This window comes from Billgrantia sp. Q4P2, assembly GCF_052806135.1.
In genome coordinates this window covers 391055-447643 of record NZ_JBRBAI010000003.1, presented here as the reverse complement: position 1 = coordinate 447643, position 56589 = coordinate 391055, and the positions used below count along the sequence as shown (strand labels likewise).

The 56589-nt window shown below is 65.3% G+C and carries 54 protein-coding genes (2 of these 54 only partly in view); 34 read left to right on the top strand and 20 right to left on the bottom strand.

Annotated elements, in window-relative coordinates; genetic code table 11:
* The 5 genes from ACUY1T_RS07525 to ACUY1T_RS07505 form a co-directional block, all read left to right on the top strand.
* Window positions 1–56, top strand: the 3' end of a protein-coding gene (locus ACUY1T_RS07525) for an acyl-CoA thioesterase (protein WP_446021616.1). The gene continues 379 nt to the left of window position 1, outside the view; only the last 56 of its 435 coding nucleotides appear in the window; the start codon falls outside the window, past its left edge; the stop codon is at window positions 54–56.
* 172 nt (window positions 57–228) lie between these two features.
* Window positions 229–1341 carry an alanine dehydrogenase gene (gene ald / locus ACUY1T_RS07520; protein WP_446021485.1) on the top strand — a complete coding sequence of 371 codons (1113 nt, stop codon included), beginning with the start codon at window positions 229–231 and terminating at the stop codon, window positions 1339–1341.
* A gap of 110 nt (window positions 1342–1451) precedes the next feature.
* A complete protein-coding gene (locus ACUY1T_RS07515; protein ID WP_446021483.1) occupies window positions 1452–2477 on the top strand; it encodes a tryptophan--tRNA ligase in 1026 nt (341 codons plus the stop codon).
* Window positions 2478–2595: 118 nt separating this feature from the next.
* On the top strand, window positions 2596–3801 hold the full coding sequence (locus ACUY1T_RS07510; protein WP_446021481.1) for a YeeE/YedE family protein: 1206 nt from the start codon (window positions 2596–2598) through the stop codon (window positions 3799–3801).
* Between the two features lie 125 nt (window positions 3802–3926).
* Entirely contained in the window at window positions 3927–5603 is a 1677-nt protein-coding gene (locus ACUY1T_RS07505; RefSeq protein WP_446021479.1) for an NAD-dependent malic enzyme, read from the top strand.
* 130 nt (window positions 5604–5733) lie between these two features.
* Here ACUY1T_RS07505 and acnA read toward each other — a convergent pair whose 3' ends face one another.
* Window positions 5734–8484: an aconitate hydratase AcnA gene (acnA, locus tag ACUY1T_RS07500; RefSeq protein WP_446021477.1), complete on the bottom strand. Its 2751-nt coding sequence runs from the start codon at window positions 8482–8484 to the stop codon at window positions 5734–5736.
* A 174-nt stretch (window positions 8485–8658) separates the two neighbouring features.
* On the opposite strand from acnA, the gene ACUY1T_RS07495 reads away from it, so the two are divergent.
* On the top strand, window positions 8659–8868 hold the full coding sequence (locus ACUY1T_RS07495; protein WP_446021475.1) for a CPXCG motif-containing cysteine-rich protein: 210 nt from the start codon (window positions 8659–8661) through the stop codon (window positions 8866–8868).
* A 119-nt stretch (window positions 8869–8987) separates the two neighbouring features.
* Window positions 8988–9938: a thioredoxin-disulfide reductase gene (gene trxB / locus ACUY1T_RS07490; RefSeq protein WP_446021474.1), complete on the top strand. Its 951-nt coding sequence runs from the start codon at window positions 8988–8990 to the stop codon at window positions 9936–9938.
* Between the two features lie 124 nt (window positions 9939–10062).
* Here trxB and ACUY1T_RS07485 read toward each other — a convergent pair whose 3' ends face one another.
* Entirely contained in the window at window positions 10063–10332 is a 270-nt protein-coding gene (locus ACUY1T_RS07485) for a SlyX family protein (protein ID WP_446021472.1), read from the bottom strand.
* Between the two features lie 94 nt (window positions 10333–10426).
* On the opposite strand from ACUY1T_RS07485, the gene ACUY1T_RS07480 reads away from it, so the two are divergent.
* On the top strand, window positions 10427–10891 hold the full coding sequence (locus tag ACUY1T_RS07480) for a cold-shock protein (protein ID WP_446021471.1): 465 nt from the start codon (window positions 10427–10429) through the stop codon (window positions 10889–10891).
* 59 nt (window positions 10892–10950) lie between these two features.
* Here ACUY1T_RS07480 and ACUY1T_RS07475 read toward each other — a convergent pair whose 3' ends face one another.
* From ACUY1T_RS07475 to map, 7 genes are all read right to left on the bottom strand, one after another.
* Window positions 10951–11358 (bottom strand): hypothetical protein, encoded by a 408-nt coding sequence (locus ACUY1T_RS07475; RefSeq protein WP_446021469.1) that lies wholly within the window; start codon window positions 11356–11358, stop codon window positions 10951–10953.
* Between the two features lie 20 nt (window positions 11359–11378).
* The gene (gene dapE / locus ACUY1T_RS07470; protein ID WP_446021467.1) at window positions 11379–12548 is read right to left on the bottom strand and encodes a succinyl-diaminopimelate desuccinylase; all 1170 of its coding nucleotides are present in this window, start codon (window positions 12546–12548) and stop codon (window positions 11379–11381) included.
* A gap of 49 nt (window positions 12549–12597) precedes the next feature.
* On the bottom strand, window positions 12598–13623 hold the full coding sequence (gene dapD, locus ACUY1T_RS07465) for a 2,3,4,5-tetrahydropyridine-2,6-dicarboxylate N-succinyltransferase (protein ID WP_446021465.1): 1026 nt from the start codon (window positions 13621–13623) through the stop codon (window positions 12598–12600).
* 32 nt (window positions 13624–13655) lie between these two features.
* Window positions 13656–14000, bottom strand: a complete 345-nt coding sequence (locus ACUY1T_RS07460; protein WP_446021463.1) for a Spx/MgsR family RNA polymerase-binding regulatory protein — start codon at window positions 13998–14000, stop codon at window positions 13656–13658.
* A complete protein-coding gene (dapC, locus tag ACUY1T_RS07455; protein WP_446021461.1) occupies window positions 14000–15199 on the bottom strand; it encodes a succinyldiaminopimelate transaminase in 1200 nt (399 codons plus the stop codon). The genes ACUY1T_RS07460 and dapC overlap by 1 nt, the downstream gene beginning before the upstream one ends.
* 102 nt (window positions 15200–15301) lie before the next feature.
* Window positions 15302–17983 carry a [protein-PII] uridylyltransferase gene (locus ACUY1T_RS07450; protein WP_446021460.1) on the bottom strand — a complete coding sequence of 894 codons (2682 nt, stop codon included), beginning with the start codon at window positions 17981–17983 and terminating at the stop codon, window positions 15302–15304.
* An 11-nt stretch (window positions 17984–17994) separates the two neighbouring features.
* Complete coding sequence (gene map, locus ACUY1T_RS07445) at window positions 17995–18786, bottom strand: type I methionyl aminopeptidase (protein WP_446021458.1); 792 nt, start codon at window positions 18784–18786, stop codon at window positions 17995–17997.
* A 314-nt stretch (window positions 18787–19100) separates the two neighbouring features.
* Here map and rpsB point away from each other — a divergent pair, with 314 nt between their 5' ends.
* The 18 genes from rpsB to tilS all read left to right on the top strand — a co-directional run bounded on the left by rpsB (window position 19101) and on the right by tilS (window position 40264).
* Entirely contained in the window at window positions 19101–19850 is a 750-nt protein-coding gene (rpsB, locus tag ACUY1T_RS07440; protein WP_446021456.1) for a 30S ribosomal protein S2, read from the top strand.
* A 168-nt stretch (window positions 19851–20018) separates the two neighbouring features.
* Window positions 20019–20888 (top strand): translation elongation factor Ts, encoded by an 870-nt coding sequence (tsf, locus tag ACUY1T_RS07435; RefSeq protein WP_446021454.1) that lies wholly within the window; start codon window positions 20019–20021, stop codon window positions 20886–20888.
* A 115-nt stretch (window positions 20889–21003) separates the two neighbouring features.
* Complete coding sequence (gene pyrH, locus ACUY1T_RS07430) at window positions 21004–21780, top strand: UMP kinase (RefSeq protein WP_446021452.1); 777 nt, start codon at window positions 21004–21006, stop codon at window positions 21778–21780.
* A gap of 4 nt (window positions 21781–21784) precedes the next feature.
* On the top strand, window positions 21785–22342 hold the full coding sequence (gene frr, locus ACUY1T_RS07425; protein ID WP_446021450.1) for a ribosome recycling factor: 558 nt from the start codon (window positions 21785–21787) through the stop codon (window positions 22340–22342).
* Window positions 22343–22404: 62 nt separating this feature from the next.
* A complete protein-coding gene (uppS, locus tag ACUY1T_RS07420; protein WP_446021448.1) occupies window positions 22405–23181 on the top strand; it encodes a polyprenyl diphosphate synthase in 777 nt (258 codons plus the stop codon).
* Window positions 23174–23974 carry a phosphatidate cytidylyltransferase gene (locus ACUY1T_RS07415; RefSeq protein ID WP_446021447.1) on the top strand — a complete coding sequence of 267 codons (801 nt, stop codon included), beginning with the start codon at window positions 23174–23176 and terminating at the stop codon, window positions 23972–23974. Before uppS ends, ACUY1T_RS07415 begins: the two co-directional genes overlap by 8 nt.
* Window positions 23975–23990: 16 nt before the next feature.
* Window positions 23991–25184, top strand: a complete 1194-nt coding sequence (gene ispC, locus ACUY1T_RS07410) for a 1-deoxy-D-xylulose-5-phosphate reductoisomerase (RefSeq protein ID WP_446021445.1) — start codon at window positions 23991–23993, stop codon at window positions 25182–25184.
* A 43-nt stretch (window positions 25185–25227) separates the two neighbouring features.
* On the top strand, window positions 25228–26586 hold the full coding sequence (gene rseP, locus ACUY1T_RS07405) for a sigma E protease regulator RseP (protein ID WP_446021443.1): 1359 nt from the start codon (window positions 25228–25230) through the stop codon (window positions 26584–26586).
* 120 nt (window positions 26587–26706) lie between these two features.
* The gene (gene bamA / locus ACUY1T_RS07400; protein ID WP_446021441.1) at window positions 26707–29049 is read left to right on the top strand and encodes an outer membrane protein assembly factor BamA; all 2343 of its coding nucleotides are present in this window, start codon (window positions 26707–26709) and stop codon (window positions 29047–29049) included.
* A gap of 25 nt (window positions 29050–29074) precedes the next feature.
* Window positions 29075–29581 (top strand): OmpH family outer membrane protein, encoded by a 507-nt coding sequence (locus ACUY1T_RS07395; protein ID WP_446021440.1) that lies wholly within the window; start codon window positions 29075–29077, stop codon window positions 29579–29581.
* A 48-nt stretch (window positions 29582–29629) separates the two neighbouring features.
* Window positions 29630–30670, top strand: a complete 1041-nt coding sequence (gene lpxD, locus ACUY1T_RS07390) for a UDP-3-O-(3-hydroxymyristoyl)glucosamine N-acyltransferase (RefSeq protein ID WP_446021438.1) — start codon at window positions 29630–29632, stop codon at window positions 30668–30670.
* Between the two features lie 119 nt (window positions 30671–30789).
* Window positions 30790–31233, top strand: a complete 444-nt coding sequence (gene fabZ, locus ACUY1T_RS07385) for a 3-hydroxyacyl-ACP dehydratase FabZ (protein WP_446021437.1) — start codon at window positions 30790–30792, stop codon at window positions 31231–31233.
* On the top strand, window positions 31230–31997 hold the full coding sequence (gene lpxA, locus ACUY1T_RS07380) for an acyl-ACP--UDP-N-acetylglucosamine O-acyltransferase (protein ID WP_446021435.1): 768 nt from the start codon (window positions 31230–31232) through the stop codon (window positions 31995–31997). The genes fabZ and lpxA overlap by 4 nt, the downstream gene beginning before the upstream one ends.
* A gap of 23 nt (window positions 31998–32020) precedes the next feature.
* Complete coding sequence (lpxB, locus tag ACUY1T_RS07375; protein WP_446021434.1) at window positions 32021–33244, top strand: lipid-A-disaccharide synthase; 1224 nt, start codon at window positions 32021–32023, stop codon at window positions 33242–33244.
* Window positions 33241–33852 (top strand): ribonuclease HII, encoded by a 612-nt coding sequence (gene rnhB / locus ACUY1T_RS07370; RefSeq protein ID WP_446021432.1) that lies wholly within the window; start codon window positions 33241–33243, stop codon window positions 33850–33852. The genes lpxB and rnhB overlap by 4 nt, the downstream gene beginning before the upstream one ends.
* A 132-nt stretch (window positions 33853–33984) precedes the next feature.
* A complete protein-coding gene (dnaE, locus tag ACUY1T_RS07365; protein ID WP_446021430.1) occupies window positions 33985–37488 on the top strand; it encodes a DNA polymerase III subunit alpha in 3504 nt (1167 codons plus the stop codon).
* Window positions 37489–37879: 391 nt separating this feature from the next.
* Complete coding sequence (gene accA, locus ACUY1T_RS07360; RefSeq protein WP_446021428.1) at window positions 37880–38833, top strand: acetyl-CoA carboxylase carboxyl transferase subunit alpha; 954 nt, start codon at window positions 37880–37882, stop codon at window positions 38831–38833.
* Window positions 38834–38974: 141 nt separating this feature from the next.
* The gene (gene tilS / locus ACUY1T_RS07355) at window positions 38975–40264 is read left to right on the top strand and encodes a tRNA lysidine(34) synthetase TilS (protein ID WP_446021426.1); all 1290 of its coding nucleotides are present in this window, start codon (window positions 38975–38977) and stop codon (window positions 40262–40264) included.
* Window position 40265: 1 nt separating this feature from the next.
* Here the strand turns inward: tilS and ACUY1T_RS07350 are convergent, their stop codons facing one another.
* Window positions 40266–41240 (bottom strand): Ppx/GppA phosphatase family protein, encoded by a 975-nt coding sequence (locus tag ACUY1T_RS07350; RefSeq protein ID WP_446021424.1) that lies wholly within the window; start codon window positions 41238–41240, stop codon window positions 40266–40268.
* A gap of 461 nt (window positions 41241–41701) precedes the next feature.
* On the opposite strand from ACUY1T_RS07350, the gene rho reads away from it, so the two are divergent.
* The 7 genes from rho (at window position 41702) to ACUY1T_RS07315 (ending at window position 48495) form a co-directional block, all read left to right on the top strand.
* Window positions 41702–42961 carry a transcription termination factor Rho gene (gene rho, locus ACUY1T_RS07345; protein WP_167112395.1) on the top strand — a complete coding sequence of 420 codons (1260 nt, stop codon included), beginning with the start codon at window positions 41702–41704 and terminating at the stop codon, window positions 42959–42961.
* Between the two features lie 227 nt (window positions 42962–43188).
* Window positions 43189–44688 (top strand): 4-hydroxy-3-polyprenylbenzoate decarboxylase, encoded by a 1500-nt coding sequence (ubiD, locus tag ACUY1T_RS07340; protein ID WP_446021422.1) that lies wholly within the window; start codon window positions 43189–43191, stop codon window positions 44686–44688.
* The gene (locus ACUY1T_RS07335) at window positions 44685–45464 is read left to right on the top strand and encodes an NAD(P)H-flavin reductase (RefSeq protein ID WP_446021421.1); all 780 of its coding nucleotides are present in this window, start codon (window positions 44685–44687) and stop codon (window positions 45462–45464) included. Before ubiD ends, ACUY1T_RS07335 begins: the two co-directional genes overlap by 4 nt.
* Window positions 45461–46174, top strand: coding sequence for a dihydromonapterin reductase (gene folM, locus ACUY1T_RS07330; protein WP_446021419.1), 714 nt, complete (start codon window positions 45461–45463; stop codon window positions 46172–46174). Before ACUY1T_RS07335 ends, folM begins: the two co-directional genes overlap by 4 nt.
* Window positions 46175–46215: 41 nt before the next feature.
* On the top strand, window positions 46216–46341 hold the full coding sequence (locus tag ACUY1T_RS07325; RefSeq protein ID WP_263582378.1) for a hypothetical protein: 126 nt from the start codon (window positions 46216–46218) through the stop codon (window positions 46339–46341).
* A 482-nt stretch (window positions 46342–46823) separates the two neighbouring features.
* Window positions 46824–47906, top strand: coding sequence for a 3-deoxy-7-phosphoheptulonate synthase (locus tag ACUY1T_RS07320; RefSeq protein ID WP_446021417.1), 1083 nt, complete (start codon window positions 46824–46826; stop codon window positions 47904–47906).
* Window positions 47907–47982: 76 nt separating this feature from the next.
* The gene (locus ACUY1T_RS07315) at window positions 47983–48495 is read left to right on the top strand and encodes a DUF3087 family protein (protein WP_446021415.1); all 513 of its coding nucleotides are present in this window, start codon (window positions 47983–47985) and stop codon (window positions 48493–48495) included.
* Between the two features lie 2 nt (window positions 48496–48497).
* Here ACUY1T_RS07315 and hemB read toward each other — a convergent pair whose 3' ends face one another.
* On the bottom strand, window positions 48498–49496 hold the full coding sequence (gene hemB, locus ACUY1T_RS07310; protein ID WP_446021615.1) for a porphobilinogen synthase: 999 nt from the start codon (window positions 49494–49496) through the stop codon (window positions 48498–48500).
* 241 nt (window positions 49497–49737) lie between these two features.
* Here hemB and elbB point away from each other — a divergent pair, with 241 nt between their 5' ends.
* Window positions 49738–50400 (top strand): isoprenoid biosynthesis glyoxalase ElbB, encoded by a 663-nt coding sequence (gene elbB, locus ACUY1T_RS07305; protein ID WP_446021413.1) that lies wholly within the window; start codon window positions 49738–49740, stop codon window positions 50398–50400.
* A gap of 91 nt (window positions 50401–50491) precedes the next feature.
* Here the strand turns inward: elbB and tatC are convergent, their stop codons facing one another.
* The 9 genes from tatC to hslU all read right to left on the bottom strand — a co-directional run.
* Complete coding sequence (gene tatC / locus ACUY1T_RS07300; protein WP_446021411.1) at window positions 50492–51277, bottom strand: twin-arginine translocase subunit TatC; 786 nt, start codon at window positions 51275–51277, stop codon at window positions 50492–50494.
* Entirely contained in the window at window positions 51274–51711 is a 438-nt protein-coding gene (tatB, locus tag ACUY1T_RS07295; RefSeq protein WP_446021410.1) for a Sec-independent protein translocase protein TatB, read from the bottom strand. Before tatB ends, tatC begins: the two co-directional genes overlap by 4 nt.
* Window positions 51712–51717: 6 nt before the next feature.
* Window positions 51718–51987, bottom strand: coding sequence for a Sec-independent protein translocase subunit TatA (gene tatA / locus ACUY1T_RS07290; RefSeq protein WP_446021408.1), 270 nt, complete (start codon window positions 51985–51987; stop codon window positions 51718–51720).
* A gap of 46 nt (window positions 51988–52033) precedes the next feature.
* Window positions 52034–52369: a phosphoribosyl-ATP diphosphatase gene (locus ACUY1T_RS07285; protein ID WP_446021406.1), complete on the bottom strand. Its 336-nt coding sequence runs from the start codon at window positions 52367–52369 to the stop codon at window positions 52034–52036.
* Between the two features lie 30 nt (window positions 52370–52399).
* Window positions 52400–54022, bottom strand: coding sequence for a ubiquinone biosynthesis regulatory protein kinase UbiB (gene ubiB, locus ACUY1T_RS07280; protein WP_446021613.1), 1623 nt, complete (start codon window positions 54020–54022; stop codon window positions 52400–52402).
* Entirely contained in the window at window positions 54022–54660 is a 639-nt protein-coding gene (locus ACUY1T_RS07275; protein ID WP_446021404.1) for a ubiquinone biosynthesis accessory factor UbiJ, read from the bottom strand. The genes ubiB and ACUY1T_RS07275 overlap by 1 nt, the downstream gene beginning before the upstream one ends.
* Before the next feature lie 7 nt (window positions 54661–54667).
* Window positions 54668–55435 (bottom strand): bifunctional demethylmenaquinone methyltransferase/2-methoxy-6-polyprenyl-1,4-benzoquinol methylase UbiE, encoded by a 768-nt coding sequence (gene ubiE / locus ACUY1T_RS07270; RefSeq protein WP_446021402.1) that lies wholly within the window; start codon window positions 55433–55435, stop codon window positions 54668–54670.
* Window positions 55436–55536: 101 nt separating this feature from the next.
* Entirely contained in the window at window positions 55537–55920 is a 384-nt protein-coding gene (locus ACUY1T_RS07265) for a gamma-butyrobetaine hydroxylase-like domain-containing protein (protein ID WP_446021401.1), read from the bottom strand.
* A gap of 74 nt (window positions 55921–55994) precedes the next feature.
* Window positions 55995–56589, bottom strand: partial view of an ATP-dependent protease ATPase subunit HslU gene (hslU, locus tag ACUY1T_RS07260; protein WP_446021399.1) — the 3' portion only. It continues 728 nt past the right edge of the window; the window shows 595 of its 1323 coding nt (coding positions 729–1323); its start codon lies off the right edge, out of view; it ends in the stop codon at window positions 55995–55997.

Below are 56589 nucleotides of genomic sequence, written 5' to 3'. Positions count from 1 at the left end.
GGCGTCTGCCGGAGGAGTACGTAGCCATTTACGGCGGCGCTCTTGTGGTTGAGTGAGGCTGCGATTTTTTTGCCACGATAGGGTCTGAAATGTTGATTTTCTTCTTGTAGTCTGAATTTCACGGTTTTTTACCGTTCTTTTTTAGCGGTGCTTCATGTTTGGACTGTCTGTGCTGTAATTCTCCTGTCTTACCCTAACAACAAGCGTTGAACGCTCAGGAGGTGTCCCATGAAGATCGCCGTGCCGAAGGAAATCAAGAACCATGAATATCGCGTCGCCCTGACGCCCACGGGAGCTCGTGAGCTGGTGTCGCGCGGCCATTCGGTCACCGTCCAGGCCGGTGGCGGCGAAGGGGCGGGTTTCTCCGATGCCGACTACGAGGCAGCGGGCGCCCGGCTCGAGGCGAACGTGGATACCCTCTGGGCTGACGCGGAACTGATCCTCAAGGTCAAGGAGCCGCAGCCGGAAGAAGTGGCTCGCCTCTCACGTGGCCAGACCCTGTTCACCTACCTGCACCTGGCCGCCGAGGAGAAGTTGACTCGCGGCCTGATGGAGAGCGGGGCCACCTGCATTGCCTACGAGACCATTACCGACCGCCAGGGCGGCCTGCCGCTACTGGCGCCCATGAGCACCGTGGCCGGCCGCATGGCGATTCAGGCCGGTGCGCATAGCCTGGAGAAGGCCCAGGGTGGCTCCGGCGTGCTGCTGCCTGGCGTGCCCGGCGTGGCCCCCGGCAAGGTCGCCGTGATCGGTGGCGGCGTGGTGGGCGAGAACGCCGCGCGCATGGCGCTGGGCCTGGGTGCCGAGGTCACCGTGCTCGACAAGTCGATCCCGCGTCTGGAGGTACTCGACGACCGCTACCAGGGGCGTATGAAGACCGTCTTCTCCACCGCCGACGCCATCGACGAGGCGGTGCGCGAAAGCGACCTGATCGTTGGCGCCGTGCTGATCCCCGGCGCCGCCGCGCCCAAGCTGATCACCCGTGCGATGCTTGCCGACATGAAGCCCGGCAGCGTGCTGGTGGACGTGGCCATCGACCAGGGCGGCTGCTTCGAGACCAGCAAGCCTACCACCCACGCCGAGCCGACCTACGTGGTCGACGGTATCGTCCACTACTGCGTGGCCAACATGCCGGGCGCGGTGGCGCGCACCTCGACCCAGGCGCTGACCAACGCCACCCTGCCGTTCGTCATCGCCCTGGCCGACAAGGGCTGGAAGCGGGCGCTGGCCGACGATGCCCACTTCCTGCCTGGGCTCAACGTCCATGACGGCCAGGTCACCTACCGTGCCGTGGCCGAGGCTTTCGGCCTGGAATCTGTCGATCCGGCGCGTTTGGTGTAACAAATGTCTGCGCGAGCGAATCGCTTCGGTGAGCGGGGCCGGGGCGGTCGCCTTGACCGCCCCCTCGCGTTACCATAGCGGGCATTTCCGATCAGCAGAGTCCGCTTTCCATGAGTGCAGCTTCACAGAAGACACGCGTTCTCACCGGCATCACCACCACCGGTACCCCGCACCTGGGCAACTACGTCGGCGCCATCAAGCCCGCCATCGCCGCGAGCCAGGACCCCAGCGTGCAGTCCTATTATTTTCTCGCCGACCTGCATGCGCTGATCAAGTGCCAGGACCCCCGGCGGGTGCAGGAGTCGCGCCTGGAAATCGCCGCCACCTGGCTGGCGCTGGGGCTCGATACCGACAACGCCATCTTCTACCGTCAGTCGGACATCCCCGAGATCCCCGAGCTGACCTGGATGCTCTCCTGCGTCTGCGCCAAGGGGCTGATGAACCGTGCCCACGCCTACAAGGCGGCGGTGGCCGAGAACGAGGCCGCCGGCAACCAGGATCCCGACAAGGGCATCACCATGGGGCTGTTCGGCTATCCGGTGCTGATGGCTGCCGACATCCTGATGTTCAACGCCAACAAGGTGCCGGTGGGCCGCGACCAGATCCAGCACATCGAGATGGCCCGCGACATGGGCGGGCGCTTCAACCACCTCTACAAGGGCGAGTTCTTCACCCTGCCGGAAGCGGTGGTGGACGATGAGGTGGCGGTGCTGGGTGGCCTCGACGGACGCAAGATGTCCAAGAGCTACAACAACACCATCCCGCTGTTCGTCTCCGAGAAGAAGCTGCTCAAGCTGGTGCGCAAGATCAAGACCAATTCGCTGGAGCCCGGCGAGCCCAAGGACCCCGAGGGCTGCACACTGTTCCAGATATATTCGGCCTTCGCCAGCCGCGAAGAGCGTGAAGCAATGCGCGGCGAGTACGCCAATGGCATCGGCTGGGGCGAGGTCAAGAACCGCCTGTTCGAACTCCTCGACGCGCAGCTGCGCGAGCCTCGCGAGCGCTATATGGCGCTGATGGAGGACCCGGGGCACATCGAGAGCGTGCTGAAGAAGGGGGCCGAGCGGGCACGCGCCGAGGCCGCACCGTTCATGGATAGGTTAAGGCATGCCGTGGGGCTGGGCCGCTTCATCTGACTTCAGACATGACGCAACAGGGCGCCTTCGGGCGCCCTGTTGCGTCATGGCACCCGCCTGGCGCACTTGAGCCGAACTTGCCACCCTACAGGAGCGGATCGAGAGGAGGATGCACATAATGGCCACTGCAATGGATGCGAAGCGACCTCGCCGGGTCTCGCTGATACTGGGTGTGCTGCTGCTGGCAGGCACCCTGCTGGTCGGCATGGCATACGGCACGCGTATGGGGCTATTGATGATCGTCGGCGTGCTGCTCGGAATCTCGCTCTATCACGCCGCCTTCGGCTTCACCGCCGCCTGGAGAGTGTTCATCAGCGAACGCCGTGGGCGCGGGCTGCGTGCCCAGATGGTGATGCTGGCCATCGCCGTGGTGCTGTTCTTTCCCGCGCTGGGGGCGGGCAGCCTGTGGGGCCAGAGTGTCTCGGGCTTCGTGGCGCCGATAGGCCTCTCGGTGGTGGTGGGCGCCTTTCTCTTCGGCATCGGCATGCAGCTCGGCGGCGGCTGTGCCTCGGGCACGCTGTTCACCGCCGGCGGTGGCAACGCCCGCATGGTCATCACGCTGCTCTTCTTCATCGTCGGCTCATTGATCGGCACTGCCCATTTCTCCTGGTGGATGGGGCTGCCGGCCTTCGCGCCCGTGTCGCTGGTGCAGACATTCGGTGCCGGTGGCGGCATCGTCGTGAGCCTGGCCCTGTTCGCCGCCATTGCCGCCTTCACCGTGCTCATGGAAAAGCATCGCCATGGCCAGTTGGAGGAGACGCCGCGGGCCAACCTGAGCGAGCGGCGCTGGCTGACCGGCCCCTGGCCGCTGCTGCTGGGCGCGGTGGCGCTGGCGCTGCTCAACTTCGCCACCCTGGCACTGGCCGGGCGCCCTTGGGGCATCACTTCGGCCTTTGCCTTGTGGGGCGCCAAGGCCTACGAGTTCCTCGGTGGCGATGTGACCCAGTGGGGCTACTGGCAGAGCTCGGGCAACGCCGCAGCGCTTCGCGCCAGCGTATGGAGCGACATCACCACGGTAATGAACGTAGGCATCATCCTTGGCGCCATGGTGGCTGCCACCCTGGCCGGACGCTTTGCCCCGACCCTACGGATTCCGCTGGGCTCGGTGATGGCGGCGGTAGTCGGAGGTTTGATGTTGGGCTACGGGGCCAGGCTAGCGTTCGGCTGCAACATTGGTGCCTACTTCAGCGGCATTGCGTCAGGCAGCCTGCATGGCTGGGTGTGGTTGGTGGCGGGCTTCGCCGGCAACATGTTAGGGGTGCGGCTGCGCCCGTGGTTCTTCGACCGCCCACCCAGCGACAGGACCCGCGCCAAGGTCAGCTGATGCGCCACAATGGCAGAGGCGTGATAGAGTTGGCGCCAAGAGCGCCATCAGAGCGCTCAGGAAGGGCAGTACACCTGACTGCGCTTCCCTACGGCCCGGTTCCAGTCACCGTATCGAGACAAAAGATGCCCGAACGCAAACGTCCACTTTATATTCCCTACGCTGGTCCTTCGCTGCTCGAGATGCCGCTGCTCAACAAGGGCAGTGCGTTTACCCGCGAGGAACGCCTCGAGTTCAACCTGGTCGGCCTGCTGCCGCAGAACGTGGAATCCATCGAGGAACAGGCTGAACGAGCCTATCGCCAGTACCAGCAGTGCCATAGCGACCTGGAGCGGCACATCCACCTGCGGGCGATCCAGGACGACAACGAGACCCTCTACTACCACATGGTGATGGAGCATCTCGAGGAAATGCTGCCGATCATCTATACCCCCACGGTGGGCCAGGCCTGTGAGGAATTCTCCAATATTTACCGCAGTCACCGCGGCCTGTTCGTCAGCTACCCCGACCGTGAGCGCATCGACGACATCCTGCGCAGTGCCACCAAGGACAGGGTCAAGGTAATCGTGGTGACCGACGGCGAGCGTATCCTCGGCCTCGGCGATCAGGGTATCGGTGGCATGGGCATTCCCATCGGCAAGCTGGCGCTCTACACCGCCTGCGGCGGCATCAGCCCCGCCTATACCTTGCCGATCACCCTCGACGTCGGCACCAACAACCAGGCCCTGCTCGACGACCCGATGTACATGGGGTGGCGGCATCCGCGTATCTCCCAGGAGGAGTACGACGCTTTCGTCGACCAGTTCATCGCTGCGGTGAAGCGTCGCTGGCCCAATGTGCTGCTGCAGTTCGAGGATTTCGCCCAGGCCAACGCCGTGCCCTTGCTGGAGCGCTACCGCGACCAGTTGTGCTGCTTCAATGACGACGTGCAGGGCACTGCGGCAGTCGCTGTGGGCACCCTAATGGCGGCCTGTCAGGCCCGTGGCGAGACCATCGCCGACCAGCGCGTGGTGTTCGTCGGTGCCGGCTCCGCCGGCTGCGGCATCGCCGAACAGGTGGTGGTGGCGATGCAGGCGGAGGGGCTCTCCGAGAAGGAGGCGCGGCGGCGCGTCTTCATGGTCGATCGTGATGGCCTGGTCACCAGCGATCAGGCGTGGCTGCGCGACTTCCAGCGGCGCCTGGCGCACGAGCCCGAGCTCGTCGAAGGGTGGCAGAATCAATCCCTGCTTGAAGTGGCGCGCCATATCAAGCCCACGGTGCTGATCGGCGTGTCGGGCCAGCCGGGTCTGTTCTCCGAGGACGTGATCCGCGCCATGCACGCCGGCTGCGAACGACCGGTGATCATGCCGCTCTCCAACCCCACCTCCCGCGCCGAGGCCACGCCCTCGGACGTGCTCGAGTGGACCGATGGCCAGGCGCTGGTGGCCACCGGCAGCCCCTTCCAGCCAGTGATCCTCGACGGCAAGACCTATCCCATCGCCCAGTGCAACAACGCCTATATCTTTCCCGGCATTGGCCTCGGCGTGGTAGCCAGTGGGGCCAAGAGAATCACCGACACCATGCTGATGACCGCTTCCCGTGCGCTGGCTCGTGAGGCGCCGCTGGTGAAGGAAGGGGAGGGTGCGCTGCTGCCGCCGCTGTCGCAGATCCGCGAACTCTCCAGGGCCATCGCCTTCGAAGTGGCCGCCCAGGCCCAGCAGGAGGGCGTGGCGCTGCGCACCGACGGTATCAAGCTGCGCCAGGCCATCGAGCGCAGCAGCTGGACGCCGGAGTATAGAAGCTATCGGCGCCGTGCGTTCTAGGTGCAAGCTACGGGCTACGGGTCTCGAGCTGCGAGCAAGATGCAGCCCGCAACCCATAGCCCGACACAAGGAGGCCCCGTCGGCTGCCCGACGGGACCTTCCTTGTGTAGCACAAGAGGCAGGAATGGGCTTAGGCAGCGCCGATCATCCGCCGTAGCACGTAGTGGAGGATGCCGCCGTGGCGGTAGTACTCCAGCTCGTTGGCGGTGTCGATGCGGCACAGGGCCTCGATCCGCTTCTCGCCCTTGTCGCTCTTCACCGTGACCGTGACCCTGCCGCCCGGGGTGAGGTCGGCCAGGCCCGCGATGGAAATGGTTTCGTCGCCGGTCAGGCCAAGCGTCTTGCGGCTTTCGCCTTCGGGGAACTGCAGCGGCACCACGCCCATGCCGATCAGGTTGGAGCGGTGGATGCGCTCGTAGGACTCGGCGATGACGGCGCGCACACCGAGCAGGCGCGTGCCCTTGGCCGCCCAGTCCCGCGACGAGCCGGTGCCGTACTCCTTGCCGGCTACCACGACGAGCGGCGTGCCCTTCTCCTGGTACCGCATGGCAGCGTCGTAGATCGCCATCTGTTCGCCCGAAGGCACGTGGCGGGTCTCGCCGCCGACCACGCCGTCGAGCATCTCGTTTCTGATGCGCACGTTGGCGAAGGTGCCGCGCATCATTACCTCGTGGTTGCCGCGGCGCGAGCCGTAGGAGTTGAAGTCCACCGGCTTGATGCCGCGCTCCTGCAGGTAACGCCCGGCGGGGCTGTCGGGCTTGATCGAACCGGCCGGCGAGATGTGGTCGGTGGTCACCGAGTCGCCGAGCAGGGCAAGGATATGGGCATCCTCGACGTCCTCGATCGGCTCCGGGTCGCGGCCCATGCCCTCGAAGAAGGGCGGATGCTGAATGTAGGTCGATGAGGGAGACCATTCGTAGACTTGGCTCTGCGGCACCTGCAGCGCCTTCCAGGTCTCGTCGCCTTCGAAGACCTCGGCGTACTCCTTGCGGAACATGTCGGTCTTGACCTTCTCCACGGCATTGGCGATATCGGCCTGGGAGGGCCAGATGTCCTGTAGATAGACCGGATTGCCGTCCCGGTCCTCGCCCAGCGGTTCACTGGTGAGATCCACGCGCACGTTGCCGGCCAGGGCGTAGGCCACCACCAGCGGCGGCGAGGCCAGCCAGTTGGTCTTCACCAGCGGGTGAATGCGGCCCTCGAAGTTGCGGTTGCCCGAAAGTACCGAGGCCACGGTGAGATCGCTGTCCTCGATTGCCTTCTCGATGGGTGTCGGCAGCGGGCCGGAGTTGCCGATACAGGTGGTGCAGCCGTAGCCCACCAGGTTGAAGCCCAGGGCGTTGAGGTCGTCGCTGACGCCGCCGGCGTCGAGATACTCGGTCACGACCTTGGAGCCCGGCGCCAGCGAGGTCTTGACCCAGGGCTTGGTCTTGAGGCCGCGGGCCAGGGCGTTGCGTGCCAGCAGTCCCGCGGCCATCATCACGCTGGGGTTGGAGGTGTTGGTACACGAGGTGATGGCGGCGATCACTACGGCGCCGGGGTTGAGCATGAACAGCTCGCCCTCCATCTCCACGTTCTGGCTGTCATGGTGCTCATAGCTCTCGTGGACGCCGACGGCGGTCTGGCCGCCTTCGGAGTTCAGCCGGCCACGCTCCTCGCTGGGCGCGGCTTTGCCGTTCTTCTCGCCCTCCATCAGCTTTTCGAAGGTGGCCTTCATGTCCTTGAGGGCAACGCGATCCTGGGGCCGCTTGGGGCCGGCCAGGCTGGCTTCGACGTCGCCGAGGTCGAGGTGCAGGGTGTCGCTGAAGATCGGCTCGTCGCCGGGCTCCCGCCACAGTCCCTGGGCCTTGCTGTACGCTTCCACCAGGGCGACCTGGGTATCTTCGCGGCCGGTCAGGCGCAGGTAGGCGAGGGTCTCGTCGTCGACCGGGAAGAAGCCGCAGGTGGCACCGTATTCCGGCGCCATGTTGGCGATGGTGGCGCGATCGGCCAGCGGCAGGTCGGCCAGGCCGTCGCCGTAGAACTCGACGAACTTGCCCACCACGCCGCGGTTACGCAGCATCTGGGTTACCGTCAGTACCAGGTCGGTGGCGGTGATGCCTTCCTTGAGCTTGCCGGTGAGCTTGAAGCCCACCACCTCGGGAATCAGCATGGAGACCGGCTGGCCGAGCATGGCGGCTTCGGCCTCGATGCCGCCTACGCCCCAGCCGAGTACACCGAGACCGTTGATCATGGTGGTGTGGGAGTCGGTGCCCACCAGGGTGTCGGGGTAGGCGAAGGTCTTGCCATCCTGCTCCTTGCTCCACACCGTACGGCCCAGATACTCCAGGTTCACCTGGTGGCAGATGCCGGTGCCCGGCGGTACCACGCGGAAGTTGTCGAAGGCGTCCTGGCCCCAGCGCAGGAATTCATAGCGCTCGCGGTTGCGCTGCATCTCGATGGCGACGTTGTCCTTGAAGGCGGTGGGGTTGCCGAACTTGTCGACCATCACCGAGTGATCGATGACGAGATCCACCGGCGAGAGGGGATTGATGCGCGACGGGTCCTCGCCGAGCTTTTCTACCGCGGCACGCATCGAGGCCAGATCCACCACGCCGGGAACGCCGGTGAAGTCTTGCATCAGCACTCGAGCCGGGCGATAGCCGATCTCGCGGCTGGAGCGCCCGCCCTGCTGCCAGTCGACCAGCGCCTGGAGGTCCTCGCGCGCCACGCTGGGATCGTCGGCGAAGCGCAGTTGATTCTCCAGCAGGATCTTCAGCGTCTTCGGCAGCCGGTCGATGTTGCCAAGGGCATCGGCTGCCTGCGGCAGACTGTAGTAGTGGTAGGTGGTGCCACCGGCGACCAGGGTCTGCAGGGTATCCGGCATCTCGTCACGGCTCATGAAGGCCTCCTGTCACGGTAGTGAACGGTCCTTTTCTTCGATCTCATGCTTAACACATGGTCATGATAGGTCCCCCTTTCAAGCACTGCCCAAGGTTTCTATGCTGAACGAAAGCCTGTTGCGTGGCGCTGTCGTCTCGTTGGGGGAGGAGGGGCGAGCGCCGGGAGTTCTTGTATGCATGAAGAGCAGCTCGACAGCCATTCGGTCCACTGCCCCTACTGCAGCATGCCTTTCGACCTGCTGGTGGATGTCTCCCAGGGCAGCCACGAGACCTGGGAGGATTGTCCCTACTGCTGCGCACCGATCCAGTTGAGGATCGAGGTGTCGCCGGCCACCGGCGAGCTGGTGACGCTGATGCTGGGACGTGACGATGAAGTGCTGTGAAGAAAGGTGTTAGAGGCTGGTACAATGTTGGCATCCATTGCCCCGGTCGGCTGCGACGAGCATGACCGGGGCGAGTCATGGCAAGCCTCATCCCATTATCGAGTTGCGAGGATCCCTTCATGAGCGAAGCGCGTCACGAGCGCCTGATCATTCTGGGCTCAGGCCCGGCCGGCTACACAGCCGCCGTCTATGCGGCACGGGCCAACCTCAAGCCGGTGCTGATCACCGGTATCCAGGCAGGTGGTCAGCTGACCACTACCACCGATGTGGACAACTGGCCCGGCGACGATGCCGGCGTGCAGGGACCGGAACTCATGGAGCGCATGAAGCGCCATGCCGAGCGCTTCGATACCGAAGTCCTGTTCGACCATATCCATGAAGTGGATCTGCGCAACCGTCCCTTCACCCTCAAGGGCGACAGCGGCAGCTATACCTGCGATGCGCTGATCATTGCCACCGGTGCCAGTGCGCGCTACCTGGGGCTGCCGTCCGAGCAGCAGTTCATGGGCCAGGGGGTGTCGGCCTGTGCCACCTGTGACGGCTTCTTCTACCGCAACAAGGAGGTCGTGGTGGTGGGCGGGGGCAACACCGCCGTGGAAGAGGCGCTCTATCTCTCCAACATCGCCTCCAAGGTGACCCTGGTGCATCGTCGCGACACCCTGCGCGCCGAGAAGATCCTGCAGGACAAGCTGCGCGAGAAGGCCGAGAGCGGCAACGTGGTGCTCGAGTGGAACCACGTGCTCGACGAAGTGCTGGGCGATGCCAGCGGCGTGACCGGCGTGCGTATCCGTTCCACCGTCGATGACAGCGTGAAGGAGCTCGAGGTGCCCGGCGTGTTCATCGCCATCGGCCATAGCCCCAACACCGGTATCTTCGAAGGCCAGTTGGAGATGCACGACGGCTATATCAAGGTGAAGTCCGGCCTCGAGGGCAATGCCACCGCCACCAGCGTGCCGGGGGTGTTCGCCGCCGGCGACGTGATGGATCACGTCTACCGTCAGGCCGTGACCTCCGCCGGCACCGGCTGCATGGCGGCATTGGATGCGGAGCGCTACCTCGACGAACTTTAAGCTTCGGGCTTCGGGCTTCGGGCTTCGGGCTTCGGGCTAGGCTGTAGCTCGTAGCTCGTAGCTCGTAGCTCGTAGCTCGTAGCTCGTAGCTCGTAGCTCGTAGCTCGTAGCTCATCGCTCGCCGCTAGTAATGCGGCGGTACCTCGTCCTGCGGGTTGGGTGCCGCCATCTCCGAATCCTGCAGCGCCCGCTGCTGGTCGCGCAGCTTCTCCTGCATCAAGGCATTGATCCGCTCGAGTTGGGCCAGCCGTCGTTCCTGGCTAGCGACGGCTTCGTCCAGCGTATCCAGCCAGTGCTCCTGGTAGGCGATTCGGCTCTCCAGCGCCTCCAGTCGGGTGGCGAGCGCCTGGGAAAGGCTCATGCTAGAATCGTCGCGCTGCGTGTCGCTGTTCATCGTGACACCTTCATCAGGCGATGGGACTCCGGTCGTGTCGTCATTGGACATCCTGTTTCATCAATTCCACATAACAAGTGAGCAATACGGATCCATGAATCGCAAGGTTATCATTCGCTGTACGCTGATCAGCCTCTTGTTGGCGCTACCGTCCCCCCTGCTGATCGCCCTGTTCGTTACGCTGATCGAAGTCGATCTGGCGCGCCAGCTATTCGCCATGATAGAGGTCGTTGGCGCAACTTCCATCTATCTCGCCGGGGTGGCTGCGGTCTTCGTGCTGCTGCTCATCGCCACCCTTACGCTGCACGCCTTCAGTCCCAGGCTGGCGGTGCTGGCCGACGTCGAGAACGACGACCGCGAGATCGGTGAGGTCAAGTGGTTCAACGTCAACAAGGGCTACGGCTTCATCAAGCGCGAGAGCGGCGAAGACGTGTTCGTGCATTTCCGCGCCATTCGCGGCCGCGGGCATCGCACCCTGGCCGAAGGGCAGAAGGTGCGCTATCACGTGATCGAAAACGAAAGAGGGTTGCAGGCCGACGACGTCACTGTAATCACTTGAACGAAGCGCCTGCGCTTCCAACGACATCGCCCCGCCGAAGCGGGGCGATGTCGTTTGGGTCACTGGCCCGAGTCGGGCCAGTCGATGGCGCCTTCGCTGCCGTCGGGCAGTACCTGCCAGAAGCGGTCGGGTTCGTCGCCGGGCTGCCAGCCGCCGAGCGAGCAGCGCACTTCGCAGCCGAGCCGGGAGGCGGCGTCACGGGCGCAGTCGCAATCCCTCAGCCATGGGGTGTGCTGGCTGTCGAACCACAGGCTGGCGAAGCCGTCGGCGGCTTGTTCCACCAGCAGCACCGGGATTTCGTGGCCCTCGTGATGGCCGCGGGTCTGCCATTTGCTGCGCCCGGCACCATGCAGCGGGGCGGCATCCAGCGTCTCGCCGAGCCAAGCGTTGATCGCATCCAGCGGGGCCTGGCGCAGGTAGATCTCGATGTCCGGATAGCGCATGCTGCTGTCGTGCTGGTGGGGCATGATGAACTCTCTCGGCGCGGTCAGGGCTGGGCGGTGCCGTTGATGAAAAGCCTGGCCAGGATCGCTTCATAGATCCGGCTCAGATCGTCGAGGTCGGCGGCGCGGACGCGCTCGTTGGTCTGGTGAATGGTGGCATTGCGCGGCCCCAGCTCCACCACCTGGCTACCCAAGGTGGCGATGAAGCGCCCATCAGAGGTGCCTCCGCTGGTGGAAAGCTTGGGACGGTGGCCAAGTGTGGCTTCGACACCGTGCAGGGCGGCATCCACCAGCTCACCCTCGGCAGTGAGGAACGGCTCGCCGTTGAGCGTCCAGTCGAGCTGGTACTCGAGCCCGTGGGCGTCGAGAATCGCCTGGGTGCGCTCTCGCAGCTTCTCATGGGTCACCTCGGTGGAGAAGCGGAAGTTGAACACCACTTCCACGTCGCCGGGGATCACGTTGGTAGCGCCGGTACCGGCGCGGATGTTGGAGATCTGGAAGCTGGTGGCCGGAAAGAAATCGTTGCCGCCATCCCAGTGCTCGCGCACCAGTGCATCGAGCGCCGGCATCGCCTGGTGGATGGGATTGCGTGCCAGGTGCGGGTAGGCCACGTGGCCCTGGATGCCCTTGATGTGGAGTACGCCGCCCAGTGAGCCGCGCCGGCCGTTCTTGATCACGTCGCCGAGCACGTCGGTGGAGGAAGGTTCGCCGACGATGCAGAAGTCGAGCCGCTCGTTGCGCTCGCGCAGGTGCTCGACCACGGCCCGGGTGCCGTCCACCGCAGGGCCTTCCTCATCGGAGGTGATCAGGAAGGCGATACGGCCATGGTGATCGGGATGGGCGCTGACGAAACGTTCCACCGCGGTGATCATCGCCGCCAGGCTGCCCTTCATGTCGGCCGCACCGCGGCCACGCAGCATGCCGTCGTCATCGATACAGGGCTCGAAGGGGGGCGTGTCCCAATGCACGTGGGGTCCGCTCGGCACCACGTCGGTGTGGCCAGCGAAGGCCAGCACCGGGCCGTGATGGCCGTGTGTCGCCCAGAAGTTTTCCACGTCGCCGAAGGGCAGGCGCTCGATGTGAAAGCCGAGCCGCTCCAGGCGCTCGATCATCAATGCCTGGCAGCCCAGGTCGTCGGGGGTGACCGAGGGGCGGCGGATCAGCTCCATGGCCAGGGCCAGGGTGGGGGAGAGCTCGGAAGTCGTTGAGGACATGCAGGTTCCGGAAGGGGCGGACGACGCCGAGTGGCGTCGCCTACGCGCCTCAGTTATTGGCGTGGAGCGCTTCGTTGAGCGCGATGGCGCTCTTGTTGGTCAGGCACTCGATGCGCCCGTTCTGCGAGTTGCGGCGCAGCAGCAGATCGCTCTGGCCGGCCAACTCGCGGGCCGCCACGGTCTTGACCTCCTGGCCTTGGTCGTCGAGCAGGGTGACCTTGGCACCGGCGGTGATATAGAGACCGGCTTCCACGGTGCAGCGGTCGCCCAAGGGAATGCCGATGCCGGCATTGGCGCCGATCAGGCAGCCTTCGCCCACCTTGATGATGATGTTGCCACCGCCGGAGAGCGTGCCCATGGTAGAGCAGCCGCCACCCAGGTCGGAGCCCTTGCCCACCAGCACGCCGGCGGAGATACGCCCCTCGATCATGCCGGGGCCCTCGGTGCCGGCATTGAAGTTGACGAAGCCCTCGTGCATCACGGTGGTGCCTTCGCCGAGATAGGCCCCCAGGCGCACCCGGGCGGTGTCGGCGATGCGCACGCCGCTGGGTACCACGTAGTCGGTCATCTTGGGAAACTTGTCGACGCAGTCCACCGACAGGGCTCGGCCCTCCAGGCGTGCCTTGAGACGACGGGCCGGCAGCTCCTCGATGTCGATCGGGCCTTCGCTGGTCCAGGCGACATTGCGCAGCAGGCCGAACATGCCGGTCAGGTCGACGCCATGCGGCTTGACCAGACGGTGCGACAGCAGGTGCAGCTTGAGGTAGACCTCCGGCGCGCTCTGCGGCGGCAGGTCGCTCTCCAGGAAAGTCGCAACCAGCGGGCGCTGGCTGGCGGCCAGTGCCTCGACCAGCTCCGCCTGGGCAACATGCCCGGCCGTCTTGAGCGCCTCGGCGAGCTTGGCGCAGTGCTCCGGCAGGAAACTGACGGCGCTGTTACCGGCAGGGACGTCGAGCACCTTGCCGGCGGCTTCCACCAGGCTGGCATCCGGCTTGAACAGTGGCGCCGGATAATAGATCTCCAGCCAGTCGCCCTGGGTATTTTGGGTGCCGATTCCGAAGGCAAGGCTCAGCATGGGATGTCCTCGTGTCTTGATGATAAGGGGAGTCAACCTTTTAGGTCGTCGTAGTCACCGTCGCGATAGCCGACGCGAACTTCGTCACCGGTGTCGAGCAGTGGCCGCTTGAGCAGGGTGGGGTTGGCCATGATCAACGCGCGGGCCTTGTTGGCGTCGATCTCCTGTTTGTCCTCCTCGGGGAGGTTGCGCCAGGTGGTGCTGCGCCGGTTGAGCGCTTCCATCACCGGGACCCGCGCGAGGATGTGTTCGAGTAGCGCCGCGGAGAGGCCGTCCTCGCGCAGGTCATGGACCTGATAGGGGAGCCCCCTGTCGTCCAGTGCCTTGCGCGCCTTGCGACAGGTATCGCAGTTCTTGATCACGAAGAGGGTTGCCATCATGCACTCCTTTCGATGAAGCGGCGAATTCGCTGAGCAGCTTCTACGGTGGGCTCGAGTTCGGCCACCAGCGCCAGGCGTATGCGGCCCGCGCCGGGATTTTCGCCATGGTCATCCTCGCGGCCCATGTAGGAGCCGGGTAGCACGCTGACGTGCTCGGCGGCGAACAGCCCCCGGGTGAACGCCTCGTCGTCAACGCCCGGTACTGCCGGCCATAGATAGAAACTGGCCTTGGGCGTGGGAAATTCAAGCACCGGGGCGAGTATCTCGGTCACCGCGGCAAATTTCTCGCGATAGGCATCGCGGTTGGCGCGCACGTGGGCTTCGTCGTTCCAGGCCGTGATCGAGGCATGCTGCAGCGGCAACGACATGGCGCAGCCGTGGTAGGTACGATAGCGCTTGAACGGCGCAATCAGTCCGGCGTCGCCGGCGACGAACCCCGAGCGCAGCCCCGGCAGGTTGGAGCGCTTCGAGAGCGAGTGGAACACCAGGCAGCGGCGGAAGTCGTGGCGGCCGATGGCGGCACAGGCCTCGAGCAGCCCCGGCGGCGGCGCGCGCTCGTCCAGGTAGAGCTCGGAGTAGCACTCGTCGGAGGCGATGATGAAGTCGTGCTCGTCGGCAAGGGCAATCAGCTTCTCGAACTCGGCCTGGGGTGTCACCGCGCCGGTGGGGTTGCCCGGCGAGCAGAGAAAGACGATCTGCACCTCGCGCCAGGTATCGGCCGTCACGGCATCGAAGTCGGGACGAAAGCCGTGCTCGGCCCGGCAGTTCAGGTAGAGCGGCCGGCCCCCGGCAAGCAGGGTGGCACCCTCGTAGATCTGGTAGAAGGGGTTGGGCACCGCCACCCGTGCCGGGCGGGTGCGATCCAGTGCGGCCTGGACGAAGGCAAAGATTGCTTCGCGGGTGCCGTTGACCGGCAGCACCTGGCGCTCGGCGTCGAGCCCTTCGAGCCCGAAGCGGCGGGTGGCCCAGCCGGCGATGGCGGTGCGCAGCTCGGGGATGCCGGCGGTGGCCGGATAGCGGGCGAAGTCGAGTCGATGCGCCTGCAGCGTTTCCAGGGCATCAGCGAAGGGCGCGTGCTGCGGTTCGCCGATGGTCAGCGGAATGTGCGCGAGCCCTTCGGGCGGCATCACGCCGGCCTTCAGCGCGGCGAGCTTCTCGAAGGGGTAGGGCTTCAGGGCGTCGAGATCGGGGTTCATCGGTGTCCAGGCGCCGTGGGCGGCGTCGTTGTCATGGCTGCGGGCAGACCGACGATTATAGGGAAGCCCCCGGCTCGCCTCAAACTCCAGACGTGGCAGGCGTCAGCCTGCCACGTCGAGCACCTCGATCAGTCGCGCGCGCAGGCGCTGCTGGCGCTCGGGGTCGGTCAGCGGTGCGCCCGCCTTGTCGGTAATGAAGAAGACGTCCTCGACGCGCTCGCCCAGGGTGGCGATCTTGGCCGCGGAGAGCGAGATGTCCTGCTCCATGAAGATGCGCCCGACCCGGGCCAATAGGCCGGGGCGGTCGGGAGCGGTCAGCTCCAGCAGGGTGCGTTCGTTGGCCGGGTCCTGTTCGATGAGCACCTCGGTCGGCACCCTGAAGTGGCGAAGCTGGCGCGGGGTGTGGCGGGTGACGATCTGCGGATAGTCGTCGGGGTCGTCGAGCTCCTCCACCAAGTGGGCGCGGATCTCCTCGATGCGGCCCGGGTCACGGATGGCGCGACCCTGGTCGTCGAGCACGATGAAGGTGTTGAGCGTCCAGTCGTTGCTCGAGGTGGCGATGCGGGCGTCGTGGATGGAAAGGCCCAGCTGTTCCATGGCGGCGGCGGTGGCGGCGAACAGGTCGTCCACCGAGCGGGTGTGGATGAACACCTTGGTACCACCGTCGGACATGTCGTCGGTGGGGGCGCTGATCAGGATCAGCGGTAGCGCCGATTCGTGATGGGCGAGGATGCCCATGGTCTGCCAGACGATCTCGCTGGGCGCGTACTGCAGGAAGTACTCCTCGCCGAGCAGTTCCCACAGGCGCTCGACCCGTTCCAGGTCGGCGCCCACCGTGATCAGCAGCGAGCGCGCCTCGCTGCGCGTTTCGCGCACCCACTCATCACGGTCCAGCGGATTGTCCAGGCCGCGGCGCAAGGCGCGCTTGGCTTCGGCGTGCAGCTGGCGCAGCAGCGACGCACGCCAGCCGTTCCACAGCGTCGGGTTGGTGGCGTTGATGTCGGCGACCGTGAGCAGGTAGAGGTAGTCCAGGCGGGTCTCGTCACCGACCTGAACGGCGAACTCGCGGATCACGTCGGGGTCGGTGATGTCGCGCTTCTGGGCCACCATCGACATTACCAGGTGGTTCTCCACCAGCCAGGTGACCAGCCGGGTGTCGCGGCTCGACAGGCCGTGGCGTTCGGCGAAGCGCTCCACGTCGCGGGCGCCGAGGATAGAGTGGTCGCCGCCGCGGCCCTTGCCGATGTCGTGGTAGAGCCCGGCGATCCACAGCAGCTCCAGCTTGGGCAGCTGATGCACCAGCGCTGCCGCCACCGGGAAGTCGCCACGTGCCTCGGGCTTGCGGAACTGGTGGATGAACTTGAGCAGGCGCAGGGTGTGGGCGTCCACGGTGTAGATGTGGAACAGGTCATGCTGCATCAGGCCCACCGCCTGGCCGAATTCCGGCAGGTACTTGCCCAGCACGCCATAGCGATTCATGCGCCTGAGCTGGCGCGCCACGTTGCCGCTGGAGCACAGCAGCGACATGAACAGGTGCTGATGCTGGGCATCGTCGCGGTAGAGGTCGTCGATCAGGTGGCGGTGGTCACGGATCAGGCGGATGGTATCGGCACGCACGCCCTCGATCTCGGGGTGTTCCGCCATCAGCAGGAAAAGCTCGAGCAGCGCCGAGGGGTGTTCGCGGAATACCGAGCGCTGGCGTGCCTTGATGTAGCCGCCCTCGATCACGAAGCGCTCATTGAGGTCGGTGGTCTCCAGGCGTTCGCCGCCGCGCAGGATCGCCTCGTCGAAGTGCTGCAACAGCATGTCGTTGAGCCCGGCCAGCGCCGTGACGTGCCGGTAGTAACGCTTCATGAACTGCTCGACGGCCAGGCGCTCGGGGGTATCGCGGAAGCCGAACAGTTCGGCGATGGTGCGCTGGTGGTCGAACAGCAGGCGGTCCTCGGCGCGGCCGGTGAGCATGTGCAGCGCATAGCGCACCTGCCACAGGAAGGCCTGGCCCTGGCTCAGGATGCGCAGCTCGGCATCGTTCATGAAGCCGTTTGCCACCAGGTCCTCGTAGCGCTGGCTGCCGAAGTGGCGCTTGGCTACCCAGCCGATCATCTGGATGTCGCGCAGACCACCGGGTGAACTCTTGATGTTGGGCTCGAGGTGATACTCGGAGTTGTTGAAGCGGTGATGACGAGCGATCTGCTCCTGCCACTTGGCCTCGAAGAAGCGGTCCGACGGCCACATCCGCTCGGGGGCGATGCGTGCCTTCATCGCCTCGCGCAGCGATTCGGGCCCGGCCAGGGTGCGCGACTCCATCAGGTTGGTGATGATGGTGATGTCGCCTTCGGCCTCGCGCTCGCAGTCGGAGAGCGAACGCACGCTGTGGCCGATCTCCAGGCCGATGTCCCACAGCAGGGTGATGAAGGCGGTCAAGCCCTCGCGGTAGGGCGTGTCGTCGTCACTCTCCAGCAGCAGCATCAGGTCGACGTCGGAGTGCGGGTGCAGCTCGCCGCGGCCGTAGCCGCCCACGGCGAGCAGAGCCACGCCGTCGTCGGGCCAGTCGTGCAGTGACCAGGCTACGCCCAGCAGCTGATCGAGGCTCCAGGCGCGGCCGTGTACCAGGTCGCGGATGTCGGCGCCGGCGTGGAAGCGCTCATCGAGCCGGCTCTGGATGTCGCGCAGCGCCGCCTTGAAGGGGGCGATGGGCGAGCGGGTGCCGGCGAGTTCGCGCCGGAAGGTCTCGGCGTCGAACAGCGACTCGTCGGGTACGAAGCGATAGTGATGCAGGAGCATGATGGCTCGACTCAGTGGTCGAGGAAGGAGAAGTCTTCCTCGTGGCGTGCCGTGAGTACCTCGACACCGGTCTCGGTGACCAGCAGCGTGTGCTCCCACTGCGCGGACAGGCTCTTGTCCCGGGTCACCGCGGTCCAGCCATCGCGCAATACCTTGGTCTGGTGCCCGCCGACGTTGATCATCGGTTCGATGGTGAAGCACATGCCGGCGGCCAGGATGGCATCGGCCTCGGGGGCGTAGCCGTCATAGTGCAGCACCTGAGGGTCCTCGTGGAAGGTGGCGCCGATGCCATGGCCGCAGAAATCGCGTACCACCGAGTAGCCGTTGGCCTCGGCGTGCTGCTGTATCGCCCGGGCCAGCTCCGACAGGCGCACGCCCGGGCGGACCAGGGCAATGCTCTTGTAAAGGCACTCCTGGGTCACCCGGCACAGCCGCTCGCCCTGGATGCTTTCGCCGACGATGAACATGACGCTGGAGTCGCCGTGGTAGCCGTCGGCGGTCTTCACGGTGACGTCGATGTTCATGATGTCGCCCTTCTTCAACTTCTTCTCGGGGTCGGGAATGCCGTGGCAGACCACGTGGTTGATCGAGGTGCAGATCGACTTGGGAAAGCCGTGGTAGTTGAGCGGCGCCGGCGTGGAGCCAAGCTCGTTCACGATGTAGTCGTGGCATAGGCGATCCAGCTCACCGGTGGTCACGCCGGCCGTGACGTACGGTGCTATCATTTCCAGCACGCTGGCGGCCTGGCGGCCGGCCTCGCGCATCTTCTCGATCTCGTCGGGCGTCTTGATGGGTATGTTCATGGAATCTCGATTCAGAGGGGTTGCAGCGCCGGCAACGTGGCCAAGGACGGCGGGCGACTTCATCTCGTTGGCGAACTATGGTATAAAGCCGCGCGCTTTCCTGCAATCGTCACCGCCACGGCCTTGGCCCGATCGGTTGACGAAGTGGCAGAGCGCTGGCGGCGAGCTGCGACACGTCACGGCTCGCGCCGTTAACTCAACAGCCTTGAAAACACACACGTACCGGCACATGGTCCCGGGTGCTGCCGCGGTTCTTCCCGGCGGTCGGATCCATGGGGTGCGTGGAGGCCTAACCCGATTTTCAGGAGTCATCCATGGCACACGTCAACATGCGCGACCTGCTCAAGGCGGGCGCACACTTCGGTCACCAGACCCGTTACTGGAACCCGAAGATGGGCAAGTTCATCTTCGGCGCTCGTAACAAGATCCACATTATCAACCTCGAGCACACCCTGCCGGCCCTCAATGAGGTGATCGACGTGGTCGAGAAGATGGCCGCTTCCAACAACAAGATCCTGTTCGTCGGCACCAAGCGCAGCGCGAGCAAGATCATCAAGGAAGAGGCCAACCGGGTTGGCCAGCCGTTCGTCAACCACCGCTGGCTCGGTGGCATGCTGACCAACTACAAGACCATTCGTCAGTCGATCAAGCGCCTGCGCGACCTCGAGACCATGCGCGAGGACGGCACCTTCGAGAAGCTGACCAAGAAGGAAGTCCTGATGGCAACCCGCGAGCAGGACAAGCTCGAGCGTTCCATCGGCGGTATCAAGGACATGGGCGGCCTGCCCGACGCCCTGTTCGTGATCGACGTGGATCACGAGCGTATCGCCATCAACGAGGCGAACAAGCTCGGTATCCCGGTCATCGGCGTGGTGGATACCAACTCCGACCCGGATGGCGTCGACTACGTGATTCCCGGCAACGATGACTCCATCCGTGCCATCCAGATCTACGTCAAGGCGATTGCCGACGCCTGCGCACGTGCGAAGGAAGGCCGTCCCGACGAGTTCGTCGAGGTCACCGAGGGTGAAGGCGGCGACGCGGCAGCTGCCGCTGCCGAGTAACGGCGAGTCACCCGGGCCGGCGCTGCCGGTCCGGGTGGGCGGCCAACCAAGGCGGCCGCCCGCTACCGCTCCGCTATGGCGGGGTGGGATTTCACCGGGCCCAAGGGTCCGGCGCCCTTATTCCCAGGTCGAACCTAACCGGGTTCCACTTATCAAGAGGTGAATACCATGGCAGCGATCAGCGCTTCCCAGGTCAAGGAACTGCGCGAGCGTACCGGGCTCGGCATGATGGAGTGCAAGAAGGCACTCACCGAAGCCGATGGTGACATCGAGGTCGCCATCGAGAACCTGCGCAAGAGTTCGGGTCTCAAGGCCGCCAAGAAGGCCGGCCGTACCGCCGCCGAAGGGGCCGTGGTGACTCGCGTTGCCCAGGATGGCAGCTATGGCGTTGTGGTCGAGATCAATTCCGAGACCGACTTCGTCGCTCGTGACGACAACTTCAAGGCCTTTGCCGACAAGATCGCCGACGCCTTCTTCGCCGCCAAGAGCGAAGACGTCGCCGCCGTGATGGCAGGCGAGCTCGAGAGCGCCCGCGAGCAGCTGGTACAGAAGATCGGCGAGAACATTGGCGTGCGGCGCTGCGCCGTGGTCGAGGCGCCGGAAGGTGCGCTGGTGGGCGAATACGTCCACGGCGGCCGTATCGGCGTGCTCACCGTGCTCAAGGGCGGCAACGCCGAGGTGGCCAAGGACGTCGCCATGCACGTGGCGGCGATCAATCCGGCCGTGGCGCTTCCCGAGGACATGCCCCAGGAGCAGCTCGACAAGGAAAAGGCGATCATCCTGGCCCAGCCCGACATGGCCGGCAAGCCCGAGCAGATCGCCGAGAAGATGGTCGAAGGCCGCCTGAAGAAGTACCTGGCCGAGAACAGCCTGACCGAGCAGCCCTTCGTCAAGGATCCGAACCAGTCCGTCGCCGAGTTCGTCAAGGCTGCGGGTGGCGAGGTGATCGGCTTCACCCGCTTCGAGGTGGGCGAGGGCATCGAGAAGGAAGAGGTCGACTTCGCCAAGGAAGTCATGGAACAGGCTGGCCGTCGCTAAGGTCAGAGGTTCCAGCTCGATGATGGCGTGCGCGCGAGCGCACGCCTTCTCGTATCCGGCCGCTGTGTCGGCTGTAGTAGAGTTGCTTCATCCCCTTGCGCCCAGGAGAGTTGCCATGGCCATTCCCGATCAGGTCGATAATCCCGCCCAGCCCCGCTCCGACAAGTCCCGCAGTGAAAAATCCAAGTACAAGCGCATCCTGCTCAAGCTCTCCGGCGAGGCCCTGATGGGCGAGCATGACTTCGGCATCGACCCCAAGGTGCTCGATCGCATGGCGCTGGAGATCGGGCAACTGGTCGGCATCGGTGTGCAGGTGGGTATCGTGGTCGGTGGCGGCAACCTGTTCCGTGGCGCCGCTCTCAACGAGGCCGGCATGGATCGGGTCACCGGCGACCACATGGGCATGCTGGCGACGGTGATGAATGCCCTGGCCATGCGCGATGCCCTGGAGCGCTCCAATATCCGCTCGCGGGTCATGTCGGCGATTCCCATGAGCGGTGTGGTCGAGCATTACGACCGACGTACGGCGATTCGCTACCTGACCTCGGGAGACGTGGTATTGTTCTCCGCCGGCACCGGCAACCCCTTCTTCACCACCGACTCGGCAGCCTGCCTGCGCGGCATCGAGATCGACGCCGACGTGGTGGTCAAGGCCACCAAGGTGGACGGCGTCTATGACAAGGACCCGGTGAAGCACGCCGATGCGGTCAAGTACGATCATCTGAGCTACGATAATGCGCTCGATCAGAAGCTCGGCATCATGGATTTGACCGCTATCTGCCTGGTGCGGGACCATGACATGCCGGTTCGCGTCTTCAACATGAACAAGCCGGGCGCCCTGCTGAACCTGGTGGTGGGTGGCAAGGAAGGCACGCTGATAGACAGAGGTTGATACCGTGATCAATGACATCCAGAAAGATGCTGAAAGTCGCATGAAGAAGACCCTCGACGCCCTTCATGCCAACTTCAACAAGATCCGTACCGGGCGTGCTCATTCCAGCATTCTCGATTCGGTCACCGTGGACTACTACGGTAGCCAGGTGCCGCTCAACCAGGTCGCCTCGGTCAACGTCGAAGACGCCCGCACCCTCTCCGTGGTGCCGTGGGAGCAGAACCTGGTGCCCAAGATCGAGAAGGCCATCATGACCTCCGATCTGGGTCTCAATCCCGCGAGTGCCGGCAACGTGATCCGCGTGCCGATGCCGATGCTCACCGAGGAGACCCGCAAGGGCTACATCAAGCAGGCCCGCGCCGAGGCCGAGAATGCCCGCGTGGCGGTGCGCAACGTGCGTCGCGATGCCAACAACGATCTCAAGTCCCTGCTCAAGGAGAAGGAGATCTCCGAGGACGAGCAGCACCGCGGCGAGGACGTGATCCAGAAGCTGACCGACAAGTACATCGCCGAAATCGACAAGCAGCTCGAAGCGAAGGAACATGACCTGATGCAGGTCTGAGCAGCGCCGGACAGTGGCCTGTCGTGCCACTGTCCGTCCTCCCACCCTCATTGCGAGACACCATGACGTCAGCGCAGACCTCCGCATCGCAGATGCCACCGAAGCCGCCCGGCGACGACCTGCCGCGACACGTGGCGATCATCATGGATGGCAATAATCGCTGGGCACGTGCGCGTGGGCTTTCGGGTATTCGTGGCCATCGTGCCGGCGTCGAGGCCGTGCGTGCGGTGATCCGGCGGGCCGCCGAACGCGGTATCGAGACTCTTACCCTATTTGCCTTCTCCAGCGAGAACTGGCGCCGGCCCGAAGCCGAAGTCAGTGCCTTGATGGAACTCTTCCTCATCGCGCTCAAGCGCGAGGTGAAAAAGCTGCACGACAACGGTATCCGGCTCTCGGTGATCGGCGACCGCAGCGCCTTTTCCTCCTCGATCCAGAAATACATCGACAAGGCCGAGGCACTGACCCGTGACAACCGGCGCATGCATCTCGTGGTTGCCGCCAACTACGGTGGCCGCTGGGACATTGCGACGGCGGCACGCCGCCTGGCCGAGCGCGCCGTGGCCGGCGAGCTCGATCCCGCCATGATCGACGAGCATCGGCTGCAGAGTGAGCTGTGCCTGGCCGTCGAGGCGCCGGTGGACCTTTGTATCCGCACCAGCGGCGAGCAGCGTATCTCGAACTTCCTGCTATGGCAGATGGCGTACGCCGAGCTCTATTTCACGCCGCTGCTGTGGCCGGATTTCGATGGTGCCGCCTTCGACCTGGCAGTGGACGATTTCCGCCGGCGTCAGCGCCGCTTCGGCATGACCGACGAACAGATCGAGGCCGAAGGTGCTTAGACAGCGGATCATTACCGCGGCGTGGCTGGCGCCGCTGATGTTGGCCGGCCTGTTTGGCCTTTCGGGTGGGCTTTTTGCCGCCTTCACCGGGGCCATCGTGCTGTTGGCCGCCTGGGAATGGACCAACCTCGCCGGTGTGATCGAAACGAACCGGCGCGTGGCGCTGGTGGCCGGCCTGGCCGTGCTGATGGCGTTGCTATGGTGGTTCGGTGCGGTGCTGACGGTCTGGCCGCTGTGGCTGGCGGTGGCCGGCTGGGCCGTCAATCTCTACTGGGTCACTCGCTACCCGGCGCAGCGCGAGCAGTGGCAATCCACTTCCACGCGCTTGGCCATGGGGTTGTGGGTGCTGCTGCCGACCTGGGTCGGTTTCAACGTACTGCGCGACACCGGCGGCATCTGGCTGCTCTACGTGCTGCTGCTGGTATGGGGCGCCGATATCGGGGCCTATTTCTGCGGGCGTGCCTGGGGCCGGCGCAAGCTGGCACCGGCGGTGAGCCCCGGCAAGTCGTGGGAAGGCGTCGCCGGTGGCGTGGTCGTGACGCTGCTGCTGGCACTGCTGTTCGCCGTGTGGCAACGGCTGGGCGTGGCGGGAGGCCTGGGACTCGTGGTCGTTACCGCGGCGGTAGCCCTGGTTTCGGTACTCGGCGACCTGTTCGAGAGCATGCTCAAGCGTTTTCGCGGCATCAAGGACTCCAGCAACCTACTGCCCGGGCACGGCGGCGTGCTCGACCGCATCGACAGCTTGACCGCCGCCGTGCCGCTTTTTGCCCTGCTCTCCCTTGGAGTTCTGTGAAGTGGGTGGCTGTGACATGAGCGAGCCTCTCCGGCAGCAGAGCGTCACGGTGCTGGGGGCGACCGGTTCCATCGGCACCAGCACGCTCGATGTGATCGCGCGCCACCCTGAGCGCTATCGAGTGCATGCGTTGACCGCCCACCGCTCGCGTGAGGCGCTGCTGATCCAGTGTCGGCAGCATCGTCCCGCCGTGGCGGTGCTCGACGAGGAGCATGATGCCGCCTGGCTGCGCGAACGCCTGTCCCAGGCGGGCCTGGCCACCGAGGTGCGCACCGGAGAGGAGGCACTGATCGAGGTGGCCGGCGCCGCCGAGGTCGATGTGGTGATGGCTGCCATCGTCGGGGCAGCGGGGTTGCTGCCGACGCTTGCCGCGGTGCGCGCCGCCAAGCGCGTGCTGCTGGCCAACAAGGAGGCATTGGTGATGTCCGGCGCGCTGTTCATGGATGCCGTCGTTCACCATGGCGCCACGCTGCTGCCGATCGATTCCGAACATAATGCCATCTACCAGTGTCTACCTCCCGAGCACCGCGGCGGTCTGTCCCGTCATGGCGTGACCCAACTGCTGTTGACCGCTTCCGGCGGCCCCTTTCGTGGCTGGACGCGTGAGCGCCTGGCCACGGTGACGCCCGAGCAGGCCTGCGCCCATCCCAACTGGTCGATGGGGCGCAAGATCTCGGTGGACAGCGCCACGCTGATGAACAAGGGGCTGGAGCTGATCGAGGCGTGCTGGCTGTTCGATGCCCGGCCCGAGCAGGTGCAGGTGGTAGTGCATCCGCAGAGTGTGATCCACTCCATGGCCGCCTACAGCGACGGTTCGGTACTGGCGCAGTTGGGCAACCCGGACATGCGCACGCCGATCGCCTATGGGCTGGCCTGGCCGGAGCGCATCGAGGCCGGCGTCGAGGCGCTCGACCTGTTCCAGATCGCCCGGCTCGACTTCGAGGCGCCCGACGAGACTGCCTTTCCCTGCCTGCGGTTGGCGCGTGAGGCGATGCGGGCAGGCGGCACGGCACCAGCGGTGCTCAACGGGGCCAACGAGGTCGCCGTCGATGCTTTTCTGTCGGGACGATTGAGTTTCCCGGGGATCGGCGAGCTGGTGGCCGAAATCCTGGAGGCGCTGCCGGCCGAAGCGGGCGGCGACCTGGAAACCATCCTCGGCGCCGATGCCCGGGCGCGCCAGGCAGCTCGCGAGTGGCTGGAAAGGCGCTGAGCCGGCTCGCGCCGGTAGAACGTAGTTTTTCAAGGAGGCTTCTTTGGGCCTGATCCAGAACGTGCTGGCCGTCATCGTGGTGCTGGGCCTGTTGATCACCTTCCACGAATACGGCCACTACTGGGTGGCGCGCCGCTGCGGTGTTCGGGTGCTGCGCTTCTCGGTGGGCTTCGGCAAGCCGATCTGGTCCCGTGTCGACCGTCACGGGACCGAGTTCGTCGTGGCCGCCATTCCACTCGGCGGCTACGTCAAGATGCTCGACGAGCGCGAGGCCCCGGTGCCCGGCGACCAGCTCCACGAAGCGTTCAACCGCAAGACGGTGTGGCAGCGTATCGCCATCGTCGCGGCGGGACCGCTGGCCAATTTCCTGCTCGCCATCGTCGCCTACTGGGCGCTGTTCGTCGCCGGTACCACGACGGTGGCGCCGGTGGTGGGCGACGTCACCCCTGATTCCCCCGCTGCGCGTGGTGGCCTGCAGCACGGGCAGGAGATCGTCGCAGTGCAGGGCAACGGCGTTCGCTCCTGGGACGAGATCAACCTACGCCTTATCGCCGATATCGGCTTCAGCGGCGAGCTGACGATACAGGCGCGCGACGATGCTTCCGCCAACCCCAGGGAGTATCGCCTGCCGGTTCAGGACTACCTGGTGCGCCAGGACCCGCCCCGGCCACTGCCCACGCTCGGTATCACGCCTTGGCAGCCGCGCTTTCCCGCCGTGCTGGGCCAGGTGATCGACGGCGAGCCCGCCGCCGAGGCGGGGCTGCGTGCCGGCGATGAGATATTGGCGGTTAACGGCGGCCCGGTCGAGGAGTGGATGGATTTCGTCAGCGCGGTTCGGGCCAGCCCCGGCGAAACGCTGGAGCTGGAGGTGGCTCGCGGCGACGAGCGTCTGGCGCTGACGCTCACGCCGGGCTCACGTGAACTCGAGACCGGCGCTGCCATTGGCTATGTCGGTGCCGGCGTCGAGCCGGTGGAGTGGCCTGAGGAGTTTCGGCGCGAGATCCGCTACGGCCCCGTGGCAGCGGTGGGACAGGCATTGAGCCGCACCGGTGAAATGACCGTGCTGACGCTGGACGCCATCCGCAAGATGCTGGTGGGGCTGATTTCTCCGACCAATCTGTCGGGCCCCATCACCATTGCCCAGATGGCGGGAGATACGGCGCGCACGGGGCTGGAGAGCTTCGTCAGTTTTCTGGCCTATCTCTCGATCAGCCTGGCGGTGCTCAATCTCTTGCCGATTCCGGTACTTGATGGCGGCCACCTGCTTTATTATTTCGTCGAGGTAGTGCGCGGCCGGCCGGTGTCGGAGCGGGCCCAGGCGTTCGGGCTGCGGATCGGTCTGGCGCTGGTCGGCATGCTGATGCTGATGGCCCTGTATTTCGATCTGATGCGTCTCTGGTAGCAAGCGCCCCTATCGGGGCACAGGGAGGCAGAGCTTCGCTCTGCCTTGTCAGTCACCCGCACATATGTATATGGTGCCTGTCTGGACAGGCAGGCGGATCAACGCGAGCGAAGCGACTGCATGAATATCAAGACCCTCGGACTGGCGGCACTGCTGCTGGCCGGTTCCAGTACGGTGCTGGCCGAATCTTTTGAAGTTTCCGACATTCGCGTGGAAGGGCTGCAGCGGGTTTCCGCCGCCTCCGTCTTCAACGCCTTTCCCATCAGCGCACGAGACCAGGTGGATGACCGCGAGCTTGCCGAGGCAGCCCGCAGCTTGTTCGCCACCGGCCTGTTCGAGGACATTCAGCTTGCCCGCGACGGCAATGTGCTGGTGATCCAGGTCGTCGAACGACCGACCATTTCCCGGCTCAACATCAGCGGCAACCGTCGGCTTTCCGAAGAAGATCTGCGCCGCGGGCTGCGCGAAGGCGGGCTGGCGGAAGGCCAGGTGCTGCAGATCTCGACGCTCGAGGACATCCAGCGTGAACTCGAAGGCGTCTACCAGGCCCAGGGGCGCTACAGCGCCCGCATCGAAACCAGCGTTCGCGAGATCGACGAGGGCCGGGTCCAGGTCGACATCGACATCAACGAAGGCGCCGTGGCCAAGATCCGCCAGATCAATATCGTCGGCAATCGCCAGTTCGACGACGATGAGCTGCGCGAGGTATTCGAGCTCAACGACCGCCCCGGGCGCTTCTTCGGCTGGTTCTCCAAGGACGAGTACTCCCGTGAGGCGCTGGCGGGGGATCTGGAGCGGCTGCGCTCCTTCTACCTCGACCGTGGCTACGTCAACTTCAACATCACTTCCACGCAGGTCTCGATCAGCCCGGACAAGTCGCAGATTTTCGTTACCGTCAACGTCGACGAGGGCGGCCAGTACCGCCTGGGCGACATCGGTTTCGTCGGCGACCTGCAGATCAGCGAGCGCGAGGCGCGCAACCTGCTGCAGGTGGAGAGTGGCGACATCTTCTCGCGCAGCGACGTCACGGCGTCCACCGAGGCACTGCGCTCGCGACTGGGTGCCGAGGGCTTCGCCTTTGCCCGGGTCGAGGGCGTGCCGCAGCCGCGGGCCGACGGTTCCACCGTCGATCTCACCTTCACCGTCGACCCGGGTCGCCGCGCCTACGTGCGGCGCATCAACTTCATCGGCAACACCACTACGCAGGATGAGGTGCTGCGCCGCGAGATGATCCAGATGGAGGGGGCGCCGGCCTCGACCGAGTCGATCAGCCAGTCGCGCCGTCGTCTGGAGCGTCTGGGCTTCTTCCGCCAGGTCGAGGTGGAGACCCAGCCGGTGGCTGGCGAACCTGACAAGCTCGATGTCACCTACACGGTGGAAGAGCAACCCTCCGGCTCGGTCTCGGCCAGCATCGGCTTCTCCCAGAGTGCCGGGGTGATCTACGGCGCCGCGCTGGCCCAGAACAACTTCCTGGGGACTGGCAACCGCGTCAACATCGGCGCCCAGCGCAGTGATACCTTCACCAGCGTGAATTTCGGCTACACCGATCCTTACTGGACCCTGGACGGCATCTCGCGCGGCTACAACCTGTTCTATCGCGAGACCGACTACGAGGATTCGGATATCTCGACCTACTCCACCGACGCCTATGGCGCGGGGATCAACTTCGGCTATCCGGTCAGCGAGCTGTCGCGGCTCAATTTCGGCGCCAGTATCGAGGACCTGACGGTCAAGACCTATCGCGATACCGCCTCGGAGATCGTGCGCTACGTCGACGAGCAGGGCGACAACGCCCAGAGTCTCAAGCTCACCGCGAGCTGGACGCGCAACAACCTCAACCGTGGCATCATGCCCACCTCCGGTGATTATCAGCGCCTGTCGCTGGAGACTGCCGCTCCCGGCAGCGATGCCGACTACTTCAAGCTGCGCGCCCGTGCCCAGCAGCTCTTCGCCCTCAACGAGGAGGAGACCTGGGCGCTGAAGTTCGGTACCACCCTGGGCTATGCCGACAGCATTGGCAGCGACCCCTATCCGTTCTATGAGAACTTCTTCGCCGGTGGTCTGGGTTCGGTGCGTGGTTTTACCGGCAACACCCTTGGTCAGCGCACCACGCCGCGCGAATCCGGGCGTGACCGTACCCTGGGCGGTAACGTGCTGGTCGAAGGCAGCGCCGAGCTGCTCTTCCCGCTACCCTTCATCGAGGACCAGCGTTCGCTGCAGACCGGCTTCTTCGTCGACGCCGGCAACACCTTCCTGACCAGCTGCTATCCGGTCGTGGAAGGGGACGGCCCTTCACGCTGCTCGTCGGGTGTCGACCTGGGCGAGCTGCGCTACAGCATCGGCGTGGGACTCTCCTGGCTGACGCCGGTAGGCCCGCTGACCTTCAGTATCGCCGAGCCGCTCAATGACGAGAGCGGCGACGACACCCAGTTCTTCCAATTCTCGCTGGGTCAGACCTTCTGATCCGACCCCCAGGAGGGTATCCCACATGCGTAAGTTGACAGCCATTCTCTGCCTGGGCCTGTTCGTCGCCCTGGCCGCACCGGCCCACTCGGCCGAGGTTGCGGTGCTGGATTGGCGCCAGGCGCTGCTCGCCTCCGATGCCGCCCAGCGCTCCATGCAGGAGCTCGAGAGCCGCCTGGCCGGGCAGCAGCAGGAGGCGCAGTCGCTGGGCCAGGAACTGTCCCAGCTGCAGCAGCGGTTGCAGCAGGAGGGCGATAGCCTTCCCGATGCCCAACGCCAGTCCCTGATCCAGGAGTTCCAGCAGAAGGGCAGCCGCTTCGAACAGCTGCGCCAGCAGATCATGGAAGAGCAGATGCGTGCCGAGCAGGAGTTTCTGCAGCAGGCCGAGCCGAAGCTCGATCAGGCCGTGGAGCAGGTCATTTCACGGCATGGCGTCCAGGTACTGGTGGAACCCCAGGGTGTGCTGCATTCCGATCGGGATCTGCCCAACCTGACGGGTGAAGTGATCGAGATACTCAATTCTCTCAACTGATCCATTGTGGCGGTCCGGTACCGCCGCACGCTGTCGATACGGGTTTCCATGACGCACCCTGCTACTCCAGAATTCACCCTGGCCGAGCTTGCCGAACGGCTCGGCGCCCACCTGGTTGGCGATGGCAGCCATCGGGTCAGGGGCTTGGCCACGCTCAAGGAGGCTGGCCCCGGCCAGGTGGCCTTCGTGGCCAACCGCTCCTATTTGAAGGATCTTGCCAGCGCGCGGGCCGGGGCCGTGTTGTTGCATCCCGAGCATGCCAAGTCCTGCCCGGTGGCCCGCCTGGAGCTACAGAACCCTTATCTTGGCTATGCCCACCTGTCGCAGCTGTTCGACCCCATCCTGGCAACACCGCAGGGAAGCATTCACCCATCGGCCGTGGTGGCCGACGACGTGGCGCTTGGCGAGCGGGTCGAGATCGGTCCCAATGCCGTTATCGAAGCCGGCGTCGAGCTGGGTGACGAGGTGGTGGTCGGAGCCGGCTGCTTCATCGGGGCGGGCTCGCGTATCGGCGCCGGTTCGCGTCTGCACCCCAACGTCACCGTCTGCCATGGTGTGATCGTCGGGGCACGGGCCATTCTGCACAGTGGCTGTGTGATCGGCGGGGATGGCTTCGGCTTTGCCCACGATGGTAGCCGCTGGCACAAGATCGCCCAGCTCGGTGGCGTGGTGCTGGGCGACGACGTCGAAGTGGGAAGCTGCTCCAGCATCGATCGCGGCGCACTCGACGATACCGTGATCGGCAACGACGTAAAGATCGACAGCCAGGTGCAAATCGCGCACAACGTGCATATCGGCGAGCACACGGCGCTGGCCGGCTGCGTCGGCATCGCCGGCTCCACCCGGGTGGGCAGGAACTGTATGCTGGGTGGCGGCGTGGGGCTCTCCGGGCACCTGACGATCTGTGACGGGGTGCAGGTCACCGGCATGAGCCTGGTGACCAATTCGATCCACGAACCGGGCGTCTATTCCTCGGGCACCGGGGCCATGGCCAATGCCCAATGGCGCAAGAACGCGGTGCGTTTCAAGCAGCTCGATGACATGGCCAGGCGTCTGTCGCGTCTCGAGAAGCGCAGCCAAGAGGGTTGAGACGGGATCGGGCGGCGCTATAATTCCCGCCTGCCGATGCAGGCATTGTTTCGGGAAGCCGGGGCGACGCGCGATAACGCTCGCGATGGCTTCCCTACTTCATTTCAGAGGTCGCTACGATGGTAATGGACATCAACGAGATTCGTGAGTATCTGCCGCACCGATACCCTTTTCTGCTGATCGATCGGGTAATGGAACTGAACCTCGGTGAATCCATCGTTGCTTACAAGAATGTCAGCATCAACGAGCCGTTCTTCAACGGTCATTTCCCTCACCATCCGATCATGCCTGGTGTACTGGTGCTCGAGGCGCTGGCCCAGGCCTGTGGCATCCTCGGCTTCAAGACCGTCAACAAGCTGCCCGCCGATGGCTATGTCTATTACCTGGTGGGTAGCGACAACGTGCGTTTCAAACGGCCGGTAATGCCGGGGGATCGCCTGCGACTGGAAGCGAAGGTCGAACGTGAAAAGCGTGGCATCTGGAAATTCGCCTGTCGTGCTACGGTAGACGGTGAGCTGGCCTGCGAGGCTGATGTCATCTGTGCGGAGAGGAAGGTTTCTTGATACATACCACTGCCATCGTCGACCCCGGGGCACGTCTGGCCGAGGATGTGGAAGTCGGACCCTTCAGTGTGATCGGGCCCGATGTCGAGATCGGCCCTGGCAGCCGTATCGGCCCGCATGTGGTCATCAAGGGACCGACCGTACTGGGGGCGCGGACCCGTATCTTCCAGTTCGCCTCCGTAGGCGAAGACTGCCAGGACAAGAAGTATGCCGGTGAGCCGACGCGACTGGTGATGGGCGACGACAACGTCATCCGCGAGGGCGTGACGCTGCATCGCGGTACCGCCCAGGATCGTGGCGAGACCACCATCGGCTCGCGCAATCTGTTCATGGCCTACGTGCACGTGGGCCACGACTGTGTCATCGGCAACGATTGCGTGCTGGCCAACCAGGCGACCCTGGCCGGCCACGTCACCCTGGGCAACTTCGTCATCCTCGGCGGGCTGTCGGCCATTCATCAATTCTGCCACTTTGGCGATTACGCCATGGCCGGCGGCGGTTCGATCATCACCAAGGATACTCCGGCCTTCATCATGATCAACGGCAATCCGGCCCAGGCCCACGGGCTCAACCTGATCGGACTCAAGCGTCGCGGCTTCTCGGCCGAGGCGATCAAGGCTCTGGGCGAGAGCTACCGGCTGGTCTATCGCCAGGGACTGACCGTCGCCCAGGCGCTGGAGGAGATCCGCAGCCGCTACTCGCTGGCCGAAACCGAAGCCTTTGCCGCCTCTATCGAAGTCTCGACACGGGGCATCGTACGCTGACACGACCTGGTCACGGTTCCGATATGAGCAAGATTGCGCGTGTCTACATCGTTGCTGGCGAAATGTCCGGTGACCTGCTCGGAGCGAGCCTGATGCGCGCCTTGAAGGCGCGTCATCCGCAAGTGCAATTTCGCGGAATCGGTGGTCCGGGCATGATCGCCGAAGGGATCGACAGCCGCTTTCCACTCGAGACGCTTTCGGTCATGGGGCTGGTGGAAGTGCTCAAGCACCTGCCAGAACTCATCCGGGTGCGCCGCACCCTGCGAGCCGATGCGCTGGCCTGGCAGCCGGACGTCATGATCGGTATCGATGCGCCCGACTTCAATCTCGGCCTCGAGCGTCAGCTACGCGAGGCGGGCCTCACCACGGTGCATTACGTCAGCCCCACGGTGTGGGCATGGCGTCAGGGCAGGGTGAAGGGCATTGCCCGCTCGGTGGATGCCATGCTCACCTTCCTGCCCTTCGAAGCGGCCTTCTACGAGCGTCATCGCCTGCCGGTGGCCTTCGTCGGCCATCCGCTGGCCGACGAGCTGCCATTGTCCAACGATCGTGCCGGCGCCCGTGCCGAGCTCGGCTTGTTGTCAAGCGGTCCGGTGCTGGCCGTGCTGCCGGGCTCGCGGGCCAACGAGATTCGCTTTCTCGGTGAGACCTTTCTCGACGCCGCCGAGCGGCTGTGTCGCGACCGCCCGGCGCTGAAGGTGGTGATTCCGGCAGCGACCCCACTGCGGCGCGAAGCCCTCGAAGGGCTTCTCGAGCACCGGCCGCTGCTTGCCGAGCAAGCCGTGCTGCTCGACGGCCAGGCCCGTCAGGCGATGGTCGCCAGCGACGCCGTGCTGCTGGCATCGGGAACCGCCGCGCTGGAGGCGATGCTCTGCCACCGTTCGATGCTGGTCGGCTATCGCATGGCGCCACTGACCCATTGGCTGGCGAGCCGGCTGGTCAAGACGCAGTGGATCTCGCTGCCCAATCTGATCGCCCAGGAAACGCTGGTCCCCGAACTGATCCAGGATGCCGTCAGCGTCGAGGCGATCGTCGAGCGCATGGGGGCGATGCTCGACGATGCCGAGGGACGTACCGCCATCGAGGAGCGCTTCGCCGCCATGCATGCCGGGCTGCAGCGCAATGCCAGCGCGAGGGCGGTCGAAGCCATCGAGGCGCTGGTCGCAGGGCAGCCGCTGCCCGAGTCGGTGGCGAGCGAAGCGCTGGAACGAGTCACCATGGTGTCAGACAAGAGGAACGAGGCATGAACGAGTGCCAACTGCCACCGCTGACGATCGATTACCAGGGCCACCTGCTGGCCGGCGTCGACGAGGTGGGCCGTGGGCCGCTGATCGGGGCGGTGGTCGCGGCCGCGGTGATCCTTGACCCGCTGCGTCCCATCGAAGGCCTGACCGACTCGAAGAAGCTCACGCCGCTGCGTCGCACGACGCTCGACGCCGAGATTCGCGACAAGGCACTGGCGTTTGCCGTGGCCGAGGCGAGCCACGCCGAGGTCGACGAACTCAATATCTATCATGCCACGCATCTGGCCATGCGGCGGGCGATCGATGCGCTGCCGCTCGTGCCGGAGTACCTGCTGGTGGACGGCAATCGCCTGCCCGGGCATCATGTCCCCGGCCAGGCGATCGTCAAGGGCGATGCTCGCCATCCGGCCATTGCCGCGGCTTCGATACTGGCCAAGGTGGCCCGCGACGCCCAGATGGTGGTGCTCGATGGCCTGTTTCCCGAGTACGGTTTCGCCCGCCACAAGGGCTACGCCACGCCCGAGCACCTGGATGCGCTGGAGCGTCTCGGGCCGCTGCCGGAGCATCGTCGCTCCTTCGCTCCGTTGAAGGGGCAGCTCGAGCTGCTCTAGACCATTAGCCGCTCCCAGTATCGAGGGCGCCGGATCCGCCCGAGCGGAGCAGGACTCTAAGCCTGAGCCATACCGCAGGATCGATAGCCTGTTTTACGTATCGACCATTTACCGCCAAGCCCCGAGCCTCTTATGACCACGCCCTTCGTACACCTGCGCGTCCACACCGAATACTCCCTGGTCGACGGCCTGGTGCGGCTCAAGCCACTGCTCAAGGCGACTGCCGAGCAGGGCATGCCGGCGCTGGCGGTGACCGACGAATCCAACCTGTTCGGCCTGGTCAAGTTCTACCGTGGCGCCCAGGGCAGCGGACTCAAGCCGGTGATCGGCGCCGACCTGTGGCTCACCAACCCCCATGACGAGACGCACCCTTATCGCCTGACGCTGCTGGCGATGAACGGAGTCGGCTATCGCAACCTCACCGAACTGATCTCGCGCGGCTGGATGGAGGGGCAGCGCCAGGGACGGGCACTGCTCGACAAGCGCTGGGTGCTGGCCCAGAGCGAGGGACTGATCGCGCTTTCCGGCGGCCGCGAAGGCGAGATCGGCCGCCATTTGCTGGCCGATCATCGCGACGAGGCGCGCACGCTGCTCGACGAGTGGAAGGCCGCCTTCCCGGATCGCTTCTACCTGGAGCTGATCCGTACCGGGCGACCGCTGGAGGAGGAGTGCGTGCACCTTTCGGTGGCGCTCGCCATGGCCAGCGGCACGCCGGTGGTGGCCACCAACGACGTGCGCTTCCTCGAACGTGACGACTTCTGGGCTCACGAGACCCGCGTCTCCATCGGCGAGGGCAAGGCGCTGGACGACCCGCGCCGCGAACGCAAGTATACCGAGGAGCAGTACCTCAAGAGCCCGGCGGAGATGGCGGAGCTGTTCGCCGACATTCCCGAGGCGCTCGAGAACAGCGTGATGATCGCCGCGCGCTGCAACGTCGACGTGCGCCTGGGCGAGATCTTCCTGCCGGAGTTCGAGATCCCCGAGGGCATGACCCAGGATGAGTACTTCCGCAAGGTCTCCCACGACGGCCTCACCGAGCGCCTCGACTTCCTCTACCCGGCCGAGAAGTATCCGCGTGGCGGCGCCGAGTTCGCCGAGATCGACAAGCGCTATCGCGAGCGGCTGGACTTCGAGCTCGACATCATCATCCAGATGGGCTTCCCCGGCTACTTCCTGATCGTGATGGACTTCATCCAGTGGGCCAAGGACAACGACGTCCCGGTGGGGCCGGGGCGCGGTTCCGGCGCAGGCTCCCTGGTGGCCTATGCACAGAAGATCACCGACCTCGATCCGCTGGAATACGATCTGCTGTTCGAGCGCTTCCTCAACCCCGAGCGGGTCTCGATGCCCGACTTCGACGTCGACTTCTGCATGGAGAAGCGCGACCGGGTGATCGAGTACGTGGCCGACCGCTACGGCCGCAACGCCGTGTCGCAGATCGTCACCTTCGGCACCATGGCGGCCAAGGCGGTGGTGCGCGACGTGGCTCGTGCCCAGGGCAAGCCCTATTCGCTCGGCGACAAGCTCTCCAAGCTGATCCCCTTCGAGGTCGGCATGACGCTGTCCAAGGCCATCGAGGCGGAGCCTGCCCTCAAGGAGTTCATCGAGAATGACGAGGAGGCCGCCGAGATCTGGGAGATGGCGGTCAAGCTCGAGGGCATCACCCGCGGCACCGGCAAGCACGCTGGCGGCGTGGTGATTGCGCCGACCAAGCTCACCGACTTCTCGCCGCTGCTGTGCGACGAGGAGGGCAACGGCCTGGTCGTGCAGTTCGACAAGAACGACATCGAGGAGGCCGGGCTGGTCAAGTTCGACTTCCTCGGCCTGCGCACCCTGACCATCATCGACTGGGCGCTGGAGATGGTCGACAAGGTGCGCGCCGTCAAGGGCGAGGGTCCGCTCAATATCGACAGCATCCCGCTCGACGACGGGCCCACCTTCGAGATGCTCAAGCGCGCCGAGACCACGGCGGTGTTCCAGCTCGAATCGCGTGGCATGAAGGAGCTGATCAAGCGCCTGCTGCCCGACTCGCTGGAGGACATGATCGCCCTGGTGGCGCTGTTCCGCCCGGGGCCGTTGCAGTCGGGCATGGTCGACGACTTCATCAACCGTAAGCACGGCCGCGCCGAGATCTCCTACCCGCACCCGGACTACCAGCACGAGTGGCTCAAGCCGGTGCTGGAGCCCACCTACGGCATCATCCTCTACCAGGAGCAGGTGATGCAGATCGCCCAGGTGCTGGCGGGCTACAGCCTGGGCCAGGCCGACATGCTGCGCCGGGCGATGGGCAAGAAGAAGCCCGAGGAGATGGCCAAGCAGCGTGCCGGCTTCATGGAGGGCTGCGCGGCCAACGGTATCGACAAGGAACTGGCCGGCAACATCTTCGACCTGGTGGAGAAATTCGCCGGCTACGGCTTCAACAAGTCGCACTCGGCGGCCTACGGCCTGGTCTCCTACCAGACCGCCTGGCTCAAGGCACACTACCCCGGCCCCTTCATGGCCGCGGTGATGTCCACCGAAATGGACAACCTCGACAAGGTGGTGCCGCTGATCGAGGAGTCGCGGCGTATCGGCCTGACCGTGACCCCACCGGACGTCAACATCGGCGCCTACAAGTTCACCGTGGATACCGAAGGGCGCGTGGTCTACGGCCTGGGGGCCATCCGCGGCGTGGGCGAGGGGCCGATCGGCGCCATCGTCGAGGCGCGCGAGACCGACGGGCCGTTCGCCGATCTGTTCGACTTCTGCCGGCGGGTCGACCCCAAGCGCATGAACAAGCGCACCCTGGAAGCATTGATTCGCTCGGGGGCGCTGGACAACCTGGGGCCGAACCGGGCGGTGCTGGCCGCCGCGCTCGACGACGCCCTGCGTGCCGCGGCCCAGACCCAGACCAACCAGAACCTGGGCATGATGGACATGTTCGGCGAAGCCTTCGTCGACGACGCGGTCGAGAGCGATCCCTACGAGGCCTATCGCCGCGCCCGGGAGTGGACCGACAAGGAGCGCCTGGCAGGCGAGAAGGAGACCCTGGGGCTCTACCTCACCGGCCATCCCATCGACGAGTACGAGAAGGAGCTGGCGCGTTTCGTCTCCACGCGTATCAGCGACCTCAAGCCCTCGCGTGAGCCGCAGCGGGTGGCGGGCCTGGTGGTGGCCATGCGTACCATGAAGTCCAAGCGCGGCGACACCATGGCCTTCATCACTCTGGACGACCGCACCGGACGCATCGAGGCGTCGCTGTTCGGCGAGCTGTTCGATTCCCTGCGCGGCCAGATCGAGGCCGACCAGGTGCTGATCGTCGAGGGCGAGGTCTCCAGCGACGACTTCTCCGGCGGCCTGCGCCTGCGCGGCAAGGATGTCACGCCGATGGTGGCCGCCCGCGCCCGCTATGGCGAGGCGGTGGAACTCTCGCTGGACGGCACGCGGGTCAACGGTCGCCTGATCGACACCCTGCGCGACAGCCTCACGCCGCACCGCGACGACGGCGGCCTGCCGGTACGCCTGCGTTACCGCAACGACGCGGCCGCCGGCTGGCTGGAGCTGGACGCGCAGTGGCGCGTGGCCCCCAGCGACGAGCTGCTGATCGCGCTGCGCGAGGTGGAAGGGCAGGATGGCGTGCGCCTCAAATACCGCTAGGCCTAAGAAAAGTGCCTGCGCTCGGTTATACGGCGTTAAAAAACGGCTTAAAATGCTCATTTACTAAAGTAAACTCCGCTTTTGCGCCGTTTTTTGCCTTGTCTGACCATCGCTCGCCGACTTTTCGACAGGATCTGGGCTCACCACCTTGGCTGCGAGCGGCGCCGGGGACAGGTCGCGGCGGAGGTCCTTTTCCAGGGATGGAAAAGGTAGCGCCCAGGGATGGGTTCACAGCGCCTCCGCAGAGACCTGTCGCCGGAAAAGCCGCTGTTCCGTGCCTTGCGCCGTGCGTTGAGGGTGCGATAATGCCCGACACTCGATTTTATGGCTTCCGGGGCGAACAGCGTTCATCATGCTCCGGCGACAGCAAAGACAAGGCGGCCCAGCCACTATGAATCCCAACTACCTCGATTTCGAACAGCCCATCGCCGAACTCCAGGCCAAGATCGAAGAACTGCGCCTGGTCGGCAACGACAGCAAGCTCAACCTCAGCGACGAGATCGGTCGCCTCGAGGAGAAGAGCCGCAAGCTCACCGAGTCGATCTTCAAGGACTTGAGCCCGTGGCAGGTGTCGCAGCTCTCGCGCCACCCCCAGCGCCCCTATACGCTCGACTACCTCGAGCACATCTTCACCGACTTCGATGAGCTGCACGGCGACCGCCGCTTCGCCGACGATCCGGCCATCGTCGGCGGCATCGCCCGCCTCGACGACCGCCCGGTCATGGTCATCGGCCACCAGAAGGGCCGCGACGTGAAGGAGAAGGTGCGCCGCAACTTCGGCATGCCGCGTCCCGAGGGCTACCGCAAGGCGTGCCGCCTGATGGAAATGGCCGAGCGCTTCAAGATGCCGGTGCTCACCTTCATCGACACACCGGGCGCCTATCCCGGCATCGATGCCGAGGAGCGCGGCCAGAGCGAGGCCATCGCCTACAACCTGGCGGTGATGTCGCGGCTCAAGACGCCGATCCTCTCCACCGTGGTGGGTGAGGGCGGCTCGGGTGGGGCGCTGGCCATCGGCGTGTGCGACGAGCTGGCCATGCTGCAGTACTCCACCTATTCGGTCATCTCGCCCGAAGGCTGCGCCTCCATCCTGTGGAAGAGCGCCGAGAAAGCCGCCGACGCCGCCCAGGCCATGGGCATCACCGCCGAGCGGCTCAAGGAGCTGGGCTTCGTCGATACCCTGATCGAGGAACCGCTGGGCGGTGCCCACCGTCATCCGCAGACCACTGCCGAGCGGGTCAGGGACGCCCTTCTGTCGAGCCTCGATCGCCTCGAGGCGATGGATACCGAGGCGCTGCTGGAACGCCGCTATGAGCGTCTGATGAGCTATGGCGCCCCTGCCTGATGGGCCTTTCTGCGCTCGGTCAGGCATTGTTGGAGAAGACCTCTCAATGCTCATTTACTAAAGTAAACTGCGCTTTCTCGGTCTTCTCCGCCTAGCCTGATCTTCGCTCGAAGCGGCCCCGCGGGTTCAGGGGAGTTGGTCATGGCTGAGCAATTACAAGATTTGATCGAGCACGCCTTGGCTCAGACCCCGCCGGGGCGTGTCGTCTGGGTGGCGCTTTCCGGCGGGCTGGACTCCTCGCTGCTGCTCACGCTCGCCGCCGCGGCCTGTCGACGCCATCCGCGCTCGATCCATGCGCTACATGTCCATCACGGCCTGCAGGCCGCCGCCGACGACTTCGAGGCCCACTGCCGGCGGCTCGCCTCGCGGCTCGGCGTGCCGCTGTTCGTCGAACGTGTGACGGTCGACCAGGCCGCCGGGCTGGGGCTCGAAGGCGCGGCAAGACAGGCACGCTACGCCGCCTTCGCCCGCCGTGTGGCACCGGGCGAGACGCTATGGCTGGCTCAGCATCGCGACGACCAGGCCGAAACCTTCCTGCTCGCTGCCCTGCGGGGCAGCGGCGTGCGCGGCCTGGCGGGCATGCCGCCAGGCCGCGAATGGCGGGGAAGGCGCCTCGTCCGCCCGCTGCTCGCTTGCTCGCGGGCCGAACTCGAGGCCGAAGCCGAGCGGCTGGGTCTTAGCTGGGTCGACGACCCCTCCAACGCCGACGAGGCGCTAGACCGAAACTTCCTGCGGCGTTCGGTGATACCGCTGCTGACGCAGCGTTGGCCGCATGCGGCCGAGGCATTGGCGAGCAGCGCGCGCCACGCCGCCGAGGCCGACACGCTGATCGAAGCGCTCGCTGAAGGCGACCTGGCTGCCCTCGGCGGCGATCCCACCCATGTGCCGCTGGTGGGGCTCGTGGCGCTTGCGCCGGAACGCCAACGTTCTCTGGTCCGCCATGTCTGCCACCGGCTGGGGCTGGCGATGCCGCCATCGGCGCGTCTCGCGAGCCTGCTGGCACAACTCGAGGCGCGCCCCGACGCTCGGGTGCGGGTCGACTGGGAGGATGTCGAGGCACGGATATGGCGCGGCTGCCTCTATCTGCGGCCGAAGTTCGCGGTCATGGCGGCAGATTGGCGTGCCGAGTGGAATGGCATGGCACCGTTGCCATTGCCCTGGGGGGAGCTGCACGCTGCACTGGTTCCAACTGACGGCCGCCCGGTAGCGCTGACCCTGATGGCACGACAAGGGGGAGAGCGGCTGCGCCTGGCGGGGCGAGGAGGGCGGGATCTCAAGCGCCTGTTACAGGAGATGAGCGTGCCGCCCTGGGAGCGTGAGCGGCTGCTGGTGGCCTGGTACGACGGTGCGCCCGTTGCGGCGTTTCAGCCCGATTCGGTACGCTGGCTGGCGGTGGCCGAAGGGTGGCGAGCGTCGGTTGTCGGGGAGTGACTTAGTACCGGCGTGAGATGTCGCGGGCCAGCATGTCGTGCAGCACACCTTCGCGCAGCGCACCATCGGCATAGCGCATCGTGGTCAGCTCGAACGCCTCGAAAATCGCTCCGAGAATCGCCACACCGGCGGGAAAGATACGCGCACGATCGGGCTTGAGCCCCTCCAGGGCGACCCGATCGAGATGGCCGCAGTCGATCAACCGCTGACGCAGCTCCAGCAAGCCACTCCGGCTGATCTCGCCGGGTGTGCCGCCGCTGGTAGCAAGCACCGAGGCGGCCGCCTTGATGGTGCCGCTGGAGCCCAGCGCCTCGTCCCAGCCCAGCTCGCGGTAGCTCGCCTGGAGCGGTGCGAGCCGTGCCAATACGTCCGCTTCGGCCTGGCGCATGCGGGCCTCGCTCAGCTGGCCATCGGTGAAGTGACGCTGGGTATGGGTGACGCAACCGATGTCGAGGCTCTCCAGCATCAGGGGCTCTAGCTGCTCGCCGACGATGAATTCAGTGGAACCTCCGCCGATGTCGACGACCAGGCGGCGACCGCTCTCGGCCAGGGCGTGGGCCGCGCCCAGGTAGATCAGGCGGGCCTCCTCCTGCCCCGGTATCACCTCGACGCGACAGCCCAGCAGCGCCTCTGCGCGGGTAATGAAGGACCGCCGGTTGCGTGCCGTGCGCAGCGCGCTGGTACCCACCACGCGCAGACGGTCGGCGGCGACACCGTCCAGCAGCGGAGCGAAGCGGGAGAGACATGCCATGGCACGCTGCATCGAGGCTTCGTCCAGACAATTGGTGGCGTCGAGGCCGGCGGCTAGCTGCACCTTCTCACCCAGTCGGGCCACGACCGCCAGCCGGTCATCCTGATGGTGTGCGACCAACAAGTGAAAGCTGTTGGAACCTAGATCGATCGCAGCCAGGCGCTGTGCCTGGCACGTATCGGAGGCGTCGCTGACGAGCTGGGGCCGTTCCGTGGGTGAATTCATCGAAGCATCCTGATAGCGAATGGCTAAAGGGTGCGGCGACTCCACGAGCGTGTCAATCGTGCAAGGTTGATCTCCAGGGTTGCGTTCCACGCCGGCCTTGACTAACATCGGGTCGTTCGCCTGTTCCGAATGCTTTCCGACCGAGACACGACGTCCGCGTCGCGGTCAACATCAAGTCGTCAGTCAGCCCCTTTTTTGTCGCTCGTTGTCATGTGCCGGTAGCCATGGTGGCACTTGAAACGCACCAGGCGATGAGTCCAGGCGACAAGAAGCGCTGCTCCCTCGAACACGATACCGTGCCGGTGACCCTTACGCAGAGTGGTCGTACCGCGACGGGCATCGCTCATGAGCGACAGCCTCCCGGGCTCTGAACGCACCCAAGCGGCGTACCGTTTTTTCTCCGCACCATTCCCACGGCCGCCGTGCCGCCACGCTGACATGAGCAACTTCCGAACGCACCGATGAATCTTACCGAACTCAAGCAAAAATCCGTGCCGGACCTCCTGGAGATCGCCCGTGAGATGGGCATCGACAACCTGGCCCGCTCGCGCAAGCAGGACATCATCTTTGCCATCCTCAAGAAGCACGCCAAGAGCGGCGAGGATATCTACGGCGATGGTGTACTCGAAATCCTCCAGGACGGCTTCGGCTTCCTGCGCAGCGCCGACAGTTCCTACCTGGCCGGCCCCGACGACATCTATGTCTCGCCGTCGCAGATCCGTCGCTTCAACCTGCGCAAGGGTGACTCGATCTCCGGCAAGATTCGTCCGCCGAAGGAAGGGGAGCGCTACTTCGCGCTGCTCAAGGTCAGCCAGATCAACTTCGACAAGCCGGAAAACGCCAAGCACAAGATCCTGTTCGAGAACCTCACGCCGCTGTTCCCCCAGGAGCGGCTGCGCATGGAGATCGGCAACGGCTCCACCGAGGATCTCACCGCGCGCATCATCGATCTCACCGCACCCATCGGCAAGGGCCAGCGCGGCCTGATCGTCTCGCCGCCCAAGGCGGGCAAGACGCTGATGCTGCAGAACATCGCCACCTCGATCACGCGCAACAATCCCGAGTGTCACCTGATCGTGCTGTTGATCGACGAGCGTCCGGAAGAGGTGACCGAGATGTCGCGCACCGTGCGCGGCGAGGTGGTCGCCTCGACCTTCGACGAGCCGCCGGCGCGCCACGTGCAGGTCGCCGAGATGGTCATCGAGAAGGCCAAGCGCCTGGTCGAGCACAAGAAGGACGTGGTCATCCTGCTCGACTCCATCACCCGCCTGGCGCGCGCCTACAACACCGTGGTGCCGAGTTCCGGCAAGGTACTCACCGGCGGTGTCGACGCCCACGCCCTGGAGAAGCCCAAGCGCTTCTTCGGTGCCGCGCGTAACATCGAAGAAGGCGGCAGCCTGACCATCATCGCCACCGCGCTGGTCGATACCGGCTCGAAGATGGACGAGGTGATCTTCGAGGAGTTCAAGGGCACCGGCAACATGGAAGCCCACCTGGACCGCAAGCTCGCCGAGCGCCGTGTCTACCCGGCCCTCAACATCCGCCGCAGCGGCACCCGCCGTGAGGACCTGATCGCCTCCGAAGACGAGATGCAGCGCATGTGGATCCTGCGCAAGCTGCTCAACCCGATGGATGACACCGCGGCGACGGAATTCCTCATCGACCGCCTGAAGGATACCAAGACGAACCTCGAGTTCTTCGAGGCCATGAAAAGACGTTGATTCTGGCCTGCTGCGCTCGACGATACGGCGTTGGGAAACAGCTCAAGCTGCTCATTTACTAAAGTAAACTCCGCGCTTTCGCTGTTTTCCGCCTTGTCTCGCCCTAGCTCGCAACGGCCAGCTCTCAACGCTTTGGCTTCTAATTCAAGGCGAGCGGGCCGGCAGTCAAAGAGAAAGGGGCGGCATGCTATGCTGCCCCTTTCGTCGTTCCGGAAACGGGAAATGGAATGAAGTACAACGACCTGCGCGACTTCATCGCGGCCCTTGAGGCCCAGGGCGAGCTGATACGCGTGACTGCCGAGGTGGACCCCTACCTCGAGATCACCGAGATCTGCGACCGCACCCTGCGCGCCGGCGGCCCGGCGCTGCTGTTCGAGAACGTCAAGGGGCATGACATGCCGCTGCTCGGCAACCTGTTCGGCACGCCGAAGCGGGTTGCCATGGGCATGGGCCAGGACTCGGTCTCGGCCCTGCGCGAGGTGGGCGAGCTGCTCGCCTTCCTCAAGGAGCCCGAGCCGCCCAAGGGCTTTCGCGATGCCTGGGACAAGCTGCCGATCTTCAAGCAGGTGATGAGCATGGGGCCCAAGACGGTGCGCTCGGCCCCGGTGCAGCAGGTGGTGCTGGAGGGCGACGAGGTCGACCTCGACCGGCTGCCGATCCAGCACTGCTGGCCCGGCGATGCCGCCCCGCTGATCACCTGGCCGCTGGTGGTGACCCGCGGGCCGCACAAGAAGCGCCAGAACCTGGGCATCTACCGCCAGCAGAAGCTCTCCAGGAACCGGCTGATCATGCGCTGGTTGTCCCATCGTGGCGGTGCGCTGGACTTCCAGGAGTTCCAGCAGACGAACCCCGGCGAGCCCTTCCCGGTGGCGGTGGCGTTGGGCGCCGACCCGGCAACGATTCTCGGCGCGGTGACCCCGGTGCCGGATTCGCTCTCCGAGTACGCCTTCGCCGGGCTGCTGCGTGGCTCCCGCACCGAACTGGTCAAGTGCGGTCACGCCGATCTCGAGGTGCCGGCCTCGGCCGAGATCATCCTCGAGGGCTTCATCTACCCCGACGACACGGCGCCGGAAGGCCCTTACGGCGACCACACCGGCTACTACAACGAGGTCGACGAATTTCCGGTCTTCACGGTGACGCGCATGACCCTGCGCCGCGACGCCATCTATCATTCGACCTACACCGGAAGACCTCCCGACGAACCGGCGATATTGGGACTCGCGCTCAACGAAGTGTTCGTGCCGATCCTGCGCAAGCAGTTTCCCGAGATCGTCGATTTCTACCTGCCGCCGGAGGGCTGCTCCTACCGCATGGCGGTAGTGACCATGAAGAAGCAGTACCCGGGGCATGCCAAGCGGGTGATGATGGGCGTATGGAGCTTCCTGCGCCAGTTCATGTACACCAAGTTCGTGGTGGTGCTCGACGACGACGTCGACGCCCGCGACTGGAAGGACGTGATCTGGGCCATCACCACCCGCATGGACCCGGCCCGGGATACCGTGCTGGTCGAGAACACGCCCATCGACTATCTCGACTTCGCCTCACCCGTGGCGGGGCTTGGCTCGAAGATGGGGCTGGACGCCACCAGCAAGTGGCCCGGCGAGACCGATCGAGAATGGGGCACGCCCATCGTCATGGACGAGGCCGTCAAGGCCCGTGTCAGCGAACGCTGGAACGAGCTGGGTATCCCACTGCCCCCCCACCCTGACGACAAGAGGCCTGCATGACCCCGAGGACCCTGACCTGCCAAGTGACGGCAGTGGAGGACCTGACCCCCGACGTGTTCCGCGTGCGCCTGGAAGGGCGTGCCGAGGCCATGGCCCACGACCCGGGCCAGTATCTCGAACTCAAGCTGGACGACGAGACCTGGGTACCCTTCTCCATTGCCAGTGCCCATGCCGGCGACGGTACCCTTGAGCTGCACATCCAGCACTGGCCGGAGCGTGAGAACTCCGCCCGGCTGCGCGAGCTGATCGTGGTGGCGCACCACCTGACGATACGTCTGCCGGGCGGCGACTGCGTGCTGGATTCGACCAGCCGGCGCCCGCTGCTGCTGGTCGCCGCCGGTACCGGCTTCGCCCAGATGAAGGCCATCGTCGAGGCCTCGCTGCACCAAGCGCCGGAGCGGCCTATCGAGCTGTGGTGGGCATCCCGCGAGCGCCGCGACCTGTACCTCGAGAGCCTGCCGCGGGAGTGGGCCGAGCAGCACGACAGCGTGCGCTTCCATGTGGTTACCGAGGTGGCGCCGGAGCCCCCGGTGACCGGTGTCCGCGTCCAGGGTCACCTGGGCCGCATCGACCAGGCGCTGGCCGCCGGGCTCGAGGACATCAGCGGCTACGACGTCTATCTCTCCGGCTCGCCGGGCATGGTCTATGCCTGTGTCGACGTGCTGGCCTCGCTGGGCCTCGAGCCGTCGCGGGTATTCTCCGACGTCTTCGCCTATGCGCCGCGCCAGCCGCTGGTACCCACCGCCGGCGTGCTGAGGCGGGGGAGCGCGCGGTGAGCGCCGCGCCGATCCTGATCACCGGTGGCGTCCAGCGCCTGGGGCGCCACTGCGCCGAGCGCCTGGCCGAGGATGGCCATCCGGTCATCGTCAGCTACCGCCGCGAGCGACCCGAACTCGATGCCCTGCGCGCGCGCGGTATCGTGACGCTGCAGGCGGATTTCGCCAGTGAGGCCGGCATTCTCGACTTCATCGCCCGGCTCAAGGGCGAGACATCCTCGCTGCGGGCCATCGTGCACAATGCCAGCGACTGGTCGCCCGACGTTCAGGATGAAACAGCCGGGGCCAACTTCGAGCGATTGTTCCGCGTGCACATGCTGGCGCCCTACCTGATCAACCTGCATGGTCGTGAGCTGCTCGAGGCCTGCAGCGAACCCCAGCGCGACATCGTGCACATGACCGACTACGTGGTGCAGAAGGGCTCGAAGAAGCATGCGGCCTACGCTGCCACCAAGGCCGGTCTCGCCAACCTGACGCTGTCGTTCGCGGCGATGTATGCCCCGACGATCCAGGTCAACGCCATCGCGCCGGCATTGATCATGCTGGGCGAAGGCGACGATGCGGCCTATGCCGAAAAAGCCAGGGCCAAGTCGGCGATGGAGATGGTGCCGGGACCGGGAGTGATCTACCAGAGCCTGCGCTACCTGCTCGACAACCGCTACGTCACCGGTATCACGCTTCCGGTCGATGGCGGTCGCCACCTTCGCTAGAATACTTCTCTCCCTGACAAACTCGCGAATGAGGAACCAACATGGCAAACGACCATGACTTCAAGGACGACAGCGGCCTGCTGTCGATAGTGCTGGGCTTGGTGGTACTGGTCAGCATGAGCGCACTGCCGGCCACGATCGGCTGGTACCAGGTGTTCGCGGGCTGACCGCCACGCTTGCCAAGCCTGCCCTGATGGGGCACGATGAAGCCAGAACACCGGGAGACGACCATGACACCGAACCGACACTCGACCGATAACGCCTTTGCCTGCGCCCCGTGCGCGGCGCAGGCGCGTGGCGTCGGCTTCGGTGGTCCGTATTGGTATTGGTTTAGTACCGGTGTGCCCGTGGCTGGGTCCTGAACGAGGACGGCTGCGCAGGCACACCCTAACCGGGTTGCCTCCCCAGAAACCCCCGGTCGGCAACCCCGACCGGGGGTTTTGCGTTGTAAAACACTCGAATTCAACCAGAGGAGACGTACCATGACCGCACGCAGCGCCACTTTCGCCGCCCACTCTCGCCACGACTATTATGGCTGGGATTATGGCTGGCGATTTAGCGCCACGCGGTCGGTCCAGTGCGCCACCTCCGACCGTGAGATGTCCGGTGGCAAGACGACACGATGTTTGCCGACCTCACGGAGTTGACCATGAATGCCCCCGCATCCCTCTCTGAACGCCAAGCCGATAGCCAGGCCAGCCTCGCTGTCGACGCCTCCAGCCGAGCGAGCATGACGCTACCCACCCCCGGCGAACTGCGCCGGCGCCTGCCTGTATCGCCTCAAGTGGCGGAATGCCTCTCGGCCCAGCGCCGTGCCATTCAGGATATCGTCAGCGGGCACGACGACCGCATGTTGATGGTGGTCGGCCCCTGCTCGATCCACGACCCCTTGGCGGCACTGGAGTATGCTCACCGCCTGGCCGAGCTGGCACAGAAGGTAAGTGATCGGCTGCTCCCCGTCATGCGGGTCTATGTGGAGAAGCCGCGTACTACGGTAGGTTGGAAGGGGCTCGCCTACGACCCTGACCTGGATGGCAGCGGTGACATGGCCCGCGGCCTGCACCTCTCCCGCCACCTGATGCACGAAGTCGCCACGCTGGGCCTGCCAGTGGCCACCGAGGTGCTGCAGCCGATGCTGGCCGCCTACCTCGACGACCTGTTGGCCTGGGTCGCCGTCGGGGCACGCACTACGGAGTCGCAGCTGCATCGCGAGCTTGCCAGTGGCCTCGAGGCGGCCGTGGGGTTCAAGAACGCCACCAGCGGCGACGTGGGTGTCGCGGTGGACGCCATCCGTGCGGCGGCGCATCCGCACCGGCATTTCGGCCTCGATGAGCAGGGCCGCCCTGCGCTGCGTGAGACCTTGGGCAATGCCCACGCCCACGTGGTGCTGCGTGGCGGCCACCTTGGCCCCAACTACGACAGCGACTCGGTCGGCGAGGCTCGCCGTGCGCTGGAGCAGGCCGGGCTGCCGGCACGCTTGATGGTCGATTGCAGCCATGCCAACGCGCGCAAGGATCATCGTCGCCAGGCCGAGGTACTGCGCGACGTGGTGGCCCAGCGCATGCGTGGCGAGACGGCCCTGATGGGGCTGATGCTCGAGAGTCACCTGGAGGAGGGGCGCCAGGAGCTGACTCCCGGTGCCCTGCGCTACGGTGTTTCGGTGACCGATCCCTGCCTGGGCTGGCAGGCCACCGAGGCATTGCTGCTGGAAGCGGCCGAGCGGCTACGCTGACCCGGACGCGGGGCGACTGTACCTCGGCGGGCGATGCCGGGATAATCCCGGCATCGCGTTGCCACAGGAGCCCCCCATGCCGTTCACCTTCGAACACCACGATCCTGAAACCTACCGTCGCAAGGCGAGGATCATCAGCATCGCCATGGCCGGCCAGTTGATCGTTTTCGGCCTGGCGTTTGCCCAGCTACTGGTGGCGACCTTCGGTTCCAGCCTGTGGCTCAACGCCTTGGGCGTATTCCTCGGGCTGTTGTTCACCAGCCTGACCTTCGCCGTACTGCGCGAGCGCCCATGGATGAGCGAGATGCGCTATGTCTGGCAGCTCAAGCACCATCTCTCCCGGCTCAGCGGCTACCTCGCCACCCTGCGCCGCGAAATGGACCAGGGCAACGGTGTGGCCCTGCACCTGATGACCGCTTATCACCAGGGCATGGCCCAACTGGCCGAACTCAACGGCCGCACCCTGGATGACGATGCCGAGTTGATCGGCGAGCGTGCCACGATCCGCCGGCTACGCGAGGAACGCGGGCTGCCCGCCCAGGTCGAAGGCTTCGACCCCCACGACCTGGCGGCCTTCAAGAGAAGTTGAGACTAGCCGGCGAGCAGGCGGGCAGCGCGCTTGGCGAAGTAGGTCAGCACCCCATCGGCGCCGGCGCGCTTGAAGCACGTCAGTGACTCGAGGATCACCTCGTCGGCGTCGAGCCAGCCGTTGTCGAAGGCGGCCATGTGCATGGCGTATTCACCGCTCACCTGATAGGCGTAGGTGGGTACCCGGAGCTCGTCCTTGACGCGCCGCACCACGTCCAGGTAGGGCATGCCGGGCTTGACCATCACCATGTCGGCCCCTTCGGCCAGGTCCAGTGCCACTTCGTGCAGCGCCTCGTCGCTGTTGGCCGGATCCATCTGATAGGTGCGCTTGTCGGCCTTGCCCAGGTTGGCGGCCGAGCCCACCGCATCGCGGAAGGGGCCGTAGTAGCGCGAGGCGTACTTGGCGCTATAGGCCATGATGCGCACGTTGTGCAGCTGTTCGTGTTCGAGTACCTGGCGGATCTCGCCGATGCGGCCATCCATCATGTCCGACGGCGCGACCACGTCGGCGCCGGCCTCGGCATGGGACAGTGCCTGTTTGAGCAGCGTCTCCACCGTGCGGTCGTTGAGCACGTAGCCGCTGTCGTCGATGATGCCGTCCTGGCCATGGATGGTGTAGGGGTCGAGTGCCACGTCGGTAATGATGCCGAGTTCCGGCACGGCGGCCTTCAGCGCGCGCACACTACGTTGAACCAGGCCGTTGGCGTTGTAGGCTTCCTCGGCCAGCTCGCTCTTCAGCGTTTGGTCCACTACCGGAAATAGCGCCAAGGCTGGGATACCGAGATCGTATGCCTCGCGTGCCTCCTCGATCAGCAGGTCCAGCGACAGCCGCTCCACACCCGGCATCGAGGGCACGGCCTCGCGGCGCTGCTCGCCGTCGAGGACGAATACCGGCCAGATCAGGTCGGCGGCGGTCAGGGTCGACTCCCGCATCAGGCGGCGCGAGAAATCGTCACGGCGCATGCGGCGCATGCGCGTAGCGGGGAACTGGCGCGTGGTCATGAAACTCAAGATGTTCTACTCCGGCTGTGGGGCCACGTTGCGCCATTGGCCATGGCGTAACGGAAGTATGCCCCGGCAAGGGTAACGGTGTGATGACGTCGAATGCGTTGTACCGAGTATATCAGCGCTACCCCATGCGGGAAGTCACGCCTTGTCGCACCCGGCCCGACTCTCTAAAGTGTGGGCTTCAGGATTCAGGCAGAGCCCTTCATTCGAGGCGCCTCATTACAAGGAGAAAGGCATGAGCAAACAAGTGGCGGTCATTCTGTCGGGCTGCGGCGTCCAGGACGGTTCGGAGATCTACGAAACCACCCTGACCCTGCTGCGGTTGGATCAACTGGGCATCGGTTATCGCTGCTTCGCACCGGACATCATGCAGCATCACGTGATCGACCACCGCAGTGGCGATGTCGTCGAGGGCGAATCGCGCAGCGTACTGGCCGAATCGGCGCGCCTGGCGCGGGGCAATATCGCGCCACTGGAGGAACTCGAGGCCAACGAGTTCGACGCGGTGGTGCTGCCCGGCGGCTTCGGTGCGGCCAAGAACCTGTCGAACTTTGCCGCAGCCGGCAGCGACATGGAACCCCTTCCGGAGCTGGTCGAGGCGATGGCGCCGTTCTACGAGGCGCGCAAGCCCATCGGGTTGATGTGCATCGCGCCGGCTCTGGTACCCAAGCTGCTGGGACCCGGCATCGCCGTGACCATCGGTCACGATCCCGGTGTTTCCGGCGCCATCAGCTCCATGGGCGGCCTGCATCGCAGCTGTGGCGTCGAGGATATCGTGGTGGACTTCGAGAACCGCGTGGTGACCACGCCGGCCTACATGCTTGCCACCCGCATCGGCGAGGCCGCCACGGGGATCTTCAAGCTGGTTGACCGTATCGACGAGCTAATGGACCTGTAGGCGTCGCCAGGCCTGACGAAAAGCGCCCTCGCTCGGCAGGAACGGGGGCGCTGTGCGTTCAAGGCCTGGGGCTTGCGGCGCGTTGGCCGGTTCAGGCGTCGTCACGCTCTTCGGCCGGTGTCGCTTCGCTATCCTTGCGCTTCTTGCGCCGCACCAGGCGGCCGAACAGGATGCCCACCTCGTAGAGCAGGTACATCGGCACGGCGAGCAGGCTCTGCGAGATCACATCGGGCGGGGTCAGCAGCATGCCGACCACGAAGCAGCCCAGGATGATATAGGGCCGCTTCTTCGTCAGGCTCTCCACCGTGGTGGCGCCGGAAAGAATCAGCAGGAAGGTGGCGATGGGAATCTCGAAGGCCACGCCGAAGGCGAAGAACAGCTTGAGGACGAAGTTCAGGTACTGGTTGATGTCGGTCATCACCGCCACGTTCTCCGGCCCGGTCTGGGTGAAGAACTGGAACAGCAGCGGGAACACCGCATAGTAGGCGAAGGCCGCACCGGCATAGAACAGGCCCACGCTGGAGGCGAGCAGCGGCAGGGCCAGGGCTTTCTCGTTGTCGTAGAGCCCGGGGGCGACGAAGGCCCAGGCCTGGTGCAGCACGTAGGGGATGGCGAGGAACACCGCCACCACCAGGGTCAGCTTGAACGGGGCCAGGAACGGTGACGCCACTTCGGTGGCGATCATCTGCGATCCTTCCGGCAGCATGCCCATCAGCGGCTGAGCCACGAAGGTGTAGATATCGTTGGCGAAGGGATAGAGCCCCAGGAAGATCACGAAGACCGCTACCACGGCGCGCAGCAGGCGCGAGCGCAGTTCGATCAGGTGTTCGATCAGAGGGGCCTGGCCGAGTTCCTGCTTGTCGTCGGAGTCGCTCATCGGGAAGCGGCGTCCTTGTCATCGTCGGAGGAGGAGGGCTTGTCGTCTGCCACCCTGGCATCGACCAGGGCATCGTCGAGACGCGCAGCGGCCGACGGTGCCTCGCTGTCGACCTTGCGTTCGGCGGCATCGGGCCGCTCATCGTCACCCTTGCGAGGCGTCGACGACGTGTAGGGCTGGGCGATGCTCTCCACGTCGCGCTTGGCCTTGTTCAGGCTCTCGTCGAGCTTGGTCTGCTGCTCCTTGAGCTTCTGGCGCAGCTCCTCCGCCTCGAGCTGGGAGTTGATCTCGCGCTGCATGCTCGACACGGTGCGCTTGATCTTGCCGATCCAGAGCCCCGCCGTGCGCGCAGCCTTGGGCAGGCGCTCCGGACCGAGCACGAGCAGGCCCACGATCCCCAGGATCAGGAGTTCCAGGAAGCCGATATCAAACATGGAGGCTTACTTGCGCTCTTCCCGTTCCTCGACGCTGTCCGAGGTCTTCTTCTCCTCGGCGCGGACGTCATACGTGTTGGGTTGCTCCTCGTGGGATACCTTGGCCTGGGCCTTGTCGCCCTTGCCTTCCTTGTCTTCCTCGTTGACGGCCTGCTTGAAGCCCTTGACCGCGCCACCCAGGTCGGAGCCGACGTTACGCAGCTTCTTGGTGCCGAAGATCAGGATGATGATGCCGAGTACGATCAGCAGTTGCCAGATACTGATGCCACCTAACATGAAACTTACCTCTGATTCGGGTTTCCGGCGGATCCGGAAGACATTTTTACTTTGACCTTGCGGCCTTCTCTTCGTGCCCGGAAATGCCGAAGCGGCGGGCCAACTCGTCTAGCACGTCCCGGTGGTCGAGTCCGAGATGCGACAGCATCACCAGGCTATGAAACCACAGGTCGGCGGTTTCGGCGACCAGTGCCTTGCGTTCGGCATCGCCACCGGCCTCGGCATCCTTGGCCGCCAGCAGGGTTTCCGTGGCTTCCTCGCCGACCTTTTCGAGTATCTTGTTAAGTCCCTTGTCATGCAAGGCGGCCACATAGGATTCGGCGGGGTCGGCGCTGCGGCGTTGGCTCAGCACGTCGAAGAGTTCGTCGAGAATATCACGCATGGGAGCGGTTCCGGTTACGGTGGGTCAAGTTCATTGCCAAGCCAGCAGCGCGAGGCCAAGAAGGCCCGCTGCCAGGATCGGCCAGGGCTGAGTGGCGGCCCATTCGCTGAGCGGTCTCCAGGCGAGTGCCAGCCCGGCCAGCAGCAGCCCCAGGCGCAGGCGGCGGCCGCCGCGACGCCCCTCGCGCAGTTGGTGTTGGATGCCGCCCAGGGCCGTTGCCTGGCGGCGGCGCTGGCGATGCTCGTGCTCGATGCGGCTCAGTGCCTGGTAGGCCACGGAGGGTAGCTCGGGCAACTGGCGCGACAGCTCGGGTGCCTGGCGCTTGAGCGACTCCCACAGGCCGACCGGCCCGGCGCGCTCGTGCATCCAGCGCTCCAGGTAGGGCTTGGCGGTGCTCCACAGGTCGAGGTCGGGATAGAGCTGACGCCCCAGTCCCTCGATGTTGAGCAGGGTCTTCTGCAGCAGCACCAACTGCGGCTGGACCTCCATGTTGAAGCGGCGCGCAGTCTGGAACAGGCCCAGCAGCACCTGGCCGAAGGAGATGTCCTTGAGCGGCTTCTCCAGGATCGGCTCGCATACCGTGCGGATGGCGGCGGCGAACTCGTTGGCACGGGTATCTTCGCTCACCCAGCCCGACTCGATGTGCAGCGCGGCGACCTCGTAGTAGTCCTGGCGGAAGAAGGCCAGCAGGTTGCGCGCCAGGTAGTCCTGGTCCTCGCGGGTCAGGCTGCCGACGATGCCGCAGTCGATGGCGATGTACTGGGGGTCGTGAGGGTGCTTGCGGGAAACGAAGATATTGCCCGGGTGCATGTCGGCGTGGAAGAAGTTGTCGCGAAACACCTGGGTGAAGAATATCTCCACGCCGCGTTCGGCGAGCCGCTTGAGGTCGGTGCCCTGGGCCTTGAGCGCAGCGAGGTCGGCCACCGGGATGCCGTGGATACGCTCCTGCACCATGACCCGGCGGCGGGTATGCGACCAGTGTACCGTGGGCACGTGGAGCAGCGGCGAATCCTTGAAATTGCGCTTGAGCTGCGAGGTATTGGCCGCTTCCTTGTGCAGGTCGAGTTCGTCGAACAGGGTCGCCTCGTAGTCGCGTACCACTTCCACCGGGCGCAATCGGCGCGCTTCGGGGATCAAGGTCAGCAGGCCGGCCACCCGGTACATCAGGGCCATGTCCTGGCGCATGACGCGATCGATGGCGGGGCGGATGATCTTGACCACCACGTCTTCACCGCTGTGCAGGCGAGCGGCGTGCACCTGGGCGATGGAGGCAGAAGCCAGCGCCTCGGGTTCGAAATGGGCAAAAGCGACATCCAGCGGCATGCGCAGCTCCGCCTCGACCAGCGCACGGGCTTCGCCGGCGGGGAAGGGGGGGACCTGGTCCTGCAAGCGCCTCAGCTCGTCGGCAATCTCTTCCGGCAGCAGGTCGCGGCGCGTGGAGAGCAGTTGGCCGAACTTGACGAAGATGGGACCCAGCGACTCCAGGGCCAGGCGCAGGCGCTCGCCGCCTGAGCGCCGCCCCACCGGCACCAGGCGCAGCGGCGAGAGCAGGAAGGCCAGGCGCAGCCACCAGGGCAGGCGCTGCAGTGGCAACAGGGTATCGAGGCGGTAGCGGGTGATCACCCACATGATGCGCAGCAGGCGAAACCCCATCATGACGTGGCCTCGTATTCCAGTCGTCGGCGCAGTCTGGCCAGGCGAGCATCGAGGCGGTCGGTGGCCACCTCCAGCTCGGTGAGGTGGTCGCGCAGGGTCTCGAGTTGCTGGCGGCCGGGAAGCAGGCGGGCCTCCTCGAAGACGTACTCGGCGATGTCGGCGCGCATCTCCTCTTGGGCGCGCAGGCCCCAGCGGGCCATGCGTCTCAGCCCTTCGGCCAGGCTGTGAGCGGGCACGTCGCCCAGCCAGCGCGCCAGCTCCGCTTCCCAGTCGAGGTCGAGATCGAAGAACAGGTCACGAACTTCCTCGAGCAGATGCACGCGCCCACGCACCGCCAGGCGCCCGCGGAACATCAGCCGCTCCATCGATTCGCCGCCCAGCAGCTCACCCAGCGTCTCGGCATCGAGTTCGACCACGGCATCGGCGCTGCCTTCGTCGGGCTCCTCCTGCCGCATCAGGTCGACGCCATGGGCATGAAAGCTCAGCAACAGGGTCAGGGAGGGGCGCTCCAGGCGCAGCAGCAGCCGGCTGCCGGCGAGCCGGGCGAGGCGCGTAGGCGCAGCCAGGTCACGGGCGAGCAGGGCATTGAGGGTACGTTCGATGCCGGCCAGCAGCAGGGGCGGGGTCAACGTCATCACGTCCTCAAAGCTTGATGCCGCGGTGCAGGGCAACGATGCCCCCGGTGAGGTTGGTGTACTCGACCCGCTCCAGGCCCGCCGCTTCCATCATGCTCTTGAGCGTCTCCTGGTCGGGGTGCATGCGAATCGACTCGGCCAGGTAGCGATAGCTGTCGGCGTCGCCCGCTACCAGCTGGCCCATGAAGGGCAGCAGGCGGAAGGAGTATTCGTCGTAGGCACGGGTGAGCACGGGGTTGTTCGGCTTGGAGAACTCCAGCACCAGCAGGCGGCCGCCAGGCTTGAGCACGCGAGCCATGGAACGCAGCGCGGCATCCTTGTCGGTGACGTTGCGCAGGCCGAAGGCGATGGTGATGCAGTCGAAGCTGTTGTCGGGGAACGGCAGGCACTCGGCGTTGGCCTGCACGTACTCGACGTTGCCGCCGACGCCGTTGTCGAGCAGCTTGTCGCGGCCGACCCGCAGCATCGATTCATTGATGTCGGCCAGCACCACCCGGCCGCGGGGACCGACCATGCGCGAGAACTTCAGCGTCAGGTCGCCGGTGCCGCCGGCGATGTCGAGCACGCTATGGCCGGGGCGCACGCCGCTGCGCTCGATGGTGAGGCGCTTCCACAGGCGGTGAATGCCCAGCGACATGAGATCGTTCATGACGTCGTAGCGCGCCGCCACGGAGTGGAAGACGTCGGCCACGCGCGAGGCCTTTTCCTCGACCGGCACTTCCTGGTAGCCGAAGTGGGTGGTGCGCTGGTCCCCGGGGGTGGAGTGAGGGCTCATGCGAAAAGGGCTCCCGAATCGCTGCGGAAAGGCAAGGCCGAGGCCTCGATTTGCGCGCTATTGTAGCCCTCTCAGGCAGTTCTTGTCTTGACGACTGCCTTCTAGAGCTGCTTGATCTCGATGCCCAGCGGTTCCCGGCTGGCGCCGGCCTTTTCCAGGCGTTCGAGATAGTCGGCCCAGTAGGCCTCGCGGTGCTCGATCAGCTCATGGAGGTATTCCCAACTGAACAGGCCGCTGTCGTGGCCGTCGTCGAAGGCGAGCTTGACGGCGTAGCGGCCGACCGGCTCGATGTTCTTGAGGCCGACGTCCTTCTTGCCCACCTGCAGCACGGCCTGGCTGGGATGGTGGCCACGCACCTCGGCGGAGGGGGAGTAGACGCGCAGGTACTCGACCGGCAGGCGGTGGCTCTCACCGTCGGCGTAGGTGAGCTCCAGCTCGCGGGCCTTCTTGTGGTAATGGATCTTGCTGGGAATGGGGGCGGTCATGGGCAGACTCCTGACGTCGAGCTTCGAGCTTCGAGCTTCGAGCGGCTCGTGGCCCGAAGCCCGTAGCACGTGGCTTACAGAATATACCGCGACAGATCCTCGTCCATGGCCAGCTCGCCGAGCTGGGAGTCGACGTAGGCGGCATCGATGGTCAAGGGGCTGCCGAAATCGGCGCCCTTGAAGGAGGCGTCCTCCAATAGCCGCTCCATCACCGTGTGCAATCGCCGCGCGCCGATGTTCTCGGTGCCCTCGTTGACCTTCCAGGCGATCTCGGCAATACGCTCGATGCCATCCTCGGTGAAGTCGATCTCGAGCCCCTCGGTGGCCAGCAGCGCCTTGTACTGCTTGGTCAGGGCGGCGGAGGGTTCGGTGAGGATGCGCTTGAAGTCCTCCGGCGTCAGCGCCTCTAGCTCGACCCGGATCGGCAGGCGACCCTGCAGCTCGGGAATCAGGTCGGAGGGGCGCGACAGATGGAAAGCGCCGGAGGCGATGAACAGAATATGGTCGGTCTTGACCATGCCGTACTTGGTCGAGACCGTGGAACCCTCGATCAGCGGCAGCAAGTCGCGCTGCACGCCCTCGCGGGAGACTTCGCCGCCGCTGGACTGGCCGCTGCCCTTGGCCACCTTGTCGATCTCGTCGAGGAAGACGATGCCGTTCTGCTCCACG

Coding starts and splice junctions, on each gene's coding strand:
- ACUY1T_RS07460 (WP_446021463.1), bottom strand. CDS start 14,000: ATGGCAACCCTCTTCGTGATCAAGAACTGCGATACCTGTCGCAAGGCG.
- uppS (WP_446021448.1), top strand. CDS start 22,405: ATGACGTCAGCGCAGACCTCCGCATCGCAGATGCCACCGAAGCCGCCC.
- ACUY1T_RS07450 (WP_446021460.1), bottom strand. CDS start 17,983: ATGCTCCTGCATCACTATCGCTTCGTACCCGACGAGTCGCTGTTCGAC.
- rpsB (WP_446021456.1), top strand. CDS start 19,101: ATGGCACACGTCAACATGCGCGACCTGCTCAAGGCGGGCGCACACTTC.
- ACUY1T_RS07475 (WP_446021469.1), bottom strand. CDS start 11,358: ATGCCCCACCAGCACGACAGCAGCATGCGCTATCCGGACATCGAGATC.
- ACUY1T_RS07320 (WP_446021417.1), top strand. CDS start 46,824: ATGAATGCCCCCGCATCCCTCTCTGAACGCCAAGCCGATAGCCAGGCC.
- dapD (WP_446021465.1), bottom strand. CDS start 13,623: ATGCTGAGCCTTGCCTTCGGAATCGGCACCCAAAATACCCAGGGCGAC.
- ACUY1T_RS07325 (WP_263582378.1), top strand. CDS start 46,216: ATGGCAAACGACCATGACTTCAAGGACGACAGCGGCCTGCTGTCGATA.
- lpxD (WP_446021438.1), top strand. CDS start 29,630: ATGACGCACCCTGCTACTCCAGAATTCACCCTGGCCGAGCTTGCCGAA.
- ACUY1T_RS07480 (WP_446021471.1), top strand. CDS start 10,427: ATGAATCGCAAGGTTATCATTCGCTGTACGCTGATCAGCCTCTTGTTG.
- tatB (WP_446021410.1), bottom strand. CDS start 51,711: ATGTTTGATATCGGCTTCCTGGAACTCCTGATCCTGGGGATCGTGGGC.
- acnA (WP_446021477.1), bottom strand. CDS start 8,484: ATGAGCCGTGACGAGATGCCGGATACCCTGCAGACCCTGGTCGCCGGT.
- dnaE (WP_446021430.1), top strand. CDS start 33,985: ATGACCACGCCCTTCGTACACCTGCGCGTCCACACCGAATACTCCCTG.
- rnhB (WP_446021432.1), top strand. CDS start 33,241: ATGAACGAGTGCCAACTGCCACCGCTGACGATCGATTACCAGGGCCAC.
- ACUY1T_RS07275 (WP_446021404.1), bottom strand. CDS start 54,660: ATGACGTTGACCCCGCCCCTGCTGCTGGCCGGCATCGAACGTACCCTC.
- lpxB (WP_446021434.1), top strand. CDS start 32,021: ATGAGCAAGATTGCGCGTGTCTACATCGTTGCTGGCGAAATGTCCGGT.
- tilS (WP_446021426.1), top strand. CDS start 38,975: ATGGCTGAGCAATTACAAGATTTGATCGAGCACGCCTTGGCTCAGACC.
- ACUY1T_RS07485 (WP_446021472.1), bottom strand. CDS start 10,332: ATGAACAGCGACACGCAGCGCGACGATTCTAGCATGAGCCTTTCCCAG.
- dapE (WP_446021467.1), bottom strand. CDS start 12,548: ATGTCCTCAACGACTTCCGAGCTCTCCCCCACCCTGGCCCTGGCCATG.
- ACUY1T_RS07515 (WP_446021483.1), top strand. CDS start 1,452: ATGAGTGCAGCTTCACAGAAGACACGCGTTCTCACCGGCATCACCACC.
- ubiE (WP_446021402.1), bottom strand. CDS start 55,435: ATGAGCCCTCACTCCACCCCCGGGGACCAGCGCACCACCCACTTCGGC.
- elbB (WP_446021413.1), top strand. CDS start 49,738: ATGAGCAAACAAGTGGCGGTCATTCTGTCGGGCTGCGGCGTCCAGGAC.
- trxB (WP_446021474.1), top strand. CDS start 8,988: ATGAGCGAAGCGCGTCACGAGCGCCTGATCATTCTGGGCTCAGGCCCG.
- ACUY1T_RS07315 (WP_446021415.1), top strand. CDS start 47,983: ATGCCGTTCACCTTCGAACACCACGATCCTGAAACCTACCGTCGCAAG.
- ACUY1T_RS07285 (WP_446021406.1), bottom strand. CDS start 52,369: ATGCGTGATATTCTCGACGAACTCTTCGACGTGCTGAGCCAACGCCGC.
- ald (WP_446021485.1), top strand. CDS start 229: ATGAAGATCGCCGTGCCGAAGGAAATCAAGAACCATGAATATCGCGTC.
- ACUY1T_RS07505 (WP_446021479.1), top strand. CDS start 3,927: ATGCCCGAACGCAAACGTCCACTTTATATTCCCTACGCTGGTCCTTCG.
- ACUY1T_RS07495 (WP_446021475.1), top strand. CDS start 8,659: ATGCATGAAGAGCAGCTCGACAGCCATTCGGTCCACTGCCCCTACTGC.
- tsf (WP_446021454.1), top strand. CDS start 20,019: ATGGCAGCGATCAGCGCTTCCCAGGTCAAGGAACTGCGCGAGCGTACC.
- ubiB (WP_446021613.1), bottom strand. CDS start 54,022: ATGGGGTTTCGCCTGCTGCGCATCATGTGGGTGATCACCCGCTACCGC.
- ACUY1T_RS07510 (WP_446021481.1), top strand. CDS start 2,596: ATGGCCACTGCAATGGATGCGAAGCGACCTCGCCGGGTCTCGCTGATA.
- ispC (WP_446021445.1), top strand. CDS start 23,991: ATGAGCGAGCCTCTCCGGCAGCAGAGCGTCACGGTGCTGGGGGCGACC.
- hemB (WP_446021615.1), bottom strand. CDS start 49,496: ATGACCACGCGCCAGTTCCCCGCTACGCGCATGCGCCGCATGCGCCGT.
- ubiD (WP_446021422.1), top strand. CDS start 43,189: ATGAAGTACAACGACCTGCGCGACTTCATCGCGGCCCTTGAGGCCCAG.
- ACUY1T_RS07265 (WP_446021401.1), bottom strand. CDS start 55,920: ATGACCGCCCCCATTCCCAGCAAGATCCATTACCACAAGAAGGCCCGC.
- bamA (WP_446021441.1), top strand. CDS start 26,707: ATGAATATCAAGACCCTCGGACTGGCGGCACTGCTGCTGGCCGGTTCC.
- ACUY1T_RS07395 (WP_446021440.1), top strand. CDS start 29,075: ATGCGTAAGTTGACAGCCATTCTCTGCCTGGGCCTGTTCGTCGCCCTG.
- map (WP_446021458.1), bottom strand. CDS start 18,786: ATGAACATACCCATCAAGACGCCCGACGAGATCGAGAAGATGCGCGAG.
- fabZ (WP_446021437.1), top strand. CDS start 30,790: ATGGTAATGGACATCAACGAGATTCGTGAGTATCTGCCGCACCGATAC.
- dapC (WP_446021461.1), bottom strand. CDS start 15,199: ATGAACCCCGATCTCGACGCCCTGAAGCCCTACCCCTTCGAGAAGCTC.
- ACUY1T_RS07335 (WP_446021421.1), top strand. CDS start 44,685: ATGACCCCGAGGACCCTGACCTGCCAAGTGACGGCAGTGGAGGACCTG.
- pyrH (WP_446021452.1), top strand. CDS start 21,004: ATGGCCATTCCCGATCAGGTCGATAATCCCGCCCAGCCCCGCTCCGAC.
- tatC (WP_446021411.1), bottom strand. CDS start 51,277: ATGAGCGACTCCGACGACAAGCAGGAACTCGGCCAGGCCCCTCTGATC.
- tatA (WP_446021408.1), bottom strand. CDS start 51,987: ATGTTAGGTGGCATCAGTATCTGGCAACTGCTGATCGTACTCGGCATC.
- accA (WP_446021428.1), top strand. CDS start 37,880: ATGAATCCCAACTACCTCGATTTCGAACAGCCCATCGCCGAACTCCAG.
- ACUY1T_RS07350 (WP_446021424.1), bottom strand. CDS start 41,240: ATGAATTCACCCACGGAACGGCCCCAGCTCGTCAGCGACGCCTCCGAT.
- rho (WP_167112395.1), top strand. CDS start 41,702: ATGAATCTTACCGAACTCAAGCAAAAATCCGTGCCGGACCTCCTGGAG.